Source organism: Lachnospira hominis (ex Hitch et al. 2025), assembly GCF_040096395.1.
GTDB lineage: Bacteria > Bacillota > Clostridia > Lachnospirales > Lachnospiraceae > Lachnospira > Lachnospira hominis.
The window spans coordinates 1-57671 of sequence record NZ_JBBMES010000009.1; the positions used below are offsets into that span (position 1 = coordinate 1).

51 protein-coding genes, 1 tRNA gene and 1 other annotated feature (1 of these 53 running past the window's edge) are annotated in these 57671 nt (G+C 36.4%); of the genes, 47 read left to right on the forward strand and 5 right to left on the reverse strand.

From position 1 onward, the window contains the following. Positions 1-179 precede the first annotated feature (179 nt). From WMO38_RS09140 to WMO38_RS09260, 25 genes are all read left to right on the forward strand, one after another. Positions 180-995 (forward strand): bactofilin family protein, encoded by an 816-nt coding sequence (locus WMO38_RS09140; RefSeq protein WP_296610743.1) that lies wholly within the window; start codon positions 180-182, stop codon positions 993-995. A 21-nt stretch (positions 996-1016) separates the two neighbouring features. Then, positions 1017-1724 carry a UMP kinase gene (pyrH, locus tag WMO38_RS09145; RefSeq protein WP_186837047.1) on the forward strand — a complete coding sequence of 236 codons (708 nt, stop codon included), beginning with the start codon at positions 1017-1019 and terminating at the stop codon, positions 1722-1724. A 29-nt stretch (positions 1725-1753) separates the two neighbouring features. After that, the gene (frr, locus tag WMO38_RS09150; RefSeq protein ID WP_186837048.1) at positions 1754-2305 is read left to right on the forward strand and encodes a ribosome recycling factor; all 552 of its coding nucleotides are present in this window, start codon (positions 1754-1756) and stop codon (positions 2303-2305) included. Between the two features lie 118 nt (positions 2306-2423). Then, positions 2424-2786 (forward strand): hypothetical protein, encoded by a 363-nt coding sequence (locus WMO38_RS09155; RefSeq protein ID WP_349162366.1) that lies wholly within the window; start codon positions 2424-2426, stop codon positions 2784-2786. Next, positions 2720-3406, forward strand: coding sequence for an undecaprenyl pyrophosphate synthase (uppS, locus tag WMO38_RS09160; RefSeq protein WP_349162431.1), 687 nt, complete (start codon positions 2720-2722; stop codon positions 3404-3406). The genes WMO38_RS09155 and uppS overlap by 67 nt, the downstream gene beginning before the upstream one ends. Then, positions 3403-4212 carry a phosphatidate cytidylyltransferase gene (locus tag WMO38_RS09165; RefSeq protein ID WP_349162367.1) on the forward strand — a complete coding sequence of 270 codons (810 nt, stop codon included), beginning with the start codon at positions 3403-3405 and terminating at the stop codon, positions 4210-4212. Before uppS ends, WMO38_RS09165 begins: the two co-directional genes overlap by 4 nt. A gap of 17 nt (positions 4213-4229) precedes the next feature. Then, positions 4230-5372, forward strand: a complete 1143-nt coding sequence (locus tag WMO38_RS09170) for a 1-deoxy-D-xylulose-5-phosphate reductoisomerase (protein WP_349162368.1) — start codon at positions 4230-4232, stop codon at positions 5370-5372. 1 nt (position 5373) lies between these two features. After that, entirely contained in the window at positions 5374-6753 is a 1380-nt protein-coding gene (gene rseP / locus WMO38_RS09175; RefSeq protein ID WP_021867133.1) for an RIP metalloprotease RseP, read from the forward strand. A 78-nt stretch (positions 6754-6831) separates the two neighbouring features. Beyond that, positions 6832-7887, forward strand: coding sequence for a flavodoxin-dependent (E)-4-hydroxy-3-methylbut-2-enyl-diphosphate synthase (gene ispG, locus WMO38_RS09180; protein WP_021867134.1), 1056 nt, complete (start codon positions 6832-6834; stop codon positions 7885-7887). Between the two features lie 49 nt (positions 7888-7936). Then, positions 7937-12493 (forward strand): PolC-type DNA polymerase III, encoded by a 4557-nt coding sequence (locus WMO38_RS09185; protein WP_349162371.1) that lies wholly within the window; start codon positions 7937-7939, stop codon positions 12491-12493. Positions 12494-12601: 108 nt separating this feature from the next. Then, positions 12602-13078 (forward strand): COG2426 family protein, encoded by a 477-nt coding sequence (locus WMO38_RS09190; RefSeq protein ID WP_349162372.1) that lies wholly within the window; start codon positions 12602-12604, stop codon positions 13076-13078. Positions 13079-13244: 166 nt separating this feature from the next. Then, positions 13245-13316: transfer RNA gene (locus WMO38_RS09195), tRNA-Glu, on the forward strand. A gap of 121 nt (positions 13317-13437) precedes the next feature. Beyond that, the gene (gene rimP, locus WMO38_RS09200; RefSeq protein ID WP_021867137.1) at positions 13438-13905 is read left to right on the forward strand and encodes a ribosome maturation factor RimP; all 468 of its coding nucleotides are present in this window, start codon (positions 13438-13440) and stop codon (positions 13903-13905) included. 27 nt (positions 13906-13932) lie between these two features. Continuing rightward, the gene (gene nusA, locus WMO38_RS09205; RefSeq protein WP_021867138.1) at positions 13933-15180 is read left to right on the forward strand and encodes a transcription termination factor NusA; all 1248 of its coding nucleotides are present in this window, start codon (positions 13933-13935) and stop codon (positions 15178-15180) included. 35 nt (positions 15181-15215) lie between these two features. Beyond that, positions 15216-15491, forward strand: coding sequence for an RNase P modulator RnpM (gene rnpM, locus WMO38_RS09210; protein WP_021867139.1), 276 nt, complete (start codon positions 15216-15218; stop codon positions 15489-15491). Then, on the forward strand, positions 15478-15792 hold the full coding sequence (locus WMO38_RS09215) for a L7Ae/L30e/S12e/Gadd45 family ribosomal protein (protein WP_021867140.1): 315 nt from the start codon (positions 15478-15480) through the stop codon (positions 15790-15792). The genes rnpM and WMO38_RS09215 overlap by 14 nt, the downstream gene beginning before the upstream one ends. A 47-nt stretch (positions 15793-15839) precedes the next feature. After that, positions 15840-18605, forward strand: coding sequence for a translation initiation factor IF-2 (infB, locus tag WMO38_RS09220; protein ID WP_349162374.1), 2766 nt, complete (start codon positions 15840-15842; stop codon positions 18603-18605). A gap of 14 nt (positions 18606-18619) precedes the next feature. Next, positions 18620-19006 (forward strand): 30S ribosome-binding factor RbfA, encoded by a 387-nt coding sequence (gene rbfA / locus WMO38_RS09225; protein WP_349162375.1) that lies wholly within the window; start codon positions 18620-18622, stop codon positions 19004-19006. Further along, positions 19003-19953 (forward strand): DHH family phosphoesterase, encoded by a 951-nt coding sequence (locus WMO38_RS09230; protein ID WP_349162377.1) that lies wholly within the window; start codon positions 19003-19005, stop codon positions 19951-19953. The genes rbfA and WMO38_RS09230 overlap by 4 nt, the downstream gene beginning before the upstream one ends. A 21-nt stretch (positions 19954-19974) precedes the next feature. Further along, positions 19975-20901, forward strand: a complete 927-nt coding sequence (truB, locus tag WMO38_RS09235; protein WP_349162379.1) for a tRNA pseudouridine(55) synthase TruB — start codon at positions 19975-19977, stop codon at positions 20899-20901. A 10-nt stretch (positions 20902-20911) separates the two neighbouring features. Next, positions 20912-21835 carry a bifunctional riboflavin kinase/FAD synthetase gene (locus tag WMO38_RS09240; protein ID WP_349162381.1) on the forward strand — a complete coding sequence of 308 codons (924 nt, stop codon included), beginning with the start codon at positions 20912-20914 and terminating at the stop codon, positions 21833-21835. A 122-nt stretch (positions 21836-21957) separates the two neighbouring features. Further along, the gene (rpsO, locus tag WMO38_RS09245) at positions 21958-22224 is read left to right on the forward strand and encodes a 30S ribosomal protein S15 (RefSeq protein WP_021867146.1); all 267 of its coding nucleotides are present in this window, start codon (positions 21958-21960) and stop codon (positions 22222-22224) included. A gap of 268 nt (positions 22225-22492) precedes the next feature. After that, positions 22493-24577 (forward strand): polyribonucleotide nucleotidyltransferase, encoded by a 2085-nt coding sequence (locus WMO38_RS09250; RefSeq protein ID WP_349162433.1) that lies wholly within the window; start codon positions 22493-22495, stop codon positions 24575-24577. Positions 24578-24588: 11 nt separating this feature from the next. Then, positions 24589-25008: an HIT family protein gene (locus WMO38_RS09255; RefSeq protein WP_021867148.1), complete on the forward strand. Its 420-nt coding sequence runs from the start codon at positions 24589-24591 to the stop codon at positions 25006-25008. A gap of 117 nt (positions 25009-25125) precedes the next feature. Then, positions 25126-25440 carry a hypothetical protein gene (locus tag WMO38_RS09260; protein WP_349162382.1) on the forward strand — a complete coding sequence of 105 codons (315 nt, stop codon included), beginning with the start codon at positions 25126-25128 and terminating at the stop codon, positions 25438-25440. Positions 25441-25500: 60 nt separating this feature from the next. On the opposite strand, the gene WMO38_RS09265 is transcribed toward WMO38_RS09260, so the two are convergent. After that, entirely contained in the window at positions 25501-26505 is a 1005-nt protein-coding gene (locus WMO38_RS09265) for a PfkB family carbohydrate kinase (protein ID WP_349162384.1), read from the reverse strand. 230 nt (positions 26506-26735) lie between these two features. Between WMO38_RS09265 and WMO38_RS09270 the strand changes: the two genes are divergently transcribed. Next, positions 26736-27236 carry a GreA/GreB family elongation factor gene (locus tag WMO38_RS09270; protein WP_349162385.1) on the forward strand — a complete coding sequence of 167 codons (501 nt, stop codon included), beginning with the start codon at positions 26736-26738 and terminating at the stop codon, positions 27234-27236. Positions 27237-27348: 112 nt separating this feature from the next. Then, complete coding sequence (locus tag WMO38_RS09275) at positions 27349-29220, forward strand: ATP-dependent helicase (RefSeq protein WP_349162435.1); 1872 nt, start codon at positions 27349-27351, stop codon at positions 29218-29220. 16 nt (positions 29221-29236) lie between these two features. On the opposite strand, the gene WMO38_RS09280 is transcribed toward WMO38_RS09275, so the two are convergent. After that, positions 29237-29557 (reverse strand): DUF1292 domain-containing protein, encoded by a 321-nt coding sequence (locus WMO38_RS09280; protein ID WP_186837061.1) that lies wholly within the window; start codon positions 29555-29557, stop codon positions 29237-29239. A gap of 233 nt (positions 29558-29790) precedes the next feature. On the opposite strand from WMO38_RS09280, the gene WMO38_RS09285 reads away from it, so the two are divergent. From WMO38_RS09285 to WMO38_RS09350, 14 genes are all read left to right on the forward strand, one after another. Then, positions 29791-30246: an Lrp/AsnC family transcriptional regulator gene (locus tag WMO38_RS09285; protein WP_349162386.1), complete on the forward strand. Its 456-nt coding sequence runs from the start codon at positions 29791-29793 to the stop codon at positions 30244-30246. Positions 30247-30486: 240 nt separating this feature from the next. Further along, entirely contained in the window at positions 30487-31431 is a 945-nt protein-coding gene (locus WMO38_RS09290; RefSeq protein ID WP_349162387.1) for an AAA family ATPase, read from the forward strand. An 18-nt stretch (positions 31432-31449) separates the two neighbouring features. Beyond that, the gene (locus tag WMO38_RS09295) at positions 31450-32616 is read left to right on the forward strand and encodes a DUF58 domain-containing protein (protein ID WP_349162388.1); all 1167 of its coding nucleotides are present in this window, start codon (positions 31450-31452) and stop codon (positions 32614-32616) included. After that, a complete protein-coding gene (locus WMO38_RS09300) occupies positions 32606-33946 on the forward strand; it encodes a hypothetical protein (RefSeq protein ID WP_349162389.1) in 1341 nt (446 codons plus the stop codon). The genes WMO38_RS09295 and WMO38_RS09300 overlap by 11 nt, the downstream gene beginning before the upstream one ends. Before the next feature lie 63 nt (positions 33947-34009). Continuing rightward, positions 34010-34266 (forward strand) — a binding site (T-box leader). A gap of 165 nt (positions 34267-34431) precedes the next feature. Continuing rightward, positions 34432-36102: a 2-isopropylmalate synthase gene (locus WMO38_RS09305; RefSeq protein WP_349162391.1), complete on the forward strand. Its 1671-nt coding sequence runs from the start codon at positions 34432-34434 to the stop codon at positions 36100-36102. 2 nt (positions 36103-36104) lie between these two features. After that, complete coding sequence (locus tag WMO38_RS09310; RefSeq protein ID WP_349162392.1) at positions 36105-36728, forward strand: Maf family protein; 624 nt, start codon at positions 36105-36107, stop codon at positions 36726-36728. Further along, positions 36725-37498, forward strand: a complete 774-nt coding sequence (locus WMO38_RS09315; protein ID WP_021866596.1) for a Cof-type HAD-IIB family hydrolase — start codon at positions 36725-36727, stop codon at positions 37496-37498. The genes WMO38_RS09310 and WMO38_RS09315 overlap by 4 nt, the downstream gene beginning before the upstream one ends. Further along, a complete protein-coding gene (locus WMO38_RS09320) occupies positions 37499-37762 on the forward strand; it encodes a glyoxalase (RefSeq protein WP_186837066.1) in 264 nt (87 codons plus the stop codon). After that, entirely contained in the window at positions 37762-38241 is a 480-nt protein-coding gene (rlmH, locus tag WMO38_RS09325) for a 23S rRNA (pseudouridine(1915)-N(3))-methyltransferase RlmH (RefSeq protein WP_349162393.1), read from the forward strand. Before WMO38_RS09320 ends, rlmH begins: the two co-directional genes overlap by 1 nt. A gap of 30 nt (positions 38242-38271) precedes the next feature. Continuing rightward, positions 38272-39630: a sodium-dependent transporter gene (locus WMO38_RS09330; protein WP_349162394.1), complete on the forward strand. Its 1359-nt coding sequence runs from the start codon at positions 38272-38274 to the stop codon at positions 39628-39630. 227 nt (positions 39631-39857) lie between these two features. Continuing rightward, a complete protein-coding gene (mscL, locus tag WMO38_RS09335; protein ID WP_021866591.1) occupies positions 39858-40283 on the forward strand; it encodes a large conductance mechanosensitive channel protein MscL in 426 nt (141 codons plus the stop codon). Positions 40284-40357: 74 nt separating this feature from the next. Then, positions 40358-41353, forward strand: a complete 996-nt coding sequence (locus tag WMO38_RS09340) for a peptidylprolyl isomerase (protein WP_349162395.1) — start codon at positions 40358-40360, stop codon at positions 41351-41353. 17 nt (positions 41354-41370) lie between these two features. Next, a complete protein-coding gene (locus WMO38_RS09345) occupies positions 41371-43308 on the forward strand; it encodes a DNA gyrase/topoisomerase IV subunit B (protein WP_021866589.1) in 1938 nt (645 codons plus the stop codon). Between the two features lie 65 nt (positions 43309-43373). Further along, positions 43374-45686, forward strand: a complete 2313-nt coding sequence (locus WMO38_RS09350; protein WP_349162396.1) for a DNA gyrase/topoisomerase IV subunit A — start codon at positions 43374-43376, stop codon at positions 45684-45686. A 177-nt stretch (positions 45687-45863) separates the two neighbouring features. Here WMO38_RS09350 and argH read toward each other — a convergent pair whose 3' ends face one another. Both argH and WMO38_RS09360 read right to left on the reverse strand, forming a co-directional pair. Next, positions 45864-47252: an argininosuccinate lyase gene (gene argH, locus WMO38_RS09355; protein WP_349162397.1), complete on the reverse strand. Its 1389-nt coding sequence runs from the start codon at positions 47250-47252 to the stop codon at positions 45864-45866. 1 nt (position 47253) lies between these two features. Beyond that, positions 47254-49881 carry a YfhO family protein gene (locus WMO38_RS09360; protein WP_349162398.1) on the reverse strand — a complete coding sequence of 876 codons (2628 nt, stop codon included), beginning with the start codon at positions 49879-49881 and terminating at the stop codon, positions 47254-47256. A gap of 152 nt (positions 49882-50033) precedes the next feature. On the opposite strand from WMO38_RS09360, the gene WMO38_RS09365 reads away from it, so the two are divergent. The 6 genes from WMO38_RS09365 to holA all read left to right on the forward strand — a co-directional run bounded on the left by WMO38_RS09365 (position 50034) and on the right by holA (position 57222). Continuing rightward, a complete protein-coding gene (locus WMO38_RS09365; RefSeq protein WP_349162399.1) occupies positions 50034-50702 on the forward strand; it encodes a helix-hairpin-helix domain-containing protein in 669 nt (222 codons plus the stop codon). A 23-nt stretch (positions 50703-50725) separates the two neighbouring features. Beyond that, on the forward strand, positions 50726-51415 hold the full coding sequence (locus tag WMO38_RS09370; protein ID WP_349162400.1) for a response regulator transcription factor: 690 nt from the start codon (positions 50726-50728) through the stop codon (positions 51413-51415). Next, positions 51408-52883 carry a sensor histidine kinase gene (locus tag WMO38_RS09375; RefSeq protein WP_349162401.1) on the forward strand — a complete coding sequence of 492 codons (1476 nt, stop codon included), beginning with the start codon at positions 51408-51410 and terminating at the stop codon, positions 52881-52883. The genes WMO38_RS09370 and WMO38_RS09375 overlap by 8 nt, the downstream gene beginning before the upstream one ends. Before the next feature lie 29 nt (positions 52884-52912). After that, positions 52913-53845, forward strand: coding sequence for a GerMN domain-containing protein (locus tag WMO38_RS09380; protein ID WP_349162402.1), 933 nt, complete (start codon positions 52913-52915; stop codon positions 53843-53845). An 8-nt stretch (positions 53846-53853) separates the two neighbouring features. Beyond that, a complete protein-coding gene (locus WMO38_RS09385; RefSeq protein ID WP_349162404.1) occupies positions 53854-56166 on the forward strand; it encodes a DNA internalization-related competence protein ComEC/Rec2 in 2313 nt (770 codons plus the stop codon). Positions 56167-56235: 69 nt separating this feature from the next. Continuing rightward, positions 56236-57222 (forward strand): DNA polymerase III subunit delta, encoded by a 987-nt coding sequence (holA, locus tag WMO38_RS09390; RefSeq protein WP_349162405.1) that lies wholly within the window; start codon positions 56236-56238, stop codon positions 57220-57222. A gap of 21 nt (positions 57223-57243) precedes the next feature. Here the strand turns inward: holA and WMO38_RS09395 are convergent, their stop codons facing one another. Beyond that, on the reverse strand, positions 57244-57671 hold the 3' portion of the coding sequence (locus tag WMO38_RS09395; RefSeq protein ID WP_349162406.1) for an MATE family efflux transporter. 856 nt of this gene lie beyond the right edge of the window; only the last 428 of its 1284 coding nucleotides appear in the window; its start codon lies beyond the right edge, outside the window; it ends in the stop codon at positions 57244-57246.

Genomic DNA, 57671 nt, shown 5'->3' on the forward strand with positions numbered 1-57671 from the left:
AAAGTCCGTGCTTGCACGAGACCTTGGCGACTGCCGCGATAACTTGAGAAACTCGCGGAGCGTGTTTCTCATAGTTTTATAATATTTTATGAATATAAACCTTTCACAATTTTACAATATTATGTTATAATATTTCAAGATGTGCTTATACATACATTTAACCTAAGGAGGAAATTCTGATGGGGTTTTTTAAAGATTTCAAAGAAGACTTAAATGAAACAGCAAGTGATTTTTCAAAAAAATCATCTTCTGATGAAGAGATGGTTAATACTCTCAGACAGAGTGGCAAAGTAGATCCTGAACTTGCAAAGCTTTCGGCACAGATTGAGATGGGCAAAGCTGTAGGCGTTGAAGAACCAAAGAGTGAGGATGAGAAAGATGGAACTGCAGAGACTGCAGTTATAACAAAAGGTTTAACTGTAAGTGGTAACCTTGATTCTACAGGTTCAATTGATATATATGGAACTGTTACAGGTGATGTTACATGTGCAGGTGCTCTTAATATAACAGGAATATTGACAGGCAATTCAAAAGCGGGAAATGTAAAGGCTGACGGTGCAAGAATTGAAGGAAATATTGTATCAGAAAAAGCAGCTGATATTTTAAAGGATTGCGTTGTTATTGGCGACATAACAGCATCATCAACATTTATTGCAGGGGCAGTAAAAGGTAATATAGATGTGAAAGGTCCTGTTGTTATAGATTCAACAGCAGTGATAATTGGAGATATTAAGTCACAGACATTACAGATTAACAGCGGTGCAACTATTGACGGAAGATGTACACAATGTTATTCTGAAATAAATACAGCTCAGATATTTGAAAAAAAAGAAGAAGCTGCTGATGATAATTTGCAGGAGGCAGTGGCTGAAAAGGAATCACAGCCTGAGCCGGAACAGAGAAATATCGATGATGTTCTTGATAATATTGCAGCCGGTAAGATGTCATCAAGTGCAGATATTAAGGATGAGTATGTAAATACATTAGAAAAATAATAATCAGAGATGGAGATAGTTATGAAGGAACTTAAAAGAGTTATACTTAAACTTAGCGGAGAGGCACTTTCAGGAGAAGCAAAATCAGGATATGATGATGCTCTGATTGAAGATATTGCCCGTCAGGTTAAAAAGATAGTTGAAAAAGGAATAGATGTTGGTGTTGTTATCGGAGGCGGTAATTACTGGCGTGGTCGTTCTAATGATAATATTGACAGGACAAAAGCAGACCAGATTGGTATGCTTGCGACAATTATGAATTGTATATATGTTTCTGAAATATTTAGATCATGTGGAATTAAGACAAATATTCTTACACCATTTGAATGTGGCAGCATGACTAAGTTGTTTTCAAAAGACAGAGCAAATAAGTATTTTGAAAAAGGCATGGTAGTTTTTTTTGCTGGTGGAACAGGTCATCCTTATTTTTCAACAGATACAGGAATTGTTCTTCGTGCGATTGAGCTTGATGCAGATGCAATTCTTCTTGCAAAAGCAATAGATGGTGTGTATGACAGCGATCCTAAGATTAACCCGGCTGCTAAGAAGTATGACACACTTCCTATTCAGGAGGTTGTTGATAAAAAACTTGGAGTTATCGATATGACAGCTTCAGTTATGTGCATGGAAAATAAGATGCCGCTAATGATATTCGGTCTTAATGAAAAAGACAGCATTCTTAATGCCATGACAGGTAAATTTAATGGTACTGTAGTAACAGTGGATTAAATAAAATAAAATTAAATGGAGATGAGATAATGAGTGATATTAAAGAATTTGAAAATAAGATGAGCAAAACAGTAGATGCATTAAAGGAAGATTATGTTACAATAAGAGCCGGAAGAGCTAATCCGCACATTCTTGATAAGATTAAAGTTGATTATTATGGCACACCAACATCACTTCAGCAGGTTGCCAATATATCAGTTCCTGAGGCAAGAATGATTCAGATTCAGCCATGGGAGAGCAGTCTTATCAAAGAGATTGAAAAGGCAATTTTAGTATCAGATCTTGGAATTACACCTAATAATGATGGCAAGGTTATAAGACTTATTTTCCCTGAACTTACAGAAGACAGACGTAAGGAACTTGCAAAAGAAGTTAAGAAAAAAGGCGATAATGCCAAAGTTGCAATCAGAAATGTAAGACGCGATGCGAATGATTTATTTAAGAAGCAGAATAAAGCAGGAGAAATATCAGATGATGAACTTAAAGGAACAGAAGATGATATTCAGAAGCTTACAGATAAGTATGTTGGCATTATAGATGCAACAGTTGAAGAAAAAACAAAAGAAATTCTTACAGTATAATTTTTATATGTGAATCCGTGGGATTCCGGTAGCTTTTAGCAGGTTGTGCCGGCTCCTGCGGATTTTCTTTAGAAAAAACAAGGAGGCAAATCCTCTCCTCGTCAAAGGACTCGGATTTTTGCTTCGCAAAAACAAGGAGGCAAATCCTCTCCTCGCCAAAGGACTCGGATTTTTGCTTCGCAAAAACAAGGAGGCAAATCCTCTCCTCGTCAAAGGACTCGGATTTTTGCTTCGCAAAAACAAGGAGGCAAATCCTCTCCTCGCCAAAGGACTCGGATTTTTGCTTCGCAAAAACAAGGAGGCAAATCCTCTCCTCGTCAAAGGACTCGGATTTTTGCTTCGCAAAAACAAGGAGGATTCATGGATTTTTTTAATGAAGAACTTGGACTTAAAATACCTGGTCATGTTGCTGTTATTCTTGATGGTAACGGCCGTTGGGCAAAACAGAGAAAAATGCCCAGAACTTATGGACATAAAGTAGGAAGCCAGGTTGTTGAAGATATGCTTAATATTGTTGATGATCTTGGCGTTAAGTATTTTACAGTATATGCATTTTCAACAGAAAACTGGAAACGTTCACAAGAAGAAGTTTCAACTCTTATGGGAATTTTGAGATGGTATCTTAAAGACTGTGTTAAAAAGTCAATGAAGAATAATGTAAGATGCCGTGTTATAGGAAGAAAAGAAGAACTCAGTCCTGATATAGTACAGAGTATTGAAAATCTTGAAGAAAAGACAAAGAATAATACAGGACTTAATTTTACAATAGCTATTAATTATGGCGGAAGAGATGAGATTACAAGAGCTGTCAAAAAGATAGCAGCTGATGTAAAGGCCGGAAAAATCAATCCGGATGATATTACTGAACAGACTATTACAGATAATCTTGATACGCGGGAGCTTCCGGACCCGGATCTTCTTATAAGAACAAGCGGTGAGCAGAGATTATCCAATTATCTTCCGTGGCAGCTGGCATATACGGAGTTTTATTTTACTGATACATACTGGCCTGATTTTAGCAAAGAAGAGCTTATAAAGGCATTTGAGAAATATAATAAAAGAGAACGACGTTTTGGCGGCGTTAAGGAGGATGCTAAGTGAAAACTAGAATTATAAGCGGAATATTTCTTGCAATAATTGCAGCTTCATCGCTTTATGTAGGAAGCTGGTATCTGTTTCTTTTATGTGCATTTATATCGCTTGTCGGAATGTATGAATTATACAGGGCAGCCGGTATACATGAAAAGCTGCTTGGAATCTGTGGCTATGTTGTAGCTGTGGCATATTATGTGTGCGTATGGCTTGGAAAATGGCAGCTTGAAACGCTTGTTTTTGTATTTGGACTTATGGCAATCATGACAATATATGTCATAACATTTCCAAAATATAAATCGCAGGATGCAATGCTTGTCTTTACAGGAATATTTTATGTTGCAGTAATGCTTTCATATATATATAAAGTTAGAGTTGCTGGAGACGGCAAATATATAGTATGGCTTGTATTTGTATCATCATGGGGCAATGACACATTTGCATATTTTACAGGTGTTCTTTTTGGTAAACATAAGATGGCACCTAAGCTTTCTCCGAAAAAATCAGTTGAAGGAGCAGTTGGCGGTGTGACAGGTGCAACTTTACTGGGCATAATCTATGGATTTATAATAAGCGGAAGAATGTCCGGCATATTTGTGCATCCTGTATGGACATTTGCAATAGCAAGTTTTATAGGAGCGTTGTTATCTATAATCGGAGATTTGGCTGCATCTGCAATCAAGAGAAATTATGATATAAAAGATTATGGAAAACTTATTCCGGGACACGGCGGAATCATGGACAGGTTTGACAGTGTGATATTCACGGCTCCGGCTGTATATTGGGCTGTTTACCTTATCAGTCACATAATGTAAGAAAGGCTTGAATAATTATGAAAAGTGTATCTTTATTAGGTTCAACAGGTTCAATAGGAACACAGACATTAGATGTTATAAGAAAAAATAATGATATAAAAGTTGTGGCTCTCGCTGCAGGCACAAGAGTAAAAGAATTAGCTGAGCAGGCCAGAGAATTTAAGCCGCAGCTTGTAAGCGTTGGAACACAGGAAAAGGCTAAAGAGCTGAAAGTTCTCCTTTCCGATATGGATGTTAAGATTGTATATGGCATGGAAGGACTTATTGAGGCAGCTACAATAGATGAAGCTGACATTGTAGTGACTGCGGTTGTGGGCATGATGGGAATAGAACCTACAATAGCGGCAATTAATGCACATAAAGATATTGCACTGGCAAATAAGGAGACACTTGTTACAGCCGGTCATATCATCATTAATCTTGCAAAAGAAAAAAATGTATCAATTTATCCTGTAGACAGCGAACATTCAGCAATATTCCAGTGCCTTAACGGTGAAAACAGGGGGCAGATTGATAAAATTCTTCTTACTGCATCAGGCGGTCCTTTCAGGGGAAAGACAAGAAAAGAGCTTGAAAATGTTACACTTGCCGATGCATTAAAACACCCAAACTGGGCTATGGGAAGAAAAATCACAATAGATTCATCTACAATGGTAAACAAAGGACTTGAAGTCATAGAGGCACAGTGGCTTTTTGGTGTTCCTGTTGATAAAGTACAGGTTATAGTCCAGCCACAGAGCATAATTCATTCTATGGTGCAGTTTGTTGACGGTGGTGTAATGGCCCAGCTTGGAAGTCCTGATATGCGTCTTCCTATTCAATATGCATTATATTACCCTGAGAGACGAATACTCGATACTAAAAGACTTGATTTTTATGAACTTGCACAGATTACATTTGAAAAACCTGATATGGAAACATTTAAGGGACTTAAATTTGCATATAATGCAGCAGAAAGAGGCGGCAATATTCCTACAGCAATGAATGCAGCCAACGAGCTTGCAGTAAGCAGATTTCTGGACGAAAAGATAAAATATCTTGATATATATGACATAATAGAGTATGCCATGGAAAATATTAAGTATATCGACAATCCTACAGTTGAACAGATTCTTGAGACTGAAAAGACTGTATATGAAATGATTGAAAGCAGGTGGTGATTTGATTTTAAATATAATCATAGCAATTATCATGATTGGACTTATTGTCCTTATTCATGAATTTGGACATTTTATAGTCGCAAAGGCTAATGGAGTCGCTGTAGTTGAGTTTTCAATAGGCTTCGGACCTAAGCTTTTCGGAATAAAAAAGGGAGATACTGAATACTGTCTGAAGCTTATACCATTCGGTGGTGCATGTATAATGCTTGGAGACGACATGCTTACACAGTCTGATGATGGCAGTGAAGATGAAAATGGAGAAGATGAAGATTCAGATGATTTGCCTGCAAAAGAAAGAAGAGAAGAACTTTTAAAAAATTATGATGCAGACAAAGCATTTGCAGCTAAAACAGTGTGGTCAAGAATTGCAATAATAGCTGCCGGACCTGTATTTAACTTTCTTCTTGCATTTGTGTTCGCTGTTATTATAATTGGAAGTGTCGGTACAGATCCATGTACTGTTGATGTTGTAGAGGATAGTTCACCGGCGGCAGCTGCGGGACTTCAAGTTGGTGATGAGATAACAAAAATTAACAATAACGGCATTGCATTTTCAAAGGAATATGCATTTTATCAGGCATATCATGCATCTGATACAATGAATATAACATATAAGCGTGATGGTCAGAAATATACGACAACAGTTACACCCGAGTACAGAAAACTGAGTGTATACAGACTTGGTATTACTATTAGCGACAACACACTTGTTGCCTCAGTAAGTGATAATTCGGCAGCTTCAAAAGCCGGAATTGAAAAAGGCGATGTGATAGTTTCAGTTGATGGAGTAAAGCCTACGGATGACAATAAAATTCCGCAGATAATTAATAATTCAGGCGGAAAAGAGATTGAGATGGTAGTAAAACGCGACGGTCAGGATGTTACATTAAAAGTTACGCCAACACTCGTTGAAAGCGAAGAATACTATACAGGTTTTGACAGCTATGGATATCGTGTAAAAGTCAGCCCTGCACAGACAATACTCTGCTCGTTTAAAGAAGTAGGATACTGGATAGAAACAGTTGTAAAAAGTGTAGGAATGATGTTTACAGGTAAACTTGGAATTAATGATTTATCAGGACCGGTGGGCGTTGTGGATTCAGTTAATACTGTTGTTGAACAGAGTAAGCCGGATGGGGCATGGTATGTGTGTCTTAACATATTCCAGTATATTGTAATGTTAAGTGCTAACCTCGGAGTTATGAATCTCCTTCCTTTACCGGCACTTGACGGCGGAAGACTTCTTTTTATGTTTATTGAAGTGGTTAGAGGAAAACCTGTAAAGAAAGAGCGTGAGGGAATGGTTCATTTTGTCGGAATGGTTCTTCTTATGCTTCTTATGGTCTATATAATGTTTAAAGATATAGTTAATTTGTTTTAAAATATTTGTTTTAGAATGTATTGACAGGGCAGTATGTTTGTCACAAAGGTATCATAACTGTCCGGAAACGGAGTTTTTATGTACAGAGATAATACGAAAACGGTAAAAATCGGTAATTGTGTAATCGGAGGCGGAAATAAAATCGCAATCCAGTCCATGACAAATACAAGAACTGAAAATGTAAAAGAGACGGTAAAGCAGATTCTTGCTCTTGAAGAGGCAGGCTGTGACATAGTAAGATGCACGGTTCCGACGCAGGAGGCGGCAGATGCGATACGCGAGATAAAAAGATATATCCATATTCCGCTTGTTGCCGATATTCATTTTGATTACAGAATGGCAATCGCGGCGATTGAAAACGGTGCCGATAAAATCAGAATCAATCCCGGAAATATAGGAAGTACAGACAGAATCAAGGCGGTCGTAGATGCTGCAAAAGAAAGAAATATTCCTATTCGTGTCGGTGTAAACAGCGGCTCTCTTGAAAAAGACCTTATTGAAAAATATAATGGTGTTACAGCCGAAGGTCTCGTTGAGAGTGCACTTGATAAAGTTAAGATAATTGAAGATTTGGGATATGATAATCTTGTTATAAGTATCAAATCATCGGATGTTTTGATGTGCGTAAAAGCACATGAGCTTATTGCAGATAAGACAAATCATCCGCTTCATGTTGGAATAACAGAGTCAGGCACAGTATTTTCCGGAAGTATCAAATCAGCGATAGGATTAGGACTTATTCTTAATCAGGGTATCGGTGATACAATAAGAGTGTCATTAACAGACGACCCGGTAAAAGAGATTGAAGCTGCAAAGCTTATATTAAGAACACTTGGGTTGAGAAAAGGTGGGATTGAAGTTGTTTCATGCCCTACATGCGGGCGAACAAAGATTAATCTTATCGACCTTGCCGGAAGAGTTGAAAAGCTGGCAGCAGGATATGACCTTGATTTGAAACTTGCTGTTATGGGATGTGTTGTAAACGGTCCGGGAGAGGCTAAAGAAGCAGATCTTGGAATTGCAGGCGGAGATGGCTGTGGCGTTCTTATTAAACATGGTGAAGTTGTGCGTAAAGTAGCTGAAAATGAGCTGCTTGACACATTAAAGTATGAGCTTGACCATTGGAATGACTAAAAGAAATATGAATGTTTTAATGTAAATGCTTTAGAGGAGTGTTATTTAGTTGAATAAATTTTTTGAAGTGTTTAATACACTTAAAGTGCCGGAGGAAATAGGAGTTTATCTTACTGATACGGAAGTTACCCGTGTATCAAAGACATCTACCAATTCTCTGGCACGTGTCTATTTAAGCAGTGAACGGCTTATAAGCAAGCAGGTAATATACAAGGCGGAGGACGCTTTGAAAAAGCAGATATTCCGCATGAAAAATATGGATGTGCGTATAATTGACAGATACAGACTTTCAAAACAGTACACACCTGTCAAAATTATGGAAATATATTATGACAGCATATTGTTTGAACTTGAGAAATATTGGACTCTCGAATATAATCTGTTGAAAAATTCACAATGGGAATTTGATGGGGAACACTGTCTTGTGCTTACTCTTGAGGACGGATTTTTGTCAAGGACATATGCCGATACGCTTGCGGATTATTTCAAAAAAATATTTTTGAACCGTTTTGGGTTTGAAATTGATGTTATATATAAATATGCAAAAAAAGAGGGAAGTCACTACGAGCTTGAAAATGAGCATAAGCTGAATCTGCGTGTCGCACAGATTGAAAAGAATATGAGGGCGGCACAGGCAGCGGGCGACGGAGTGAACGAGGATTCTTCAAAAACAGCATTTTCAAAGGGAACGTCAACAAGCTCAAAATCGGAAAATGCTGCATCATCAGGTACAAAGTCAAATGATGGTGTAGTACAGGAGAATTCACGTCAATCATCGTTTGGAGACAAAAACAGAACCCAGTTTGGACAAAAGGGAAGCCAGAACGAGTATTACAAAAAGAAGCCGTCAAATCCGGATGTTTTATATGGAAGAGATTTTGACGAGGAACCTATGCCTATAGAGCAGGTGGATTCAGCACTAGGCGAGATTGTTATCGCGGGAATGATAAGAAAGGTTGACGAGCGTGAAATAAGAAATGAAAGAACAATTCTCATGTTTGACCTGACTGATTTTACGGATACGATAACCGTTAAAATGTTTATTGCAAATGCACAGCTTCCTGAAGTCAAAGAGTACATAAAAAAAGGAAACTTTATAAAAGTCAAGGGTGTTGCGGCACTTGACAGATATGACCAGGAAATCTCAATTACGAGCGTGTGGGGTATCAGAAAATCGCAGGATAACCGCGAAGTGAGAAACGATTTGTCGCTTCACAAAAGAGTGGAGCTTCATTGCCATACGAAAATGAGCGACATGGATGGCGTTTCATCTGTTTCCGATATTATAAAACAGGCAATCCGCTGGGGACACAAAGGAATTGCAATTACGGACCACGGTGTTGTGCAGGCGTTTACGGACGCTTATCACACTATGGAAGACTTGAAAGGCAAATACAAGAAAAAGGGCGAAGAACTTGATTTTAAGATAATATATGGTGTGGAAGCTTATCTTGTAGATGATACGCGTCAGATTGTAATTAATTCAATGGGCCAGAATTTCAATGATACGTTTGTTGTATTTGACCTGGAGACTACGGGATTTTCGGCAGAAGTTGACAGAATTATCGAGATAGGTGCCGTAAAGATAAAAAATGGTGAGATTGTAGATAATTTCAGCAAATTTGTAAATCCTAAGATTCCGATTCCTTTCAGAATAGAAAAACTTACGGGAATTAACGATTCCATGGTTATGGAAGCGGAACCGATAGAAAAGATTCTTCCTGAATTTCTTGAATTCTGCGGTGATGCCGTCATGGTTGCACACAATGCAGGGTTTGATACAAGCTTTATAATAAATAACGCTGAAAGACTTGGAATAAAATATGACCCTACAATAATGGATACGGTGCTTCTGGCACAGTTTGTTATACCTAACCTTCATAATTACAAGCTGGATACGCTTTGTAAGCACCTTGCCGTATCGCTTGAAAACCACCACAGGGCTGTAGACGATGCACAGGCTACGGCATATATTTACCTCAAAATGGTAAAAATGCTTGAAGAAAGAGATATATTTGACTTGGATAAGTTAAATGAGGCAGGAAAACTAGATGATGAGGCGATAAAAAAGCTTCATCAGTATCACTGTATAATTCTTGCGTCAAGCGAGCAGGGAAGAATAAATCTTTACAGGCTTATTTCGGCATCGCATCTTCAGTATTTCAGCCGTTTTCCTAAGATTCCCAAAAGCCTTGTAAACAAATACAGGGAAGGACTTATTATAGGAAGTGCATGTGAGGCTGGGGAACTTTTCCGAGCTATGGTAAACGGCCGTTCCGAGGCTGAGATTGCAAGAATAGTATCGTTTTATGACTATCTTGAAGTACAGCCTATTGGCAATAACCGTTTTATGATAGAAAAAGATGATTATTATGTAAAAAATGAAGAAGATTTAAGAGATTTAAACAGAAGAATAATTGCACTCGGTGAGAAGTTCTCAAAACCGGTTGTGGCTACATGTGATGTGCATTTTCTTAATCCGGAAGATGAAATTTACAGGCGTATAATTATGGCTGGCAAGGGCTTTGATGACGCAGACAACCAGGCTCCGCTTTATCTTCATACAACAGAAGAGATGCTGCATGAGTTTGATTATCTCGGAAGCGACAAGGCATACGAAATTGTTGTTGAAAATACAAATAAAATTCTTAATATGTGTGAAGATATAATTCCGGTTCGTCCTGATAAAAGACCTCCGGTAATTGAAAATTCTGACCAGATGTTAAGAACGATATGTGAAAACAGGGCGTTGGAGCTTTACGGCAACCCTCTGCCTGAAATAGTAAAAGAGCGTCTTGACAGAGAGCTTAATTCAATTATCAGTAATGGATATTCTGTTATGTATATAATTGCACAGAAGCTCGTATGGAAATCAAATGATGACGGATATCTTGTTGGCTCGAGAGGTTCTGTTGGTTCATCATTTGCGGCTACGATGGCCGGTATCACGGAAGTAAATCCGTTAAGTCCTCATTATCTGTGCCCAAAATGCTACTATAACGAATTTGATTCGGAAGACGTTAAGAAATTTGCTGGCGGTGCTGGCTGTGACATGCCTGATAAAATATGTCCGAGGTGTGGACACAAACTTAACAAAATGGGATTTGACATTCCGTTTGAGACATTCCTTGGATTCAAAGGGAATAAAGAGCCTGATATCGACCTTAACTTTTCCAATGAATACCAGAGTAAGGCACATTCGTTTACCGAGGTTATTTTTGGAAAAGGGCAGACATTTAAAGCGGGAACAATCGGTACGGTTGCCGAAAAAACTGCATACGGATATGTTTTTAACTATTTTAAGGATAAATCCGAAAAAGAGGGCAGGCCAATCGTAAAAAGAAGATGTGAAATAGAGCGTATTGCCGAGGGCTGCGTGGATATACGAAGAACAACAGGACAGCACCCGGGAGGAATTGTAGTTCTGCCTATCGGTGACGAAATTCACTCGTTTACGCCAGTACAGCACCCTGCAAACGACTGTACAACAAGTATTGTAACGACACATTTCGATTACCACAGTATCGACCATAACCTGTTAAAGCTCGATATTCTTGGACATCTCGACCCTACAATGATTAGGATGTTACAGGATCTGACGGGAATTGACCCGCTTGAAATTCCGCTTGACTCAAAAGAGGTAATGTCACTTTTTAAAGATACAAGTGCACTTGGAATAACGCCTGCTGATATAGGCGGCTGTAAGCTTGGTGCATTGGGAATTCCGGAATTTGGTACTGATTTTGCCATGCAGATGCTTATCGATACGAAACCACAGTATTTTTCTGATCTGGTTCGTATTGCAGGACTTTCACATGGTACAGACGTGTGGCTTGGAAATGCACAGGTGCTCTTAAAGGAAGGAAAAGCTACAATTTCAACGGCAATCTGTACAAGAGATGATATTATGATTTATCTTATTCAGAAAGGCATTGAGAGTGAGACGGCATTTACAATAATGGAAAAAGTCCGTAAGGGTAAAGGTCTTACAGAGGAGCAGGAGACTATAATGCGTGAGCATGATGTTCCAGACTGGTATATATGGTCATGTAAAAAGATTAAATATATGTTCCCTAAGGCACATGCTGCTGCCTATGTTATGATGGCATGGCGTGTCGCATACTGCAAGGTATTCTATCCGCTTGCCTATTACTGTGCATATTTCAGTATCAGAGCCAATGCGTTTGATTACGAAAAAATGGCAATGGGACGCGATAAGCTGGAATATTTTATAGATGATTATAAAAATAAGAAATCGCTCGGAACGATAACAAATACCGAGGAAGATGAGTTAAAAGATATGAGAATTGTCCAGGAAATGTATGCAAGAGGCTACGATTTCATGCCGATTGACATATATAAGGCAAAGGCGAGAAGTTTTCAGATTATCGATGGAAAGATTATGCCGTCGTTTAAAGTCATAGACAAGGTTGGTGAAGTTGCCGGGGAAGGAATTGAGATTGCAGCAAGAGCCGGGGAATTTCTTTCAAAAGATGATTTGAGGGCAAGAGCAAAAGTCGGACAGACGGTAATAGATAAGTTAAATGATTTGGGACTACTGGGGAGTATGGCGGATAGCAATCAGTTGTCGCTTTTCGATTTCTAAAATAAGAAAATGTGTAATATATTGAAAAGAACTATTGCTTTTTATATTTTTTTTAGTTAATATGTTATCGTTTGAAAAAACGTTTTTGAAGGGAGTAAATATTTTTATATGTTAAAAAAATATCTTATAGTTTTTTTTGTTTCAATGGTTCCTCTTGTTGAATTAAGAGGTGCGATTCCTATATCACAGGGATTCCAGCTGCCTCTTCTTCAGTCATATATCATAAGTGTAATAGGAAATATGCTTCCGGTTCCTGTTATATATCTTTTTGCAAGAAAAGTCCTTGAGTGGGGAGCTGATAAGAAATATATCGGTAAGTTCTTTACTTTCTGTATTGAAAAAGGTCACAAGGGTGGTGCAAAGCTAAAGGAAAAGGCCGGCAGCGGTCTGTTTGTAGCACTTATGCTTTTTGTAGGCGTTCCTATTCCGGGAACGGGAGCATGGACGGGAACACTTGCAGCAAGTTTCCTTGATATGGGATTTAAGAAGAGTGTAATAGCTGTTTTACTTGGAGTTCTTATGGCAGGAATAATTATGGGACTTGTAAGTGCAGGTGTATTTACAGCAATTTTCAGTTTCTTATAGAATATAACCCATTAGAATGTAATACATTATTTGATTTAAAATATAATCAGCCGGTGTTTTATGAAAATTTAACTGCCGGCTGATTGTATTTATAAAAGTACAAAAAAAACAAAAAAAGTGCTTGCATTATTATAAAAATATGGTATTATAAGAAAGTAATTGCTACGGCTTATTGGTCAAGCGGTTAAGACGCCGCCCTCTCACGGCGGAAACAGGGGTTCGATTCCCCTATAAGCTATTGTGTATATTTGTTTTGGAAGAGTGGGCTTATGTCCACTCTTTCGTTTTTGCCCTGGAATTAAAACAGGCAGAAGCAAATACACTACATACAACTAAATAGAAAGACAGGTGATGAATGAATGGGCAGAAGCGAAAGCTATGAGGCAAAAACTGAGCAGTTGATTCAGCCTTTAATTGATGCAAACAATTTTGAACTGGTTGATGTCGAATTTGTAAAAGAGGGCAGTGACTGGTATTTAAGAGTTTACATCGACAAGGATGGTGGAATTACAGTTGATGACTGTGAACTTATAAGCAGGGCATTTAACGAGATACTTGACAGAGAAGATTATATTTCAGAACAGTATATTTTTGAGGTCAGTTCGCCGGGACTTATGAGACCATTAAAGAAAGAAAAAGATTATAAGAGAAGCGTTGGAAAACTGATAGACATAAAGCTTTATAAACCGGTTGATAAGTGTAAGGAATTTACAGGAGTTCTTGATTCTTACGACAAGGATACGGTTACTATAAAGATGGATGATGATACACAAAAAACATTTGACAGAAGCAATCTTGCCATGATAAGACTTGCATTTTGTGAATAAGTTTGCCTGAGGCACAAGGAGGAAATAATGAGTAAAGAATTAATTACAGCACTTAATGCGTTGGAAAAAGAAAATGGTATCAGTAAGGAAGTTATGCTTGATACAATTGAGAAGTCCCTTAAAGATGAGTTTAAGAACCAGTTTAATACAATTGAAAACTGTGAAGTTGTTCTTGACAGAATTACAGGTGATTTCCATATCTATGCCAACAGAACAGTTGTTGATACAGTTACACCGGCGGAAGAGATGGAAGAAAACCGCGGCAAGAAAGAAGCTGAAAAGTTTGTATATGGCAAGGAAATTTCATATGCAGATGCTAAGAAGATTAAGCCTGACTGCCAGATTGGTGATGTATTAAGAGTTGAGATTAAGTCAGAAGAATTTTCAAGAAGAGCTGCTAAGAGTGCTAAAGGAACTATCGTTCAGAAAATCCGTGAAGAAGAAAAGAATGCTATTTATAATGAATATCATTCAAAAGAACATGAGATTATAACAGGTATTGTTCAGAGAATTGATGATAAGGGAAATATTCTTGTTGATATTGGCAGAACACAGACAACATTAAAGAAAAATGAATGTGTTAAAGGTGAGAATTACCAGAGAGGAGACAGAATCAAACTTTATGTTCTTGAAGTTTCTAATGGTAATAAGAATAACAATAACGACCCTAAGGCTGACAAAGAAAAGTCTGGTCCGCTCGTAATACGTGTTTCAAGAAAGACACCTTACCTTGTAAAGAGACTTTTTGAGGAAGAAGTTGCAGAGATTAAAGACGGTGTTGTTAAGATTGTAAGCATCGCAAGAGAAGAAGGCTCAAGAACAAAGATTTCTGTTAAGGCAGAAGTTCCTAATGTTGATCCTGTAGGTGCATGTGTAGGTATTAACGGTGCAAGAGTTAAGGCTATTGTAAACGAACTCGGCAACGAGCAGATTGATATTATTGAATGGGATGAGAATCCTGCACAGTATATCGTTAATGCTTTAAGTCCTGCAAAAGTTGTATCTATATCAGCATGTGATGATGAAAATGGCAAGAAGGCTACAGTTGTTGTTTCAGATCAGCAGCTTTCGCTTGCAATCGGCAAGGCCGGACAGAATGTAAGACTTGCAGCAAAGCTTACAGGCTATGGCATTGATATCAAGAGCGAATCACAGATTGAAGATAGTGCAAAGCCAGAATCAGATGATGAGACAGATATAGATGATGATATGCTTGTATTTTCAGAAGATACAGATACACAGGCTGAGACTGACGCTGACGAAGTGAACGAATAATATAGACATAATCTTTAAAACCGGGAGTGATGAAATTGGGCACAACAAAGAAAATTCCACAAAGACAATGTGTCGGCTGTCGTATGATGAAGAATAAGAAAGAACTTATACGCATTTTAAAGACAGATGAAGGAATTATAATTGATGATACAGGCAAGAAAAATGGCAGAGGTGCATATATATGTCCTAATGCACAATGTTTAAAGAAAGCGATAGAAAATAAAGGTCTTGAGCGTTCTTTTAAAATGCCTGTTGATAAGGAAGTGTATGATAATTTGAAAGGAGTATTTGAGAATATTGAAGCAGGATAAAACATTGCTGATGCTGGGACTGGCACAGCGTGCGGGAAAAGTTGCCAGCGGTGAATTTTCAACTGAAAAGGCAGTGAAATCTAAAAAGGCATTTCTTGTCGTAGTTGCATCAGATGCTTCAGACAATACAAAGAAAATGTTTTCAGATATGTGCACTTTCTATAAAGTTCCAATTGCATTTTACAGTGATAAAGTTTCACTTGGTCATGCAATTGGAAAAGAGTTTCGTGCATCACTGGCAGTTTTGGATGAAGGTTTTGGAAAGCAGATACAAAAACACTTGGAAATTGGTATGGAATAATGCAGATGTTAAATTAAGAACATTGTGTTATTCGGAAAAGAGGTTAAATGGCTAATATGAGAGTTTATGAGTTGGCAAAGGAATTAAATATAACGACAAAAGATATTGCGGATTTGCTTGACAACAATAATAAAACATATAAGACAATGAGTGGTCTTAATGATGATGAAGTTGCAAAAGTCCGTGGAAAGTTCGGACATAAGAGTGGTGCGGCAGGCAATGCATCAAAACCAAAGAATGAAAAGGCAAATGAGGCAAAGATGACAGAAAACAATACACCAAAGAAAGATATAACAAAAGAACCTGTAAAGGATACAGCAGATAAGAAGTCACATGTTTCTGAGCTGTATTTTCCACAGAACAGTTCTAAGGGTGGAAAAGATAATAAGAATGTAAAGAATGATAATTCTGGTGCAAACCGTGGCAATGCACAAAAGAATGGTAATTCAGACAATAGAAATTCACGTAATGATAACCGTCCAAACCAGAATGGTGACAGAAATGGAGACAACAGAGGTTTCCGTAATAATGATAACCGTGGCGACAGAAACGGAAATAACAGGAATTTCCGTAATAATGACAACCGTGGTGACAGAAACGGAAATAACAGGAATTTCCGTAATAATGACGGACGTCCAAACCAGAATGGTGACAGAAACGGAAATAACAGAAATTTCCGCAATAATGACAACCGTGGCGACAGAAACACAGATAATAGAAACGGAGACAACAGAGGTTTCCGTAATAATGATAACCGTGGTGACAGAAACGGGGATAACAGAGGCTTCCGTAATAATGATAACCGTTCAAACCAGAGTGGTGACAGAAATAATAACCGTCAGGGTGGATTTTCAAATCAGGGCAGAAGAAATGACAGAAGAGATTCGGCACCTAAGGATGATTTCCTTTTTGAGACAAAGCCTGATTCAAGAAGACCTGATTCAAGAAAAGATAATCATAAAAATGACCGCAAGAAAGATGTGGAAGTTAAAGAAAATCTTAAATTTGCAAACAGCCAGTTAAAGAAGAATGTCAAGAAAGAAGAAAAAGAAGAAGATACAATCAAACAGCTTGTTCTTCCGGACAGCCTCACAATCAAGGAACTTGCAGATAAGATGAAAGTACAGCCTTCAGTAGTTGTAAAGAAATTATTTATGCAGGGCAAAGTTGTAACTATCAATCAGGAGATTGATTATGATACAGCTGAGGAAATTGCACTTGAATTTAACTGTATCTGTGAGCATGAAGTTAAGGTCGATGTGATTGCAGAACTCCTCAAAGAGGATGAGGAACCGGAAGAAAAGATGGTTCCAAGACCACCTGTTGTATGTGTAATGGGTCATGTCGACCATGGTAAGACATCTCTTCTTGATGCAATCCGTGAGACACATGTTACAGATAAAGAATTCGGTGGTATCACACAGAAAATCGGTGCTTATACTGTAGATGTAAACGGTCAGTCAATAACATTTCTTGATACACCTGGTCATGAGGCATTTACAGCTATGAGAATGCGTGGTGCACAGGCAACAGATATTGCTATTCTTGTAGTAGCAGCAGATGATGGTGTTATGCCACAGACAATAGAGGCTATTAACCATGCAAAGGCAGCTGATGTTGAAATTATCGTAGCAGTAAATAAGATTGATAAGCCTAATGCAAATGTTGAAAAAGTTAAGCAGGAACTTACAGAATACGGTCTTATTGCAGAAGACTGGGGCGGTTCTACAATATTTGTACCTGTATCAGCACATACTAAGGAAGGTATTGATGAACTTCTCGAGATGATTCTTCTTACAGCAGAGGTGCATGAGCTTAAAGCTAATCCTGACAGAAATGCAAGAGGTATTGTTATCGAGGCAGAGCTTGACAGAGGCCGTGGCCCTGTGGCAACAATTCTTGTACAGAAAGGTACTCTTCATGTAGGCGATAATGTGGCAGCAGGTGCAAGTTATGGTAAAATCAGAGCTATGATTGATGATAAGGGACGCCGTGTCAAAGAAGCTGGTCCTTCAACTCCTGTTGAGATTCTTGGTCTTAATGATGTGCCTAATGCAGGTGAAATAATTATGGCTATGGATACCGATAAAGAGGCAAGAAATGTTGCAGAGACATTTATAAGTGAAGGCAAGAAGAAGCTTCTTGACGATACAAAGCATAAAGTTTCACTTGATGCATTATTTGAGCAGATTCAGGCAGGTAATGTAAAAGAGCTTGGTCTTATTATCAAGGCTGATGTACAGGGCTCAGTTGAAGCTGTTAAGCAGAGTCTTGTTAAGCTTTCAAATGATGAAGTTGTAGTTAAGGTAATCCATGGCGGTGTAGGTAATATCAACGAATCCGATGTTGTTCTTGCATCAGCTTCAAATGCAATTATTATCGGATTTAATGTAAAACCTGATAATCAGGCCAGAATCGTTGCTGAAAGAGAAAAAGTCGATATGAGACTTTATACTGTAATCTACAATGCTATTGAAGATGTAGAAGCTGCATTAAAGGGTATGCTTGAACCGATTTATGAAGAAAAAGTAATTGGTCAGGTCGAAATCCGTCAGATATTCAAGGCTTCAGGAATCGGTAATATCGCAGGATGTCTCGTTACAGAAGGTCGTGTTACAAGGGATTCAAAAGTACGTCTTACAAGAGATAAAGAGCAGATTTATGAAGGACCTCTTGCATCACTGAAACATTTTAAGGATGAAGTAAAAGAGGTTAAGGCAGGTACTGAATGTGGTATTGTATTAGAAAACTTCAATGACATTCAGGAAGGCGATAAGTTAGAAGCATATATCATGGTTGAAGTTCCAAGATAGGAGTTAGAGAGTTTATGCGTAAAAACAGCGTAAAAAATACCCGCATTAACGGTGAGGTTTTAAAAGAATTAAGCAATATTATACGCAGTGAAATTAAGGACCCAAGAATCAACCCGATGACATCAGTTGTCGCGGTTGAAGTTGCTCCTGATTTAAAAACATGCAAAGCATATATCAGTGTGCTGGGGGATGAGATTTCACAGCAGGATACAATAAAAGGTCTTAAAAGTGCTGAGGGTTATATCAGAAGACAGCTCGCAAAAAATATTAATTTGAGAAATACTCCGGAGATTACATTTTTACTGGACCAGTCAATTGAATACGGAGTAAATATGTCTAAGCTGATAGACGAGGTTACTAAAAAAGACAGAGAAAATGACAGAGAGAATGGTGACTTATGATATTAAGTGATATTTTAAAAGATGTTAAAAGTGTCGGAATTACAGGTCATATAAGACCTGATGGTGACTGCACTGGCTCTGTTCTTGCATTATATAATTACATTCTGGAGAATATGCCTGAAATAGACGTTGATTTATATCTCGAACAGCCGGGCAGTGAGTTTTACTATCTTAAAAATATTGACAAAATAAAAAATACACCTGAAGATAAGAAATATGATGTGTTTTTTGTCCTTGACTGCAGCAGTCTTGACAGAATAGAACCATTTATAAGCTGTTTTAACAATGCATCCAAGACAGTGTGCATTGACCACCATGTCAGCAATACAGGATTTACAGATTTGAGTAAAATTGAACCACAGGCAAGTTCAGCATGTGAAGTTTTATATGGTACTATGGATGCTGATAAAATCAGCCGTAATGTGGCAGAATGTATTTATACAGGAATTATTCATGATACAGGTGTATTTAAATACAGCTGTACATCAAAGAAGACAATGGAAATTGCCGGCGAGATGATGGAAAAAGGAATTGATTATTCCGATATTATAGATAATACATTTTACAAGAAAACATATGTCCAGAATCAGATTCTTGGAAGGGCACTTCTTGAAAGTGTATTGTTTTATGATGGAAAATGTATATTTACTACTGTCACAATGGATGAGATGGAATTTTATGGCGTTACAGGCAGAGAACTTGGAGGCATAGTTGAACAGCTTCGTCTTACAGATGGCGTTGAGGTTGCGATATTCCTTTATCAGACAGGTGAAGAAGAATATAAAGTAAGTCTTCGCTCAAAGAAAAAAATCGATGTTGCAGCAATTGCAACACAGTTTGGCGGCGGCGGACATGTGCGTGCCGCCGGATATACTGCAAAAGGTTCGGTATACCAGATAATAAACAGTATAGGCGAATTGATTGAAAAGCAGTACAATGCAATGTGAATTAGCATATAAAGGGGATTTATGGACGGTATTATAAACGTATATAAGGAGCCTGGTTTTACATCACATGATGTAGTTGCAAAACTGCGTGGCATTCTTCATATGAAAAAAATCGGTCATACAGGTACGCTTGACCCGGATGCACAGGGAGTTCTGCCTGTGTGTCTTGGGAAAGCAACAAAATTATGCGGCATGATTACCGATTGGGGAAAAACTTATGAGGCGGTTATGCTGCTTGGAAAAACAACAGATACTCAGGACATATCAGGCTCTGTTTTATCTGTCAGTGAAGTAAATGCTGATGAGAGAAAAATTATTGACGTGATTATATCATTTGTCGGAGGATATGAACAGGTTCCACCTATGTATTCGGCATTAAAGCATAATGGCAAGAAACTTTATGAGCTTGCCAGACAGGGAATTGAAGTTGAAAGAAAATCGCGTCATGTTGATATCGGATTTATAAAGATTAATGAAATGAATCTGAATGATGATGAAAAGACAGTCACATTTACAGTTGCATGTTCAAAAGGAACATATATAAGAACTCTTATTGATGACATTGGAAAAAAACTGGGCTGCGGTGCATGCATGCAAAGTCTTAAAAGGACAAGAGTCGGACAGTTTGAAATTGATGACAGTCTTACATTAAATCAGATTTCGGCACTTTTACTAAAAGGTGAACTTGGAGAATATATAATTGCAGCTGATGATGTGTTTGATTATCCAAAACTTTCAGTTGATTCAGAATATAATAAACTGCTGTATAACGGTAATAAGCTGCCGGTTGATGCAGTACGTGAAGTTGAGCGTACACTGACACAACAGGCAGAACAAAAATATCGTATATATGATGAAAATGGTATTTTTATAGGAATTTATGAATACATTGATTCTATGCTTGTACCTGAAAAAATATTTTACAGTGGTGAGCATGATGAAATGTGAGGTGGCTCGGATGAAGTATATTCATGGCACAGAGGATTTTACACTTGACAAAGATTCAGCAGTTACGCTTGGCAAATTTGATGGTGTCCATATGGGACACCAGAAGCTTATATCAATTGTAGAAGAAAAAGCAAAACAAAATAATATATTGGCAGCGGCATTTACATTTGACAGAATTCCGTTAAGTATCTGTCCGCAAAGACAGCAGCATTTTATAACGACAAACAGTGAACGTCGTGCATTTATGGAGAGTCTTGGAATTAATGCCCTTATTGAGTATCCGTTTACTGAAAAACTTATGAATACGGATGCCGGGGAATTTATTGAAGATATAATAATAAGAAAACTGCGTGCGAAAGTAGTGGTTGTAGGAACTGATTATCACTTCGGCAAAGGCAGGAGTGGTGATGCAGATATGCTTGTAAAATGTGGTTCTGAATATGGTTTTGAGACGATTGTCGTTGAAAAAGAAAAATATCAGGACAAAGAGATAAGCAGTACATACGTAAGAGAAGAACTGGTGCTTGGACATATGGAAACTGTTAATGTTCTAATGGGAAGACCATATTCTATTGAAGGAATAGTGTGTCCGGGTAATCAGTTTGGAAGAAAAATTAAGATTCCTACTATGAATATTTATCCGCAGGAAAGCAAGCTTCTGCCGCCAAATGGTGTCTATGCATCAATAACACAGATAGACGGAAAAGAATATGGCGGTGTGACTAATATAGGAACAAAGCCGACGGTGAGTACAGACCAGGTTATTGGAGTTGAGACTAATCTGTTTGATTATGAAGAAGATGCATACGGAAAGCATATTAAAGTAAAACTGCTTCATTTTATACGTCCGGAGATGAAATTTGAGTCAATAGAGGCTCTTTCAAAACAGATGGAAAGTGATGCACAGTTTTCAAAAAGCATGCTGATGCTATAATAAATGCTTGCAATTATGATTTTTTTATGATATAGTAGCAAGGTATGTGAGCCGTTATTCAGTTTCAGGACACTCCGACCTGATTCTTAGTAACAGGCGGTTATATTAAGGAGGATTTAAAGATGATATCTAAAGAAAAGAAAACAGAGATTATTGCAGCATACGGAAGAAAGCCTGGCGATACAGGTTCTCCAGAAGTTCAGATTGCTATTCTTACAGAAAGAATTGCTGAGCTTACAGAGCATTTAAAGACTAATCAGAAAGACCATCATTCAAGAAGAGGTCTTTTAAAGATGGTTGGTAAGAGAAGAGCTCTTCTCGAGTATTTAAAGAAGACAGATATCGAAAGTTACAGAAATCTGATTGCTCGTCTTGGCATCAGAAAGTAATTTCATTGGGCGGAGTGTATTTCTCCGCCCTTTTTACGTTGGCTATTGACCGGGGTGGATATTTTTATATGATAATCCGGCAGCTGGCGTAATAATTTAAAAAGATTGAAGTGATTAGCCGAGACTGCTGAAAAATACATTATAATAATAGTGCTTTTTTCAGTTGTTTCGGGCACTTCATCTTGTTGAAGACAATCGGATATACCGGCGGTGCAGGTTATGTCTGGTGAAAGATAATGATTATTGGCACCGCAGAAATGAGGAAAAGATGTATAAACAGTTTACTATGGAACTGGCCGGCAGAACTCTCCGTGTTGATATCGGAAGAGTGTGTGCACAGGCAAATGGTGCAGCATTAATGCATTATGGCGATACAGTTGTTCTTTCAACAGCAACTGCTTCAAAAGAGCCTAGAGAGGGAATTGATTTCTTCCCATTAAGTGTTGAATATGAAGAGAAGATGTATGCAGTAGGAAAGATTCCTGGCGGATTTAATAAGCGTGAAGGAAAGGCAAGTGAAAATGCTATTCTTACATCACGTGTTATCGACAGACCTATGAGACCATTATTCCCTAAGGATTACAGAAATGATGTTACATTAAATAATATGGTTATGTCAGTTGATACAGAGTGCCGTCCTGAGCTTCTTGCTATGCTTGGTTCATCAATTGCAACATGTATTTCTGATATTCCATTTGATGGTCCATGTGCAACTACACAGATTGGTCTTGTTGATGGTGAATTTATTATCAATCCGTCACAGTCACAGTGGCAGGATGGTGACCTTCAGCTTACTGTAGCATCTACAAAGCAGAAAGTTATCATGATTGAAGCTGGTGCAAATGAGATTCCGGAAGCAAAGATGATTGAAGCTATATATATGGCTCATGATATCAATCAGACAATTATTGAATTTATCGATAAAATAGTTGCAGAAGTAGGTAAAGAAAAGCATACATATGTAAGCTGTGCTGTTCCTGCTGAAATGTTTGAGGCAATGAAAAAGATTGTTACTCCAGAACAGATGGAGGAAGCAGTATTTACTGATGATAAGCAGACAAGAGAGAAAAATATTGATGAAGTGACAGAAAAGATGGCAGAAGCTTTTGCTGATAATGAAGAATGGCTTGCAGTTCTTGGTGAAGCCGTTTATCAGTACCAGAAGAAGACTGTACGTAAGATGATCCTCAAAGACCATAAGAGACCAGATGGACGTGCTATCAACCAGATTCGTCCATTGTCAGCAGAGGTTGACCTTATTCCTAGAGTTCATGGTTCTGCTATGTTTACAAGAGGACAGACACAGATTTGTGATGTGGTAACACTTGCACCATTATCAGAAGCACAGAAGGTAGATGGTCTTGATGATAATGTTACAACAAAGAGATATATTCACCAGTACAACTTCCCATCATACTCTGTTGGTGAGACAAAGCCATCAAGAGGTCCGGGACGTCGTGAAATCGGACATGGTGCATTGGCAGAAAAGGCACTTGTACCTGTTCTTCCATCAGAAGAAGAATTCCCATATGCAATCCGTGCTGTATCCGAGACATTTGAATCAAATGGTTCTACATCAATGGCTTCAACTTGTGCGTCATGCATGTCACTTATGGCAGCTGGTGTTCCTATTAAGAGAATGGTTGCTGGTATTTCGTGTGGACTTGTTACAGGTGATACAGATGATGATTATATCGTTCTTACAGATATTCAGGGACTTGAAGATTTCTTTGGTGATATGGACTTTAAGGTAACAGGTACTACAGAGGGTATTACAGCAATCCAGATGGATATTAAGATTCACGGTCTTACAAGACCTATTGTTGAAGAGGCTATCGCAAGAACAAGAGAAGCCAGACTTTTCATTATGGATACATGTATGAAGCCTGCAATTGCTGAACCTAGAAAGACAGTTGGTGAATATGCACCTAAGATTATCCAGACAACTATTGATCCTGCAAAGATTGGTGAAGTAGTTGGACAGCGTGGTAAGACAATCAATGCAATTATTGATGAGTGCGGTGTTAAGATTGATATCACAGATGATGGTTTCGTATCTGTATGCGGACTTGACCAGGCTGGCATGGATCAGGCTATGAAGTATATCAAGACAATCGTAAACGACTTCGTCGAAGGTGAAATTTACGAAGGTAAAGTAGTAAGTATTAAAGAATTCGGTGCATTTATCGAATTCGCACCTGGCAAGGAAGGAATGGTTCACATTTCTAAGGTGGCAAATGAAAGAATTGAACATGTTGAAGATGTTCTTACACTAGGTGATCATGTTAAATGTAAATGTATGGGCAAGGATAAGATGGGAAGAATCAGCTTCTCAATCAAGGATGCTCAGTAAGGAGGATTGAAATGATAGATAATAATTGTGCTTATTGTGTAGAAGGCGATTTGGTCGCTAAGTTCGGTATTAAGATTTGCGAGCTTGAAACTTCAAAGGTATACCTTTTCAAGGAGCAGAGCCATCCTGGAAGATGTATTGTTGCCCATAAGAAGCATGTAGGTGATATGAATGAGCTCACAGCAGAAGAAAGAGCTGCATATTTTGAGGATGTTGCAAGAGTTGCAAGAGCAATTATGGCTGCATTTCATCCGGATAAAGTAAATTATGGTGCATATGGTGATACAGGTCATCATCTTCATTTCCATCTTTGCCCTAAGTACAAAGATGAATTTGAATGGGGTGGTGTATTCCTTATGAATCCTGATAAGAAGTATCTTTCAGACGAAGAATATGCTGATATGATTGCAAAGATTAAGGCTAATCTTTAATTAAAAATTTTTTATAATAATGCTTGCATACCTGTGATATATTTGATATAAGTATATTACAGGTATGCTTTTTATATAGAGAGATTTGGAGAATAAAAGTATGTATGAAGAGACAAAATGCAGCAGACTACGGTTGCAGCCACGGCGGGACTTGGAGGCATGTTTGTAGGGGCAGAAAAAGGTGCGATGTTAGGTGTTGTATTAGGTCCTGTGGGGGCAGTCATCGGCGGTTTTGTCGGAGGAACGCTGGGGTATATGGCAGGTTCCAAAATCGGAGAGACAGTTGTAAAGACAATGCAGAAAGTACGTGATAAGGTTTGTGACGCAGTAGGCGAATTGTGGGAAACCGGAAGAGAATTTATCGGAAATGCGGTTGAAACCGTCAGAGATAAAATAAGCGAAATAGGAGATTTTCTGTTCGGATGGCTTTAAACAGTAAATATGGGAAGTGTTAAAACACTTCCCATAATATTTTTATATCAAATTAAATTTTTATCTTGAGACTTCGTTTCCACTTGCTGAAAATGCAAGCTTCATAACTTCGTCAACAGTTACAAGGTTGAAATCACCGCTTACTGTATGCTTTAAGCAGCTTGCTGCATTTGCAAATTCGACGGTTTTCTGAGGATCAAAGTTGTTGATTATACTATATATGATTCCGGCACAATAAGCGTCACCGGCACCGATATAATCGAGAATATTCATAAAATATTCTTTACTGTAATAAGCTTTGCCCTCTGTATAAATCATAGACTGGAGCTTAAATGTTGTGATAGAAGTTTCTGTACGCCATACAGAAGCAACCATTTTAAATGGAAAACGTTTTGTAAGTTCTTCGGCAATGTATGCATTTTTTTCTTTATCAGACTTTGAGGCATCCATAGAAAAGATGCCTACGGCATCGTCTTCATTAGCAATACATATATCAACATAAGGGCATAATTCGCTCATTACTTTATTGGCTTTTTCACTTGACCATAGCTTGCTTCTGTAATTAAGGTCGCAGCTTATTGTAAGACCTTTTTCTTTAGCAGCTTTACACGCTGCAAGAGTAATTTTTGCCATATTATCACTTATGGCAGGTGTGATTCCTGAAAAATGGAACCATGTAGCATCTTTAAAAATCTTATCCCAGTCAAAATCAGATTCCTCAGCGAGAGCAATAGCAGAACCACTTCTGTTATAAATAACATTAGTAGGGCGCTGGCTTGTCTTTTTTTCAAGGAAATAGATACCAATCTGGTCGCCGCCGCGTACAATGCCACTGATATCAACTCCATACTGACGAAGGGAATTGACAGCACTCTGTCCAATTGAATGTTCAGGAAGTTTTGTTACAAAACCGCAGTCAACGCCAAAGTTGGCAAGTGATACAGCAGTGTTAGCTTCGCCGCCGCCATAAACAGCTTCAAATTCATGGCATTGTGTGAATCTTTCGTTATTTTCAGGTGAAAGTCTTAACATAATTTCACCAAAAGTAATAATCTTATTTTTCATTTTACATTTTCTCCATTCTCGTATAACTTACATTTGCTGAATTGAAAGTACTTTCAAAACATTATATCTATTGTATCACATCTTTTGGTAAAATCCACTATAAAATCTTATGTATTTGCAGCTTGTGCATTTAAATAATTTGGTGATAAAATAAGAGCATTGGAAATAAAGAAACACTGTATCGATTTTTATTAAAATTATATCTGTATTTTGGAAATGGAGTGATGTTTATGTATAATGAATTAACTGAAAATGATATAAAGAAAATGGAAAAGGAAATAGAATACAGAACACTTGTAGTAAGAAAAGAGGCTCTTGAAGATGTTAAGACAGCCAGGGCACATGGCGATTTGAGTGAAAATTTTGAGTATCATGCAGCAAAACGTGAGAAAAACAGAAATGAGAGCAGAATACGTTATCTTCAGAGAATGATAAAGACAGCAAAAATTATATCAGACGAGTCAGCTGATGATGAGGTTGGTGTTAATAATATAGTTGAATTATTTTATGAGGATGATGAAACTACTGAAAAAATCAAGCTTGTGACTACAGTAAGAGGAGATTCACTTGAGGGACTGATAAGCATTGAGTCGCCGCTTGGAAAGGCACTTCTTGGACATAAAGCTGGAGACCGTGTTTTAATAGAAGTAAATTCGAGTGTAAGTTATTATGTCAGAATCAAGTCAATAGAAAATTCAGATGACAGCAAAGATGAAATTCAGCCATATTGATTTTGATTATTTCTAATAAAAAAATATTAATGCTTGACATATTTGGAGTATTTTGATAATATCATGTTATAAAAATATATTTTTAATAATATTATTGAAGAGGTGATATGTACTGCTTGACAGTGAACAGCAAAGGGCGGTGGCACACTTTGAGGGACCTGCGATGATTCTTGCCGGTCCGGGAAGTGGTAAGACTACAGTTGTCACAAACAGAATACTCAATATGATTGACAATTGCAAAGTTAATCCTGAGAATATCCTTGTAATAACATTTACAAGGATGGCAGCACTCCAGATGAAAGAACGTTTTTTAAAACTGGCATCAGAATCAGATGTGCATGATAATGCAGAGTTATATGACGATGTGACATTTGGAACATTTCATTCTGTATTTTTTATGATGCTAAAGAATGCTGGAGAATATACAGGATATAATGTTATAACACAGAAAGCTCAGAGGGCTTTTATAAGAGAGCAGCTTTTATACTATAATATTCCGTTGCCGTCAGATGGTGAGATGGAAGATGACATATTAAATGATATTGCCAAAGCAAAGGGATGCAGCGAGTCTGCCAGATTTAATCCGATATCATGCGATAAAGATTTTTTTGAAAAAATATATAATGAGTACGAATTATTTATGAATCAGTACAAATATGTTGATTTTGAGGATATGATGATTCGTACATTACATATGTTAGAGAGTGACAAAGAGAGTCTTAACATATGGCAGGAAAAATATAAGTATATTATGGTTGATGAATTTCAGGATGTTTCACCGGTTCAGTTACGGCTGATTAATATGCTTGCACAAAAGAACCGCAACATATTTGTGGTAGGCGACGATGACCAGAGTATATATGGTTTCAGGGGAGCAAAGCCTGATGTGTGCCGTATGTTTACACAGATTTATAAAGAGGCAGAGATTTTCAGGCTGAATATGAATTACAGATGTTGTGAGACTATAGTTAATGCATCATTAAGTCTTATTAATCATAATAAGAACAGGTTTTATAAGAATCTGAAGGCGTTTAATAAAGGTGGTAATTCTGTGGAATATTATAATTTTAATGATATTTCAAAACAGGATGATTTTGTTACAGGATATGTATATAATAAAATTTATAATGATACCAGCAGTGATTCAGATGAAAGTATTGCCATACTGACAAGGACGAATGCTGAAGCCTCTGAATTTACGCGTAAGCTTCAAAAACATGGCCTTAATATATTGTACTGTGGGAATCAATCGGATTTTTTTGATAAGTGGGTTGTGAAGGATGTTATTGCATATTTACGGATATCGGTGGGAGATTACAGGAGACAGAACTTTATAAGAATAATTAACAAACCGCAAAGATATATAAGCAGGATGTATTTTACTGATGAAAATACCGGTTTTAACACGCTTGAAGATAATATCAGATGCAGAGGCAGCAAAGAAAATCTTGAAGAGATTATAAAGCTTCAATGCCATGTTAAGAACATGAATACAATGATACCGTTTGCAGCAGTTAATTATGTGAGAAAGGTAGTCGGTTATGATAGATATTTACATGAATATGCAAGCGAACGTGGTACAGATGTAAAGATATTTCTTGATATTATTGAGAAATTGCAAAACATTTCAAAGAGTTTTGATAATTTAAAGCAGTTCATAGAATATGTTGATAATGTATCGGAAGATAATGTCAATGATGCAGATGGTCTTGGAAAAGCTGATGAATCAAAGACACATTTATGCAGTGTATCTACGATGCACAGGGCAAAAGGACTCGAATTTGATACCGTTATAATAGTGAGTGCCAATGAGAAAAATATACCATATTGCAAGGCTGTGTCTTTAGAGCAGCTTGAAGAGGAACGCAGGCTTTTTTATGTTGCACTGACCAGAGCAAAAAAGAAACTTATTATATGTTCGGTGCAAAAGCAGTATAACAGGAAAATGCAGTCCTCACGTTTTATAAGAGAACTGCATCTTTAAATTGATTTTTGTGGGATTATTCTTCGTTTTCGGCATCTTCTTCGGCATATAGTTCTTCGTATTCCATAGCATCAAGTTCTTCGTCAAATGCGTCAGCAACAGTTTCGTATTCTTCATCTGATTCGATGTTTTCAAGAACCGGTTCACCATTGTCTTTTTCTGTATATCTGTAAAGATACACTTCATCGTTGCTGGCAGCTTCACCTTCAAGAGGAAGAAGTGCTATATAGTTATTATCTCCGGCAGGAAATATTCTTACTATGGCACATTCACATTCTGTGCCATCATCTAAAGATAATGTAACAGTAGAATATTCATTTGCATTGTTATCAGCCATTACTAACCTCCATATAAATAGTTTTTCTTAATAAAACTTTAGCAGAATAATTGTATTATTGCAATATGAGTTAACAAAACTTAATGAAATTTCAAAAAAACTTGCATATGTGATGAAAAAGGTGTATATTAATTACAGGATTAAGAGAGTCAAAGGAGACAATTTTGGAATGTTTTTCCAGAATTGTCTTTTTTCTCTTTAGAGGGAAAATATATGAAAGTTGGGAATGTGTTATGGATAAGATTGATAAGAAACTGATTACATTATTACAGCAGGATGCAAGAATGCCTTTGAAGGCACTGGCAGAGAATGTTTTTTTGTCATCTCCGGCAGTATCTGCAAGAATTGAAAGGCTTGAAAAAGAGCAGATTATAGAGGGATATGAGGTCAAAGTCAACAAGTTAAAACTTGGGTATCATATTACAGCTTTTATAAATCTTGAAGTTGCACCTGTCCAGAAACCGGATTTCTATCCATTCATCAAGTCGTGTCATAATGTTGTAGAATGTAACTGCGTTACAGGAAATTATTCAATGTTACTTAAAGTTGTATTTCCTAGTACAATGGAGCTTGATACATTTATAGGACAACTCCAGAAGTTTGGAAGAACGAGTACACAGATTGTGTTTTCAACACCGGTTGAACCAAGAGGAATAGATGTCAATGTAGAACTTCCTGTTAATGATTAATTATGTATTTAAATGACATTTTAATATTAAAAAAGTATAAAATAGCACTGATACGTTGTTTGTCAGTGCTGTTTTTGTTAATATATATATAGTTAAATGAAAAGGTTTTGGAAAAACAAGGAGGACAAATCCTCTGCTCCCCGGAGTGGTCGCATTTTTCCTTCGGAAAAACAAGGAGGACAAATCCTCTCCTCATCAAGGGATTCGGATTTTTCCTTCGGAAAAACAAGGAGGATATAGATGGAATTTCAGAGTAAAGCAGTACAGATGAAAGAAAACGTAAGTAAAGTTATTGTTGGAAAGGGAAATGTTACAGATTTAATTCTTACAGCATTGATTGCAGGAGGACATGTTCTCCTTGAGGATGTTCCGGGAACAGGTAAGACTATGATTGCAAAGTCATTTGCAAAATCAATAGATGCTGAATTTGCAAGAATTCAGTTTACACCTGATCTGCTTCCGTCAGATATTACCGGTATTAATTATTATAATCAGAAGCAGGGTGAATTTGTTTTCAGAAAAGGACCGGTATTTTCTAATATTCTTCTTGCTGATGAGATTAACAGGGCTACTCCACGTACACAGTCAGCCTTACTTGAATGTATGGAAGAACATCAGGTGACGGTAGATGGTGAAACAAGAAAACTTGGATTTCCATTTATCGTAATTGCAACACAGAATCCGATAGAAACAGCAGGAACATATCAGCTTCCGGAAGCACAGCTTGACAGATTTTTGTTACAGATTTCAATGGGTTATCCTAAGCAGAATGAAGAACTTGAAATTATAAAAAGATTTATGACAGATAGTCCGCTTGAGAGCCTGTCAGCAGTATGTAATGCAGATGACGTAAAAGGCATGGTTAAAGAAGCAGAAGGCGTGCATGTTGATGAGGCGATTATGAATTATATTGTTGATATTGCTGATAAGACAAGAAATAATATAAATATTGCGATTGGTGTAAGCACAAGGGGTGTTATTAATATGGTGAAAGCTGTAAGAGCATACGCATATATCAACGGAAGAAATTATGTAGTTCCTGAAGATGTGTACAATCTTGCGATTCCTGTATTTGCACACAGAATTTTACTTTCTCGAGGAATATCGGACTCAGCACACAGAGAAGATGTTATGAGGGAAGTTATCGGACAGTGCAAGGTGCCTACAGAAGACTGGAGCAAATAAAGAAGGATTGGAGACAGAATGCTTATAATAGTAATGTTGCTGGGTGCCGGTGCTGTATATATGGTACTCAGAAAAATATATGCTGCATTATGGTATAAAAATCTTACAGTCAGAATTGATTTTTCAAAGAAAAATGCAGTCTGTGGCGAAACCATAGAACTTGTAGAGACAGTTACAAATAAAAAGAGACTTCCGCTTCCGTATATTAATCTTAAATTTCAGGTAAATCGTGCGTTCAGATTTGAAGATGGCGAAGAAAATTCTGTGGTTTCTGATAATACTTACAGAAATGATATTTTTTCACTGATGATGTATCAGAAAGTGACAAGAAAGATACCGATTAAGTGTACTAAAAGAGGTATTTATTCAATTAGGCGTGCAGATATGGTTTCATCGGGGCTGTTTATGAACGATATCAATCTTGTTGGAACAAACCAGAATGCTAATATTGTAGTTTTTCCAAAACAGATTAATCCTGAACTGACTGATATAACATTTTCTAAAATAATGGGTGCGGTTGAAAAGAATACTTATCTAAATCCTGATATTTTTGAGTTTCGTGGAATTAGGGAATATGATACACATGATACTATGAATATGATTAACTGGAAAGCATCTGCGAGAACAGGACAGCTTATGGTCAACCAGTATAAGGAGACAATGTGCCAGTCAGTATGTATTCTTGCCAATGTTGAACCGGAAGGAATGTTAAAACAGGAACTTTTGTCAGAGACAACAATCTCGATGGCTTCAGGACTTGCACAGTATCTTATATCACAAAAAATCAATGTTTCACTTATTTCAAATGGTGTAGAAACTGATGGTGAAAAAACAGATTTTCTTGAAGTTGAAGAGGGGGGGGGATTATCACACCTCAATGAGATTAATACAGTTCTTGCAGGGATTGATCTGTCAAAAAATGCAAACAGATTTACAGATATTCTTGAAGAACTGACAGACAGAACTCACAATAAACATGAATATGGAATGTCAGAAATGGCTGATACTCTTTATATTATGATATCACAGAATAGAAGAAAAGATTTGCAGAAATCATTTGACATGCTTACTGGAAATAACAGGCAGTGTGTCTGGATTGCACCATATTACGATGAGCCGGGTGAAAGACTTGAAGATACTTGTGCATCTGTGATTGACTGGGAGGTGCATTACAGTGACGATTAAATCTGATAGTTTTAATAAAAATAAAACAACAATCAAAAAAAGTGATTCAGTTCTTTCAATTATGGAACTGATATTGCAATGTGTATTATTTGAATCATTTATTCTTATGGAATATATGGGGGTATTTCTGATAAATGACGGCAGGGTATATATGTGCCTCTGGGTTATTCCGGCTGTAATATTTGCATATTATACAAGAAGAAAGATAAAAAAATTCAATCTGTTTATGTTGTGCAATATTGCAATATTTGCGGTATCGGTTGTGATGTCCGGAAACGACAGTGAATTGTTTGCAAACATGTTGTGTGCGATTCTTATATGTGCATACTCAATATGGCAGAAAAATAATACAGTTCAGAGATATTCAACAGAAAATCTTATTGTTCAGGATGGAAAGACAATTGATGATGCGAAAAAAGCACTTGCAAAGATGTATGCCGGTGAAGATATTCATGTAGTTTTTATAGCAGCACCTGCATTCGGATACCTTGTGGGATATTGGAGAAATGTACTGCCGCTTATGTATATTGAACTTACATTGTGCATATTGTTTGTGGTGTTAAAAATTATTTATAACAATATGAGCCACCTTAATAATGTTCTCAGCCTTAACAGCAAAAAGAATGATTTTCCGGCAAAGCAGATGAAACAGGTAAATACGTTTATTACGGCTGCTTCTGCAATTCTTATTTTGTTTGGAATGCTTATATTTTATAATGGAAGATATGGTGGGCTTTTTGGTGTTATAGGAAGTTCAGTGACAGGAGTGGTGAGAATCCTTGTAAAAGGATTTTTATGGCTTCTTGGTAAATCAGGACCGGAGAGCAGCAATACACCTCAGATGGATGATGAAACACAGGAAGATATTGAAGATGCCATGCAAAGAGAACTTGAATATCCTGACTCACCGATTATGCAGGCATTGTTTGAGGGGATGGTCTTTGCAATAATAATTGCCATGATAATTGCAATTATTTATATGATAAGAACATATGTAAAGACATTTAACAAGACGAAAAAACTCGGCAGTGACTATATTGAGTATATTTCACCTGATGATGAAAATGTAAGGGCTGATAAAGATGTATCAAAGGTAAAAACAAAAGAACCACGTGAGGTACGTTCAGTAAGGAAGCTTTATAAAAAGCATATACTGAAAGGAACGGGTGGAAAAGCACCTGATGAGACAGTTCTGCCAAGTGTTCTTACAACTGAAAATATTACGGCTGACAGTGAACTTTCAGAAAAAATAACAGCGGTATATGAAAAGGCAAGATATTCCAGAGAGCAGATTACAAAAGAAGAAAAAGATATTTTTAACAATCTTTGATAATATATAATAAAATACTATTGACATGGTTAAAAATATAATGTAATATTTAGATAATAATTAGCAAAAGCAATGAAGAGGAATAATAGGTATTAACCGGAGTCAGAGAGTTGCCGTGTGGTGCGAGGCAATGGAAGGAAGATATTGAACTCACCTCGGAGCTGCTATCTGAAAGTATTATTATATATGAGTAGGCGTAGCCGGAAGCCAACCGTTATATTGGACAGAATATAAGGCAGAGATGTCCGTATTCAGTGAGTGCACGATTGATTCGTGAATAAGAGTGGTAACGCGTGAGACTATAGTCTTTCGTCTCTTGACAGATGTTTTGTCATGGACGGAAGACTTTTTTATATGACAGGATATTTTGAGCAGACATACTAAAAATATCTTGTTATAAAAATACATGCGTTCAAAAAACGAGAAAATTGCAAATGCTTTTTATTGAATTTAAGAATATTATTAATTTTTTTGGAGGTATTAAGATGTTTGATTACAGACAGTACAAGAGAGGTTATTTCATGCCACCTGTAGAGTGCAACGACTGGGTGAAGAAAGAGTATATTGATAAGGCACCAATCTGGTGTTCAGTTGATTTAAGAGATGGAAATCAGGCACTTGTTGAGCCGATGAGCCTTGAACAGAAACTTGAATTTTTCAAGCTCCTTGTAAAAGTTGGATTTAAGGAAATCGAAGTTGGTTTCCCGGCTGCATCAGAGACAGAATATGTATTTTTAAGAACACTTATTGAAAAGAACATGATTCCTGATGATGTTACAATTCAGGTCCTTACTCAGGCAAGAGAGCATATCATCAAGAAAACATTTGAGGCTGTAAAGGGTGCACCGAGAGCTATTGTTCATGTATATAATTCAACATCTTTAGCACAGCGTGAACAGGTATTCAGAAAGTCAAAAGAAGATATCAAAAAGATTGCTGTTGAAGGTGCAAAGCTTCTTAAAGAACTTGCTGCAAAAGAAGAAGGAAACTTTGCATTTGAATATAGTCCTGAAAGCTTTACAGGAACAGAACCTGAATATGCACTTGAAGTATGTAATGCAGTAATTGATATCTGGGAACCTACAGCTGATAATAAATGCATAATCAACCTTCCTGCTACAGTGGAGATGTCACTTCCTCATGTATTTGCAAGCCAGGTGGAATACATGGATAAGAATCTTCATAACAGGGAAAATGTTATTATTTCACTTCATCCTCATAATGACCGAGGAACAGGCGTTGCGGATGCAGAACTTGGTCTTCTTGCAGGTGCGGATAGAATTGAGGGAACATTATTCGGTAATGGTGAAAGAACAGGTAATGTCGATGTAATTACACTTGCAATGAATATGTATGCACAGGGTGTTAATCCGGAACTTGATTTATCTAATATGCCTGAACTTTCAGAGACATTTGAAAGACTTACACAGATGAAGATAGATGACAGACATCCGTATTGTGGTAAACTTGTATTTGCAGCTTTCTCAGGTTCACATCAGGATGCTATTTCAAAAGGGATGCATTACCGTATTGAAAATGATACAGAGCATTGGACAGTTCCATATCTTCCAATTAATCCTGAAGATGTAGGTCGTACATATGATTCAGATGTTATCAGAATTAACAGCCAGTCAGGAAAGGGTGGCGTTGCATATGTCCTTGAACATAATTATGGAATGATAATACCTAAGAAGATGAGAGAAGATCTGGGCTATGCTGTTAAGGATGTATCAGATGTTAATCATAAAGAGCTTACACCTGGAGAAGTTCTCGAAATATTTGAAAAAAGATATAAGAAATATACACCTGTATTTAAGATTACAGAAGTTCATTTCAGACAGATTGATGGAATCCAGACAACAGTTACTATAGAAAAAGATGGCGAAAAGATTAATATTGAATCAAAGGGTAACGGACGTCTTGATGCTGTAAGCAATGCACTTTCAGAATATTTCAATCATAACTGCGATATCTGCTGCTATGAAGAGCATACTCTTAATAATAAGGGTTCAGAATCAAGTGCTATTGCATATGTAGGTATTGTAAGTGATGAAGGAAAGGAATATTATGGTGCAGGTGTTGACCATGATATTATCCGTGCATCTATAGATGCTCTTGAGTCAGCTATGAACAGAAGTTTGGAAAAGGCTGAATAAAAATGAAAAAAGAGATTATACTTGCTTCGGGGTCGCCGAGAAGAAGAGAACTTCTTAATCAGATTGGAATTGATTTTACTGTGATTACAAGTGATGCCGATGAGATAACAACAGAAAAATCTCCCGAAAAAATAGTTATGCAGTTATCAAGCCTTAAAGCAGAAGCGGTTGCAAAACTTCCTGTTAAAAAAAATACAGCTGCGGTACAAAAAAGTGCCGCAGCCTCTTTCGGTGATAGCGATAATTATGTTATAATAGGAGCCGATACGATTGTCTATGCGAATGGTCAGGTTCTTGGCAAGCCAAGAGATGAGAGACATGCACATGATATGATAAAAAGTCTTTCGGGCGGCAGCCACAGTGTATATACGGGAGTTACATTTATTTGTGGAAAAGAAAAAACGTCATTTTATGAACAGACAGAAGTTTATGTATATGATATGACAGATGGAGAAATTCTTGATTATATAAAGACAAAAGAGCCGATGGACAAGGCGGGGGCTTATGGCATACAGGGCAGATTCGCGGCTTTTGTATCAAAAATTGAGGGCGATTATAACTCAGTAGTCGGACTGCCTGTTGGCAGAGTATATCAGGAATTAAGAAAGGCCGGGTATATCGGATGATAAAACTTGTTGCAAGTGATTTGGATGGAACGATTCTTCTGAATGGAGCACAGCATGTTGACGATTCAATGTGTGAAACTATAGACATGCTTGGCAGAAAAGGAATAATATTTGCACCCGCAAGCGGCAGACAGTGTGAAAGTCTTGTAAGACTTTTTTCAAAGGTAAAAAGCCCATTAATGTATATTTCCGATAATGGTGCATTAGTAAGATATAAAGGTGAGACAATTGTAAAGACACCAATGGATTATAATCTTGCAATAGAGATTGCGAAGGATATAATTTCAGTTCCGAATTGCGAGGTACTGTTATCAGGAGAAAAGACAGCATATATAATGCCAAAGACAGAAGAATATCTTATCAGGATGACAAAGGTTGTGCAATATAAGACGACAATAATTAAAAGTCTTGATGAGATTCAGGAAGATATTTTAAAAGTGTCTGTCTGTGATTTGTCAGGAATTGCCAATTCTGAAAAGTATTTTGCGGATAAGTGGTCTGATAAAGCAGCAGCAGCAGTTTCCGGTGACCAATATATGGATTTTATGGATTTGTGTGTCAGCAAGGGAGACGCTTTAAAGAAAGTTCAGAAAATTTATGGCATAGACAGAAGTGAATGTATGGCTTTCGGAGATAATTATAATGACTGTGAAATGTTAAAGCAGGCAGAGTTTTCTTATGCAATGGCATCGGCTGCTGATGATATAAAGAAAAATGCATTATATGTAACTGATTCAGTAGAAAAAATATTAAGAGGAGAGCTGTTATAAATGAAAGATGATTTAACATTATGTGCTGAAGTTTTTTTAAAGGAACAGACAAAGCTGTATGATGAACCGGTTGCTCAGGATATAGAAGAAGCAAAGGAATTTCTTGAAGATTGTTTCGCACAGGTATTTGACAATATTAAAGAAGTAAGGGAATATCTGAGTGAAGAGGGAATGGACGTTGATGAGATTACGGATGAAGAACTTGCAGAAGAACTTGAAGTGTTCGCTCTTCCGGATGGTAGATTTTTTGTGGTGGAAGGCTGATGCGTATAAGTATTGTATGTGTAGGTAAAATAAAAGAAAAGTTTTACGTACAGGCAGTTGATGAGTATGTGAAACGACTATCAAGATACTGCAGGCTCGACATAATAGAACTTCCTGATGAAAAAACACCTGAAAATGCAGGCGAACAGCTTAATTTGGCAATTAAAGCAAAAGAAGGCGACAGGATTCTTTCATCATTAAAAGATGATGCATATGTCATTGCACTTGCAATAGAAGGCAAGATGCTTGATTCAGTTGAATTTTCACAAAAGATAGAAAAACTTGGAATTGATTCAGTAAGTCATATAATGTTTGTTATAGGAGGTTCATTAGGGCTTGATGAGCGTGTACTTAAAAGGGCAGATTATAAACTTAGTTTTTCACATATGACATTTCCACACCAGCTTATGAGAGTTGTGTTGCTGGAACAGATTTATCGTGGGTATAGGATTATGAAAGGTGAACCATACCATAAATAATAAAAATATAAAACAGGAGCGGTTTATTTTATGGAAAATAAAAAAAGAGGCAGTTTTTCCGGAGGCATAGGATTTGTACTTGCAGCAGCCGGAAGTGCGGTAGGTTTGGGAAATTTATGGAGATTCCCATATTTGGCAGCCCAATATGGTGGCGGGATATTTATTCTTGTATATATTATTCTGGCACTTACATTTGGTTTTACACTTATGACAACAGAGATTGCAATCGGAAGGAAGACAAAGCTTAGTCCGACAAGAGCATATGGAAATATTGATAAAAGATTTGCTTTTATAGGACCGATAGCATTTATAATTCCGGTAATTATTCTTCCGTATTATTGTGTAATCGGCGGCTGGGTTATAAAGTATATTACCGTATTTGCAGCAGGTCAGGACATGGCGGCAGCAGACAGTTTATTTTTTGCAAACTTTATCGGACAGCAATATGCACCACTTGTATTTTTCTTTATCTTTTTAGGACTCACAGCACTTATAGTAGTTTTGGGTGTTGAAAAAGGTATTGAAAAAGTAAGTAAGTTTCTTATGCCTGTGCTTATTCTGCTCGCTATAGTTATATGCATATATATTATGTTTATTCCGGGAGCCGGAGCCGGTGTCAAGTATTATCTCCTTCCTGATTTTTCAAAGTTTTCATTTAAGACAGTATGTGCGGCAATGGGACAGATGTTTTACTCAATGAGCCTGGCGATGGGAATTATGATAACATATGGCTCATATACAAGAGATGACGTAAGCATTGTGAAATCAGTAAATGATATTGAGATTTTTGATACGGGAATTGCACTGCTGGCAGGTATGATGGTTGTTCCGGCTGTATATATTTTCAGTGGTGAAGCAGGAACTTCACAAAGTGGTGCCGGACTTATGTTTATGACACTTCCTAAAGTATTTTCACAGATGCCGGGCGGACGATTTATCGGACTTATGTTTTTTGCACTTGTATTTCTTGCGGCACTGACAAGCTCTGTATCAATCATGGAAGCAATTACATCAATGCTTATAGACAGATTTCATATAAGCCGTGTATTAAGCTGTGCAATTATAATTGTAGTTGCGGTTGTACTCGGAATACCTTGTTCGCTTGGAAATGGAATATGGTCACATATTACAATAATGGGAATGGATTTCCTTACATTTTTTGATTTTATAAGTAACAGCCTTCTTTTACCGGTTGTGGCTTTCTTTACATGTATTATGATTGGCTGGTTTGTAGGTGCTGATTATATTATTGATGAGGCAGCAAAGAATGGTGAGAAGTTTGGAAGAGAGAAGATTTATCGTGTTATGGTTAAATATATAGCACCTGTACTTCTTCTTATAATTCTTGTGTTCTATACACTCGCACAGTTTGGAATTATAAAATATTAAAAATTTTTTTTGGATAAAAAATCAAGTGCATATTTTTCACATTTGTTTTATAATAAAGCAAATGTGAATGAAGGAGCTGCTTTTATATGAACAGAAAAGGCTTTATGGTAATGCTTGGCGTTATTTTGATAAATACAATTCTTGCGATTCTTGTTGTTGTGCTTGGAATTGTAATAAAAAGCAGAATGTAATAATTAAAATTTTTATACAAAGGAAAGGGACTTCATATGAGAAAATTTCTGAATGAGTTTAAAACATTTATAAGCAGAGGCAATGTCATGGATATGGCAGTTGGTATTATCATCGGTGGTGCATTTACAAGCATAGTTACATCACTGGTCAATGATATTATCAATCCGGTTCTTGGATTGTTTGGCGGAATGAATTTTGACAAGTTGAGTGTTAATCTTCTTGGAGAAGTAACTTTATATTACGGAAAGTTTATTACAGCAGTTATTAATTTCCTTATTATGGCCTTGATAATCTTTATTATGATTAAGGCAATTAATTCTGCTTCAGAGAAGTTTTCACGTAAAGAAAAAGAGAAGCCTACAACAAAGACATGCCCATATTGCAAAACTAAGATTGCAATAGATGCAGTAAGATGTCCTAATTGTACTTCACATCTTGAAGACGGCGTCAGCAAAAGCTGACGCTATACTTTTGTAAATCAGGACAGAACATAATCATTTATTTGTAATAAAGAATTTATATATGGAGGCAGATTGTGAAAAAACAGAGAAAAAAGAAACTTATTGCGGTTGTAATTGTTGCACTTGTATCATTGCTGATATTTGGATATATCAAATTTTTTAATGGAACATTTATTTATATTTCGACAGGATTTGGAAAAGACGGACTTTTAAAGACTGGAAATAAAAAGGCATCAGTTATGGAAGCAGATATTCTTCTTGCTGATGCAAAAAGTGAATATGAAGATTTATTTGGAACAGATATCTGGAATCAGAGTGTCGGTGATGTAAAATTTGATGAGTATGTAAAAGAACAGGTAAAAGCCAAGCTTGAACGTGTTTACTGCATGAATGTTTTAGCTGATAAAAAAGGTGTTGTACTCTCAAGAAACCAGAAGACAGCTGTATCTGATGCGGCAGAGGAATATTATAATTCATTAAGTGATGAAAAAAGGAATGAATTTAATATTACAAAAGAAAAACTTGTTAATATGTTTACCAGCTTTGCAATAGCAGATACACTATATAATGATTTGACAGATAATCTTGATATAGAAGTAAGCTATGATGAAGCGAGAGTTATAACAGTACAGTATATCTGTGCAGATACGCTTGAAGATATAAAAAAAGCACAGGAAAGACTTGATAATAAAGAAATTTTCTATGTTGTTGCAAAAGATTATAATGGTGAAGAATATGAGAGAGAATGCCGCAGAGGAGAACTTGACGAGAATTTTGAAAATGCGGCTTATAATCTGAAAAGCGGCGAAGTAAGTGATATTGTTGAATCGGATGGCAGATATTATATTATAAAATGTAACAGCGATAATGATAAATCAAAAACAGAGGCTAACAAAACAGCAATTCTTGAAAAGAGAAAACTTGAAGCATTTAACAGCGAATTTGAGTCATTTGAGGCAAAGCAGTATGTTGAATTTAATAATAAAGCATGGAATGAAATAAAGCTTACATCAATTGGAAATATTAATGTAAAATTTGAAGAGGTATTTAACAGTCACTTGAAACAGTAGAAGGGAGAAATCTTTACATGGCTAATCAGAAGTACGATGCGTCCAGTATTTCAATTCTTGAAGGACTTGAGGCAGTAAGAAAACGTCCTGGAATGTATATTGGAAGTGTGGGAACAAAAGGTCTTAATCATCTTATATATGAAATTGCGGATAATGCCGTTGATGAGCATCTTGCTGGATATTGCAGTGAGATAAGGGTAACTTTGAATAATGACGGTACAGCAACAATAAAGGATAACGGTCGTGGAATTCCTGTAGGAATTCATCCGAAAGCAGGAATACCGGCAGTTGAAGTTGTATTTACAGTGCTCCACGCAGGAGGAAAGTTTGGAGACGGCGGATATAAGATTTCCGGCGGTCTTCATGGTGTTGGTGCATCTGTTGTCAATGCACTTTCAAAGTGGCTTGAAGTTGAAATAAGAGTTGGTGGAGAAGTTTATTTCCAGAGATATGAACGCGGAAAGGCTGTTGCACCACTTGAAAAAACCGGAACATGCCGTAAAAATGATACAGGAACAACTGTAACATTTCTTCCGGATGATGAAATATTTGAAAAAACGAGATTTAAGTCAGAGGCAATAAAGAGCAGGCTGCATGAGACAGCATATCTTAATCCGGGACTTACAATTTATTTTGAAGATAAAAGACAGGGCAGTGAAGAGACAATTGAGTATAATGAGCCGGACGGAATTAAGGCATATGTAAAAGACTTAAATGAGGGAAAAGAAACAGTAACTGATATTGTTTATTTTAAAAAGAGCCAGGATGGCATAGAAGTTGAAGCTGCATTTCAGTATGTCAATGAATTTGAGGAAAATATACTGGGATTCTGTAATAATATTTATACGCAGGAAGGCGGTACACATATTACGGGATTTAAGACCAAGTTTACTATGGTAATCAACCAATATGCCAGAGAACTTGGAATATTAAAGGATAAGGATGCCAATTTTACAGGTCTTGATGTAAGAAACGGAATGACAGCGATTGTTGCAGTAAAACATCCGGCACCAAGATTTGAAGGACAGACTAAGACAAAGCTTGATAATCCTGATGCAGGAACAGTAGTAAGTGCTGTCACTAATGATGAAGTACAGCTTTATTTTGACAGAAATATAGAGTCCTTAAAGGCTGTTATTGCATGTGCAGAAAAATCGGCAAAAATAAGAAAAGCGGAAGAAAAAGCAAAGACTAATCTTCTCACAAAACCTAAGTTTTCAATAGACAGCAACGGAAAACTTGCAAACTGTGAGAGCAAGGATGCATCAGAATGTGAAGTTTTTATCGTTGAGGGTGATTCTGCCGGAGGCTCTGCAAAAACAGCGAGAAACAGGCGTACACAGGCTATCCTGCCTATACGAGGTAAAATATTAAATGTAGAGAAAGCTTCAATAGACAAGGTTCTGGCTAACGCTGAGATAAAAACAATGATTAATTCATTCGGCTGTGGTTTCCTTGAAGGATATGGAAATGATTTTGATATAAATAAGCTCCGCTATGACAAAATTATCATTATGACGGATGCCGATGTCGATGGTGCACATATTGATACGCTCCTGCTCACATTTTTCTACAGATTTATGCCGGAACTTATTAATCAGGGACATGTATATATTGCAACACCTCCGCTCTACAGGGCTGAGATTAAAAAGGGAACAAAATCAAAGTCCAAGGGAGAATTCCAATATCTTTATGATGATAAGGCACTTGAAAAATACAGAAAAGAGCATGCTGCCGGTTCATTTACGCTTCAAAGATACAAGGGTCTTGGTGAGATGGATCCTGACCAGCTCTGGGAGACAACGCTTAATCCTGAAACGCGGATTTTAAAGCAGGTAGAAATAGAGGATGCAAGACTTGCAGCAGAAGTAACTTCAATGCTTATGGGCAGTGATGTTTCGCCGAGAAGGCAGTTTATTTATACACATGCTGAAGAGGCAGAAATAGATGCCTGATTTTAATATATAATTTTAAGTATAAAAATATTATCTTATAACGGAAAGATTGAGGAAAAAAGACAATGGCAGAAAATATCGTTAAGACCGAATATTCGGAACTTATGCAGAAGTCTTATATAGATTATTCCATGAGCGTAATTACAGCAAGGGCACTTCCTGATGTAAGAGATGGTTTGAAACCGGTACAGAGACGTGTTCTTTATGCTATGGACCAGCTTGGACTTAATTATGACAAACCGCATAGAAAATCGGCACGTATTGTCGGTGATGCAATGGGTAAATATCATCCACATGGTGACAGCTCAATTTATGAGACACTTGTTGTAATGTCCCAGGATTTTAAGAAGGGCATGGCACTTGTTGACGGGCATGGTAATTTTGGCTCTATAGAGGGTGATGGTGCCGCCGCTATGCGATATACAGAAGCTAAATTAAAGAAATTTACACAGGATGTATATCTTGCCGACCTGGACAAAGATGTAGTTGATTTTATTCCAAACTTTGATGAAACTGAAAAAGAGCCGGCGGTTCTTCCTGTAAGAGTTCCAAATCTTCTTGTAAATGGTGCTGATGGCATCGCAGTAGGAATGACAACTAATATTCCTACACATAATCTTGGAGAGGTTATAGATGCGGTATGTGCATACATGGATAATGTAAATATTACCACGCAGGAACTTATGCAATACTGCCCGGGACCTGATTTTCCGACAGGGGGTCTTGTTGTAAATAAGAGTGAACTTCCGGCAATATATGAGACAGGAACAGGCAAGATAAAGTTAAGAGGCAAGGTGGTATTTGAGCCTGCACAAAAGCGTGGTGAAAAAGACAAACTTGTGATAACTGAGATTCCATATACTATGATTGGTGCCAATATCGGCAAATTTATATCGGATGTTGTTGAGCTTATCGAGAGCAAAAAAGCAACGGATATTGTTGATATTTCAAATGAATCTTCAAAAGAGGGAATTCGTATTGTACTTGAATTAAAGAAAAATGCTGATGTAGAAAATCTGAAAAATCTTTTGTATAAAAAGACAAAACTTGAAGATACATTTGGTGTAAATATGCTTGCAATTGTTGACGGACGTCCTGAAACACTTGGAATAAAAAAGATAATAGAGCATCATATCAATTTTCAGTATGAAATAACAACAAGAAAATATACAACACTTCTTAATAAAGAGCTTGCAAATAAAGAAATTAAAGAAGGTCTTATACGTGCATGTGATATAATTGACCTTATAATTGAGATTTTAAGAGGCAGCAGTAATCTGAAAATGGCAAAAGAGTGTCTGATGACAGGTAATGCTGAGGGCATAAAATTCAAGTCGGAAGCGTCAAAAAAACAGGCTTCACAGCTCGATTTTACTGAGAGACAGGCATCTGCAATACTTGAGATGCGTCTTTATAAACTTATAGGTCTTGAAATACTTGCATTGCAAAAAGAATATGATGAAGCTTGTAAAAAGATTGCCAGATATGAGAAAATTCTTGGCAGCAGAAAAGAAATGGCAAAAGTCATTAAAGAAGATTTAATGAAAATCAAGAAAGAATATGCAGTTGACAGACGCACAGTTATAGAAGACGGAAAAGAAGCAGTATTTATAGAAAAAAAGGTACCTGAACAGGAAGTAATGTTTATTATGGACCGTTTTGGATATGCAAAAACAATTGATATGGCTGCATATGAGAGAAATAAAGAAGCTGTCCACAATGAATATAAGTATATTTTCTCATGTATGAATACAGATAAAATCTGTATTTTTACTGATAATGGCATGCTGCATCAGATTAAAGTTAAGGATATACCATTTTCTACAAAATTTAGGGATAAAGGTACACCAATTGATAATCTCGGCAATTATGACAGCAGTGGTGAACGCATAATTTATCTTTGTGCTTCAGAAAGAATAAGACAGAAAAGGCTTCTGTTTGTTACAAAACTTGGAATGATGAAGCTTGTTGATACATCTGAATTTGATGTTATGAAAAAAACGGTTGCATCAACAAAACTTACAGATGGTGATGAACTTATAGGAATTTATGAAACTGATGCGAGGACAGAGGTTCTGTCCAAGTTTAATTACGACGGGACAGTTGGCGAAGAAGAGGTCGTTTCAAGTGACCAGAATATTATATTACAGACTGCAAACGGTGTATTTTTGAAATTCCCGCTTACAGATGTTCCACAGAAGAAGAAAAATGCAGTCGGTGTGCGTGGCATAAAACTTGGCAGTGATGATTATATCGAAGATGTATATATACTTACAAATGGGGATGAATTATCAATGGATTATAAAGGAAAAATGCTTGATTTTGGAAAAATGAAAATGGCACACAGGGATACTAAGGGGACGAAAGTCCGTAGATAAAAATTGAATAATAATTAGAAAAATCAGATATTTTTTTGCCTCGGGATTTTACAATCCAATATGCAAAAAAATATCTGATTTTTTAATACAATGATTTTATCTGCGGATTTTACTTGCCAATATGCAAAGATATCTGATTTTTTAATACAATGATTTTATCTGCGGATTTTGTCCGGGTCAGGCAGGAAAATTGCTGCTTTTCATGTAGTCATCATAGATGGCAATGACTTTATTCATTACGTCAGCACCCGGAGCACCGAGAGTAAGACGTTTTTCTACACATGTCTTTAAGCTGATTGCATCATAAATGTCATTTTCAAATACAGGGCTGATTTTTTTATACTCGTCAAGAGAAAGGTCGTCAAGAGCAATTCCTTTGTCGATGCATAAAAGAACGAGCTGGCCAACAATACCATGTGCATCACGGAAAGGAACCCCTTTCTTTACGAGATAGTCAGCGGCATCTGTAGCATTAGTGAAGCCCCTCTTTGCACTGTCTTCCATACGGGCCGGGTTGAATTTCATTGTGTCAATCATGCCTTTGAAGAGGCTTACACAGCCTTTGACAGTATCAATGGCATCAAATGAGAGCTCTTTATCTTCCTGCATGTCTTTATTGTATGCAAGAGGAATTCCTTTCATTGTAGTAAGAAGACTTATCAAAGCACCGTAAACACGGCCTGTCTTTCCTCTTACAAGTTCTGCAATATCCGGATTTTTCTTTTGAGGCATAATGCTTGAACCTGTGCTGTAAGCATCGTCTAACTCGATGAATTTATATTCATTTGAATTCCAGATACAGATTTCCTCTGAAAAGCGGCTGAGGTGCATCATTATAGTTGAAAGTGCATTTAAAAACTCAATAAGGTAATCCCTGTCTGAAACAGAATCCATACTGTTTAATGTAGGACCATAAAAGTCAAGAAGTTCGGCAGTCATCTCGCGGTCAAGAGGATAAGTTGTTCCGGCAAGTGCACCTGCTCCGAGAGGGCAGTAGTTCATTCTCTTGTAAATGTCGGCAAGTCTGCTTCTGTCACGCTTGAACATTTCAAAGTAAGCACCAAAATGGTGAGCAACAGTAACAGGCTGTGCTTTCTGAAGATGGGTGAATCCAGGCATGTAAGTGTGTACATTTTCTTTGATGATTCTTAAAATAACTTCCATGAGAGCTTTTACTTCATCGTCAATGTTTTTAACTTCATCTCTTGTATATAATCTCATATCAAGGGCAACCTGGTCATTTCTGCTTCGTCCTGTGTGAAGTTTTTTGCCGGCATCACCAATTCTTTCAATTAATGTTGCTTCCATAAATGTGTGGATATCTTCATATTCATCCGTGATTTCAAGCTTTCCGCTCTCTATATCAGCAAGTATAGAAGTAAGACCATCTTGAATCTTAGTGCTTTCTTCCTCAGAGATAATTCCTGCTGCACCAAGCATTTTTGCGTGTGCAATGCTTCCCTGAATGTCCTGTTTGTAAAATTTCTGGTCAAAAGAAATAGATGCATTGAAATTATTTACAAGTTTATCAGTTTCTTTTGTGAAGCGTCCGCCCCAAAGTTTCATATTATTGTTCCTCCGTAGTGTTAGTATCCGATTCTGTAAGAGAATCATTATTTGCATGATTGTTGAAAATAACAATGAGCTTCTGTTTGAGTTTTTTATCTATGCCACGCCGTTTTGCAACAGCAGTGCCAATTAATATAATAATGCATATAAATGTAATAATGCAACCCTTAATAAGATTTACTGGCATAAATTTCAATTTTACGCTGTGGGTGCCTTTAGTAATATCAACTGCAAGCAGTGCATCTGCTATGCTGTATGTGCTGCATTTTTTGCCATCAATATATACAGACCAGCCTTTGTCGTAAGGTATTGAAAAAAGAAAAGTTCCGTCGCTGTCACATGTTACCGAACCTGTAAAGCCTGTTGAATTCCATTTTTCTACCTGAAATGAATTGTTGTTTAAAATATTATATGCCTGTTTGAATTTATTTTCGTTTAAAATGTATGCATGAAGATTCATTGATGTTTCAGCATTTACATTGATCGAGTCGCCGGCATTGACATATCCGATATCAACTGTCCTGTTACCGCTTTTTAATCCTGAATATCCGGTTGTATTTCCATTGATTGTAACGCCGATGTTATCAACACCTTCCTTTTGGATTACAAGATACATATGTCCGCTTGATGACGGCGAAAATGTCACATCAATCTGTGACGGATATACAAAGCATTCAGTAAATGTATCCTTAACTCCTGTCAATGCTTCAATAAGCGAATTCTGGTTTTCAATTCCGTTATAAATAGTGTCGGGTTTCCATTTCTCAGAAAGATTTCCGTCTGAAACATATCCGGCCGGAAGAGTATATTCATTTTTATATATAAATTCTCCGTCATACCCATTGTAATAAGTTCTTAGTGAATCTGTTGAAAGAAGTTTATTGCTTATAAGATATTTAACGGAAAAAAGTGAGTTGGTCACGATTGTTGAACCGTCATATCCGTAAGCATTAGTCGAACTTACCATTCCAAGATATTTGTAAAGCTGTGACATTCCGGCACTGCATGTTGATGAAAATGTCGATATAGTATGGTAATTGTGCCATGCACCGTCATTTTTGCTCCTTGCACCTGTTATTTTATCCATGCGGTAGAAAGAGTCGTCGTTGTCAGAAACATCAGAGGTGACTGTTTTTACTGCATTATAATCAAGCAGATATGCTGTGCGGCTTGTTGTTCCAAGCCCTGTAAATTCCATATTAATAGTACATTCAACAACACTTACACATAAAACGGCAAAAAATATGACCGGAATTTTGAAATTCTTTGTCTTTTTTAGATATATGAGCAATGCATAAATCAAAATAAAAGCACCGCTTATATAAAATATTTTAAAATCGTAGGTGTCGCTGTCTTTAAATATCTGTTCTGCAAGCACAAGGAATATAATTGAAAACCATACTGAGGCACTAATCTGTTTTACAGTTGACTGCCTTATCCGGTAAAACGCCTCATAGCTCATGCTTAAAAGAAAGAATATATAAATAAATGACTGGCGGCATGGAAGGCTGTTTGGATAGTGGAAACCATGCCATATAAAGTTAGGTATATTAAGATTAAATGCAAGTAAAAATACGAGAAGTATAATGCATTTACCAATTTTTTCAGCCGGTTTAATTTTTTTATTCATTATATAAAGTGGTATGAGTAAAAAAACAGCAACACCACAGTATATATTAGGATAATGTTCAAGACCGAGATGAACCGGAACATTAATCAGTTGTCTTACAAGCATTTCCATTACCGAAAAATAGGATGTAAGTTTTGTCGGAAATGAAGTAGATGAAGAAGCTGACAGTGAAAAAGTATACATTTCCGGGAGAAGCAGGCATGCGGCAAGTCCTCCGGCTATCAGTGAATAAAAAATCCAGCGTAATATCTTTTTAATATATATTCCAAATGATTTGTCACCGTCATATGCAATCATAAGCACAATGAAATATAGGCATACACTTATGCAGACCATAATTGAAATATAATAATTTGTAAAAATACATAAACCGAGGCTTATGCAGTACAAATAGCATTTATTTTCATCTACAAGTTTTTCAAGACCCAGCATTATAAGCGGAATAAGCACTATGCAGTCAAGCCACATAATGTTCCAGCTGTATGCAGCACTGTAAGCTGATAACGCATAAAACATGCCAAAAAGTGCAATTGTACATTTTTTTGTATGAAAATGTTTTGAAATATAATATGAAAATGTTACAGATGAGGCACAAAGCTTCATAACGATAAGCATATTCATAATTTCAATCATATATTTCTGTGGCAGCAGTGCTATAAGCCAGTTTATGGGACTTGCAAGGTAATATGCAAAAAGTGATGTGAAATTGACCCCCATGCCGATATCCCATGAATACAGGAGTGTATCACCTGTACGCAGTTTGTGCCATAATTCAGAATAAAATGGTGCATATTGGTGATACATATCTGAGCGTAGATAGCAGTCATTCCCAAAAGGAAAGATGTCACGCAGATAATATAATGCAAGAAAAATAAGTGCCGGTATGCAAAAAGACAGAATAAATGTAATATTGCCGGCGGGAATTGACGGAGATGTATTATCAATCAGGCTGAAATTAAAACTTTTTTTCTTGTTTTCTTTATTAACAGTTTCCAATGTAAACCTCCAAGTTTATGATACATTTTTATAATTAATAATTGTACTATATTTTTGTATTATTTGCACTTGTATTATTAAAAATATTTAGGTAAAATATAAATGTACGTCAATGGGTTATTAATTCTTTAGGGGAATTAAGGAGATGTACAATGAGTTATATAAAAAAATATATAAATAAACTATATCTGAGGTTTGGTTATAAAACAAAATATATATATGGGGCAATATTTGTACTGGCTGCATGTATTATATGTTGTTTTTTACGTTTTACAGAATCAGAAAGTGAAAATGGCAGCACAAAAGATTATAATATGTCGCAAAACACAGCTGTTATTTCGGATGCTTCTGCATATGACGGAACAAAATCATATGAAGAAAAAGAGGAGAATATCTGTGTATATGTATGCGGCAGTGTTAATAATCCCGGTGTCTATGAGGCAGCAAAAGATGCAAGGATATATGAAATTGTAGATATGGCAGGCGGAATGACACAAGGAGCTGTTCCTGAAAGTATTAATATGGCAGGCTATGTGTCAGATGGGCAGATGATTTATATTCCCGGTGAACAGGATATATCATCAGGCGGTGTGACACCGGCTGGAAACAGCACAGAGATGTCGAATGTAAAACTGATAAATATAAACACCGCAGGTGTAAGTGAGCTTATGACGCTTCCGGGAATAGGAGAGTCAAGAGCTAATGATATAATCCGTTACAGGACGGAAAATGGTGGATTTGGATGTATTGAAGATATAAAAAAGGTAAGCGGCATAAAAGATGCTGCGTATTCTAAAATAAAAGATTTGATACAAGTGTGAATTTTTGTGGAGGATATAAAATAATGGCTGTAAAAGTATTGGTTGTAGATGATGAAAAGCTTATTGTTAAAGGACTCAAGTTCAGTCTTGAGCAGGATGACATGGAAGTTGAATGTGCATATGACGGGGAGGAAGCACTTGAGTATGCAAAGAATAACCAATATGATATTATTCTTCTTGATATAATGCTTCCAAAACTTGACGGAATGCAGGTATGCCAGCAGATACGTGAATTTTCCAATGTTCCTATTATAATGCTTACAGCAAAAGGCGATGATATGGATAAAATTCTCGGACTTGAGTATGGTGCCGATGATTATGTGACAAAACCATTTAATATTCTTGAAGTAAAAGCAAGAATGAAAGCAATATTAAGAAGAAATAATAAGTCAGGAAGCAAACTGGTACAGACCAACATTATAAATGCAGCTGATATGAAGCTTGACTGTGACAGCAGAAGTCTTTATATCGCAGGCAGAGAGATTAATCTTACATCAAGGGAATTTGATATATTGGAGCTTCTTGTTAAAAATCCGGGTAAAGTATACAGCCGTGATAATCTTTTAAAGAAAGTATGGGGTGAAGAGTATCCTGGAGATGCCAGAACAGTGGATGTACACGTAAGAAGGCTTCGTGAGAAAATAGAGTCAAATCCAAGTGAACCAAAATATGTTCATACACGCTGGGGGGTAGGTTATTATTACAATGCCTGATAATATTAAAAATAATAAAAGAACAGATGATTTTAATAAAGTAAAAAAGAATTTCAAAAAGCTGCTTTTCAGAATGAAAAGCACAAAGACGTGGATATTTATATTTTTTGTTGGTCTGCTTGCAGCAGTTATGATAATTGTTGAAAATGTGTCATATTATTTCTTTCAAAAAAATCTTATCGAAATAGAAATGGCACAGCTGCAGACAAGTGCTGCAGTCATGTCAGGAGAATTCTCTTCATATGCTTCATTTAGTGAAGCAGAAAAAAACGGAGTATATGAAAGAATGCGGCGATATTCTGCCATGAATTCAGTAAGAATAAGGGTTATTGATGAAAGATTTGTGATTGTTTCTGATTCTTATCTTGTAGAATATGGTAGAAACATAATTAATTCCAATGTTATTAATTCATTTACAACAGGAAAAAGTATCTCATTTTATGACAGAAAAAATACCAATATTGAGGTTGCTGTTCCGATAAACGGAACTGATGGGAGCATACTTGGCGTACTTGTTGTGAGCAAAGACCTTGATGAAGTATATAAGAACAGTGTAAATGATAACATATTTACAGTTATGGTTGCAGTTACTGCAGTTGCTGTTATTCTGGTTCTGCTTTTTGAGAGAGGAATAGGAAAATCCTATAGAAAAGCATATAAGATAGTTGAAGATGTTGCAAACGGACATACAGATAAGAGAATACCTGTAAAAGGAAGCTATGAGTTAAGGCTGTTTGCAAAAGATTTTAATAATATAATGGACAGGGCAGGTATGCTTGATGAAAGCAGGCAGGAATTTGTATCTAACGTGTCACATGAATTAAAAACGCCTATTACTTCAATAAAGGTACTTGCTGATTCACTTAATATGCAGGATGATGTTCCGATTGAGCTTTATAAAGAATTCATGCAGGATATTACTAATGAAATTGACAGAGAGAGTAAGATTATTGAAGATTTACTCTCTCTTGTAAAGATGGACAAGTCGGCAGCTGTTATGAATATAAGCTCTGTTAATGTCAACGAAATGCTTGAAATAGTATTAAAGAGATTAAAACCTATTGCACAAAAGAAGAATGTTGAACTTCTTTTTGAAAGTTTCAGACCTGTCGTTGCAGAGATTGATGAAGTTAAGTTTACACTGGTAATATCAAATCTTGTAGAAAATGCAATAAAGTATAATGTCAGTGATGGCTGGGTACATGTGTCTCTTAATGCGGATTATCAATATTTTTATGTGCGTGTTGAAGATTCAGGTATTGGAATACCGAAAGAGAGCCAGGATCTTGTATTTGACAGATTTTACAGGGTTGATAAAGCACGTTCAAGACAGACCGGAGGCACAGGTCTTGGACTTGCAATTGTACAGAATATTGTTCTTTTACATCATGGCACAATAAAACTTCATAGTGAAGAAGGAACTGGAACAACATTTACAGTCCGTATTCCGCTTAACTATGTAGGATGACAGGATAAGAATAATAAGAGGGAATAAGTATGAGGTCATTGTTAAAAAAAATAACAGGAATATGTCTTTTGACGGTAATATCTGTATGCATGATTATTCCGTCAGCAGGTTGTTCCACGAAAAATGCAAAAAATAAATATAAACTATTTTATAAAAATGCTTCATCAAACAAACTTGTGACTGTTGATTACAGCACACAGACACAGGAGTTAGATGAGCTTGTGCTGGAGCTTCTTAATAAGATGAACCAGAAGGTGAAAAATAAAAAATTAAGTATTTTAAAACCGGAAGAAGTAAATATTGAAAAGTGCGATATAAAAAATAATACAGTAAATATTTATTTTAATAATGGATATAATGATATGTCGGAATATGATGAATTATTTTATCGTGCCGGAGTTGTAAAAATGCTGACGCAGATTCATGATATAAGTTATGTTCAGTTCTATGTAGGCGATTCACAGGCAAAATATAAAGATGGTTCGTATATAGGGCTTATGACAAAAGACAGTTTTGTAGATGATACAAATGAGTCACTTGGAAATATTGAATGGAGAAAAGTGGATTTGTATTATTCCAATAAAATGGGAGATAAGCTTGTGAAAAAGGTAGAAAGTGTCGCTTACAGCAAAAATACGTCTCTTGAAAGAATAATAGTTGAACAGCTTATAAAAGGACCGGGAGATTCGACAATGAATTCAACACTTCCATCTGATTTAAAGCTGCTTAGTATATCAGTGAGTGATGGCATATGTTACGTTAATTTAAGCTCATCATTTTTAACTGAGATGGTAAATGTAACCAGTGAGATTCCTGTATATTCGATAGTCAATTCACTTTGCAGCCTTGGTAATATAAGCGGTGTAAAAATAATGATTAATGGTGATTCGGCGAAGAGTTACAGGGAGAGCATAAGTCTTGAAAATGTCTTGAAATTTAACAGTGAGGTGATTAGCTCATAAAAAGACCGATGGTATTGCTGGCTGTACTTTTTCTGGCAGCAGATGTAAGCACAGCCTGCACAGGTTATTGGTTTGTGGCAGCAGCCGTAGTTACATATTTAATTGCGGCTGCCATTGTTCACAAAAATAAATTCTTTTGCTATTTTGGCATCTTTTTTACATTTTGTATCTATTGTGCCTTTATGACGGCACAGTCGGAAAACAGTTCAATGATTGATATGTATAATAAAACACAGGCAGTTATTACAGGAACAGTTTCCAGAATAAATAATACCGGATATGGAAAAAGTATCACATTAAAAGAATGTGAAATAAAAACAGAATATGGAAATTCGCACGAAAATGTAATTGTATATGTAAATAATGATGAAGTTTTCATAAAAGAAGGCTTTGTAATAGAAGTAAGCGGAAGTATAAGAAAATTTGAAAAGGCAAGAAATGAAGGAATGTTTGATGCGTATACTTATTACAAATCAAACGGAATTGCATACAGATGTGAAGCCGGCAAAATAGTAGTTACAGGGCAGAAAAACTCAATTGAATATATAATGCCTGAAATAAAAAATAAAATAAATAATATATATGAAAAAATTACAGATAACGAAACAAAAGGATTTCTTAATGCTGTAATTCTTGGAGATAAATCAGAAATAGATGATGAAATGTATGAGCTTTACAGAAACAATGGAATAGCACATATACTTGCAATAAGCGGGCTTCATATAACATTTCTTGCGTCATTTGTTTATAATATGTTAAGGAAACGTGGAATTGCATTTTTTCCAGCATTTGGAATATGTGCTTTATTTCTTGTATTTTATAGCATTATGACAGGGAATTCTGTGTCTGCAAAAAGAGCAGTAATAATGTATATGGTCAAAATGGGAGCTGAGTTTGCCGGAAGGACATATGACACATTGTCATCACTTGCATTTGCAATGATTATTATATGTGCCGAAAATGTAAATATTATATATAATCCCGGATTTTTATTGTCATTCACAGCAATAGCAGGCATTGCTATATTTTGTCCGGCTGTAGTAAAAAGCATGAAAAAAATAATAAAAACTCAGAATAAATATATTAGTAAGATTATAGAAATGGTTTCTGTGAGTGTGGGGATAAGTGTTTTTATGATGCCTCTTATAGCATATAATTATTTTGAGATTCCGTTGTATGCACCATTTCTTAATCTGATAATTATTCCGTTAATGTCAGTCGTAATATTATGTGCTGTGGCAGCAGTCATATTATCATTTATATCAATGAGTGCAGCATCTTTTATAATTGGTGCTGTAAGCATAATAATAAAGTTGTATACAGCATTTTGTAAAATTATAAATATCATGCCGTATAGCAGAATTATAACAGGCAGACCTGAAAAATCGTCATGTATTATTTTTTATATAATATTAATTATTATGTCGGCGGCAATATTAAATAATAAAAAAATTATTATGAAAAAATTTCCGCTTATAATAATTGTATCAATAATTATATTGTTTGCAAAGGATACGAAAACAGTTGAAGCCGATTTTATTGATGTCGGGCAGGGTGACAGCATTTTAGTCAGGGAAAAATCGGGAACAGTAATGTTATTTGACGGAGGAAGTTCGGATATAAAAAATGTAGGTGAAAAAAGAATATATCCGCTTATAAAATGCAAAGGAATTAAAAAAATTGATTATATATTTATAAGCCATACGGACAATGATCATATAAATGGAATTATGGAACTTATAGAATTAAGCGGAAGTGATTTAAAAATAAAGAATATAATACTTCCGTTAATAAAAAATGCTTCACAGGATGAAAATTATAATAATATAATAAAAAAATCATGTGAAAAAGGAATAAATATTAATTATGTAAATACGGGAAGTAAATTTAATTTAAAAAATGATTTTTCGGTAACATGTATTCATCCTGATAATGGATATATATATTCGGATGCCAATGATTATTCCGCAGTATACATATTAAAAAAAGATGATTTTAAAATGCTTCTGACAGGTGATATAGAAAAAAAGGCAGAGGATAATATTTTAAAAAATAGAGATGTAAGAGAAGAATTGAAAAATATGACTGTGCTGAAGGCTGCACATCATGGTTCTGCATCATCATCCGGTGAAGAATTTATAAAACTTGTAAACCCTGAGGTCACGGTTATCTCATGTGGAATCAATAACAGATACGGACATCCGAAAGAGAGTACACTTAAAATGTTGAAAAAATATAACAGCGATATTTATGTAACAAAGGAATGTGGGCAGGTTATGATAAGGTATACGAAAGATAAATTTTACGTCAAAACATTGTAAATAGGTAAAAAATAAGATACAATTGCCTCTGACGCAAAGTTTGTATGTCTGAAAGAGAAGAAAAATTGTATGAAAATAATAAATGAACATATAAAATCAAATGAATATAAAAATGTATATCTTTTATATGGTGATGAGCCGTATCTTAAAAAGCAGTACAGGGATAAATTAAAGCAGGCAATTGCCGGTGATGACACCATGAATTATTCTTATTATGAAGGCGATAAGATATCTGTAAAAGAGATAAAAGATATTGGTGATACGCTTCCATTTTTTGCAGAGCACAGATTGATAGTGGTTGAAAACAGTGGATTTTTCAAATCATCAAATGATGAACTTGCCGATTATATAAGAAATATTCCGGATTATCTTATTATTATATTTGTTGAGACTGAAGTTGATAAAAGAAATAAAGTTTATAAAGCAGTTAATGATATTGGATATATTTCCGAGATGAAACAGCAGACTCCTGCCGTTCTGGAAAAATGGATAGCAGGTCTTTTAAAAGCAGAAGGAAAAGTTATAACAAGACCGGCTGCAGAACTTATTCTTAATAAAACAGGAGCTTCGATGGATCTGATAAGAGCAGAACTTGATAAGATAATAAGTTATTGTGGGGACAAAAATGAAGTGACTGAAAAAGATATAGAAGATATATGTACAACGCAGACAGTGAGCCGTATTTTTGATATGATAGCTGCGATTGCATCAAAAAAACAGCAGCAGGCACTTGAATTATATTATGACCTTCTTACGCTCAAAGAGCCGCCGATGCGTATATTATATCTTATAGTAAGACAGTTTAACGGAATTTTTCAGGTGCAGGAAGAACTTAACCATGGACGGAGTAATGCCGACATTGCAAGAACAATGGGAGCAGCACCATTTATAGTAAATAAATATGCCGCACAGGCTAAAAATTTTACTCCGTCACAGTTAAAAGAAGCACTTGCCGATTGTGCCCAGGCAGAAGAAGACGTAAAGACAGGCAGACTTAATGAAAAAATGGCAGTAGAATTGATAATAGTTAAATATTCTGCTAAGAATAAAAAGTAAAATCCAGAAAGACTTTTATTTTTATGAAACACTCTTGTGTTTTATGTTAAGAATTGCAGACAAAATCATTGCAAGAATCTGTGCAATACTCATACTCCACCATACGGCTGGCTCCCCGAAAAAACGAGGAAATATAATAAGCAGCAAAAAGAAAAATATAATTTCCGAATAAACGATTACTGAAGATTTTACAGCTTCCTGTGTCGCATAAAAAGATGAAGTTGAAACTCTTGCATATGCTAGAAATAAAAATCCGACAAGAAGTATAGGCATATTATCGCCGACCATTCTTGTTACAGTTTCAGAAGCACCAAAAAGATTACCTGTATGGTACCTTAAAACATATAGTAATACAAAAGATAATGTAGCAATAAATTCTGCTGTTATATATGCAAGATGTTTTGTCTTGTGTAATGCAGTCATGTTACCACGACCGAAGTAATCGCTTA

Coding starts and splice junctions, on each gene's coding strand:
- WMO38_RS09140 (WP_296610743.1), top strand. CDS start 180: ATGGGGTTTTTTAAAGATTTCAAAGAAGACTTAAATGAAACAGCAAGT.
- pyrH (WP_186837047.1), top strand. CDS start 1,017: ATGAAGGAACTTAAAAGAGTTATACTTAAACTTAGCGGAGAGGCACTT.
- frr (WP_186837048.1), top strand. CDS start 1,754: ATGAGTGATATTAAAGAATTTGAAAATAAGATGAGCAAAACAGTAGAT.
- WMO38_RS09170 (WP_349162368.1), top strand. CDS start 4,230: ATGAAAAGTGTATCTTTATTAGGTTCAACAGGTTCAATAGGAACACAG.
- ispG (WP_021867134.1), top strand. CDS start 6,832: ATGTACAGAGATAATACGAAAACGGTAAAAATCGGTAATTGTGTAATC.
- WMO38_RS09190 (WP_349162372.1), top strand. CDS start 12,602: ATGTTAAAAAAATATCTTATAGTTTTTTTTGTTTCAATGGTTCCTCTT.
- rimP (WP_021867137.1), top strand. CDS start 13,438: ATGGGCAGAAGCGAAAGCTATGAGGCAAAAACTGAGCAGTTGATTCAG.
- nusA (WP_021867138.1), top strand. CDS start 13,933: ATGAGTAAAGAATTAATTACAGCACTTAATGCGTTGGAAAAAGAAAAT.
- infB (WP_349162374.1), top strand. CDS start 15,840: ATGGCTAATATGAGAGTTTATGAGTTGGCAAAGGAATTAAATATAACG.
- rbfA (WP_349162375.1), top strand. CDS start 18,620: ATGCGTAAAAACAGCGTAAAAAATACCCGCATTAACGGTGAGGTTTTA.
- WMO38_RS09230 (WP_349162377.1), top strand. CDS start 19,003: ATGATATTAAGTGATATTTTAAAAGATGTTAAAAGTGTCGGAATTACA.
- truB (WP_349162379.1), top strand. CDS start 19,975: ATGGACGGTATTATAAACGTATATAAGGAGCCTGGTTTTACATCACAT.
- WMO38_RS09240 (WP_349162381.1), top strand. CDS start 20,912: ATGAAGTATATTCATGGCACAGAGGATTTTACACTTGACAAAGATTCA.
- rpsO (WP_021867146.1), top strand. CDS start 21,958: ATGATATCTAAAGAAAAGAAAACAGAGATTATTGCAGCATACGGAAGA.
- WMO38_RS09250 (WP_349162433.1), top strand. CDS start 22,493: ATGTATAAACAGTTTACTATGGAACTGGCCGGCAGAACTCTCCGTGTT.
- WMO38_RS09255 (WP_021867148.1), top strand. CDS start 24,589: ATGATAGATAATAATTGTGCTTATTGTGTAGAAGGCGATTTGGTCGCT.
- WMO38_RS09260 (WP_349162382.1), top strand. CDS start 25,126: ATGCAGCAGACTACGGTTGCAGCCACGGCGGGACTTGGAGGCATGTTT.
- WMO38_RS09265 (WP_349162384.1), bottom strand. CDS start 26,505: ATGAAAAATAAGATTATTACTTTTGGTGAAATTATGTTAAGACTTTCA.
- WMO38_RS09270 (WP_349162385.1), top strand. CDS start 26,736: ATGTATAATGAATTAACTGAAAATGATATAAAGAAAATGGAAAAGGAA.
- WMO38_RS09280 (WP_186837061.1), bottom strand. CDS start 29,557: ATGGCTGATAACAATGCAAATGAATATTCTACTGTTACATTATCTTTA.
- WMO38_RS09285 (WP_349162386.1), top strand. CDS start 29,791: ATGGATAAGATTGATAAGAAACTGATTACATTATTACAGCAGGATGCA.
- WMO38_RS09290 (WP_349162387.1), top strand. CDS start 30,487: ATGGAATTTCAGAGTAAAGCAGTACAGATGAAAGAAAACGTAAGTAAA.
- WMO38_RS09295 (WP_349162388.1), top strand. CDS start 31,450: ATGCTTATAATAGTAATGTTGCTGGGTGCCGGTGCTGTATATATGGTA.
- WMO38_RS09305 (WP_349162391.1), top strand. CDS start 34,432: ATGTTTGATTACAGACAGTACAAGAGAGGTTATTTCATGCCACCTGTA.
- WMO38_RS09310 (WP_349162392.1), top strand. CDS start 36,105: ATGAAAAAAGAGATTATACTTGCTTCGGGGTCGCCGAGAAGAAGAGAA.
- WMO38_RS09315 (WP_021866596.1), top strand. CDS start 36,725: ATGATAAAACTTGTTGCAAGTGATTTGGATGGAACGATTCTTCTGAAT.
- WMO38_RS09320 (WP_186837066.1), top strand. CDS start 37,499: ATGAAAGATGATTTAACATTATGTGCTGAAGTTTTTTTAAAGGAACAG.
- rlmH (WP_349162393.1), top strand. CDS start 37,762: ATGCGTATAAGTATTGTATGTGTAGGTAAAATAAAAGAAAAGTTTTAC.
- WMO38_RS09330 (WP_349162394.1), top strand. CDS start 38,272: ATGGAAAATAAAAAAAGAGGCAGTTTTTCCGGAGGCATAGGATTTGTA.
- mscL (WP_021866591.1), top strand. CDS start 39,858: ATGAGAAAATTTCTGAATGAGTTTAAAACATTTATAAGCAGAGGCAAT.
- WMO38_RS09345 (WP_021866589.1), top strand. CDS start 41,371: ATGGCTAATCAGAAGTACGATGCGTCCAGTATTTCAATTCTTGAAGGA.
- WMO38_RS09350 (WP_349162396.1), top strand. CDS start 43,374: ATGGCAGAAAATATCGTTAAGACCGAATATTCGGAACTTATGCAGAAG.
- argH (WP_349162397.1), bottom strand. CDS start 47,252: ATGAAACTTTGGGGCGGACGCTTCACAAAAGAAACTGATAAACTTGTA.
- WMO38_RS09365 (WP_349162399.1), top strand. CDS start 50,034: ATGAGTTATATAAAAAAATATATAAATAAACTATATCTGAGGTTTGGT.
- WMO38_RS09370 (WP_349162400.1), top strand. CDS start 50,726: ATGGCTGTAAAAGTATTGGTTGTAGATGATGAAAAGCTTATTGTTAAA.
- WMO38_RS09375 (WP_349162401.1), top strand. CDS start 51,408: ATGCCTGATAATATTAAAAATAATAAAAGAACAGATGATTTTAATAAA.
- WMO38_RS09380 (WP_349162402.1), top strand. CDS start 52,913: ATGAGGTCATTGTTAAAAAAAATAACAGGAATATGTCTTTTGACGGTA.
- WMO38_RS09385 (WP_349162404.1), top strand. CDS start 53,854: ATGGTATTGCTGGCTGTACTTTTTCTGGCAGCAGATGTAAGCACAGCC.
- holA (WP_349162405.1), top strand. CDS start 56,236: ATGAAAATAATAAATGAACATATAAAATCAAATGAATATAAAAATGTA.